The sequence below is a fragment of the Stenotrophomonas sp. AN71 genome (assembly GCF_050435725.1).
Taxonomy (GTDB): Bacteria; Pseudomonadota; Gammaproteobacteria; order Xanthomonadales; family Xanthomonadaceae; genus Stenotrophomonas.
Map to the genome: position 1 here is coordinate 1 of NZ_JBNDKU010000014.1, position 56,621 is coordinate 56,621.

The following is a 56,621-nucleotide window of genomic DNA, read 5'->3' on the forward strand; positions in this document are numbered from 1 at the left end:
CCTCGTCTATCTCTGCCTGGGGGGCGCGCCCACCCTGTCCCGCGCGCGTCGCCCCACTCGCGCCCCCCGCCCCCCCCCCCGGGGGGGGCGGGCGCGCCCCCGCCCCCCCCCCCCCCCCCCCCCCCCCCCCCCGCCACTACCGCAAGGCGATCAATACGCAAACTCGCGGAACACCGGATCCACGTCGCCATGCCAGCGGCCATGGAACAGCGCCAGCTTGCGCTCGGCCGGGGTCAGCCCGGATTCGACGATCTCCTGCAGCACGTCCAGGAACTTGCTCTCGTCCTGGCCATCAGCATTGCGCGCCGCACGGCGCTTGAGGCCTTCCACCGCAATCTTCACCGCCTCACGGGCCAGATCACGCACCGTGCCACCGCGGAACGGCAGGTTCATCGCATGCTTGGGCACACCGTCGCGCAGTGCATGGCGCTCGACCAGGCTGAAGTCACGCACCAGGTCCCAGGCCGCATCCAGCGCGGTGTCGTCGTACAGCAGACCGACCCAGAACGCCGGCAGCGCACACAGGCGGCTCCACGGGCCACCATCGGCGCCACGCATTTCCAGGTACTTCTTCAGGCGCACTTCCGGGAACGCGGTAGTGGTGTGGTCCGACCAGTCACGCAGGGTCGGCAGCGCGCCCGGCAGCACTGGCAGCTTGCCCTGCATGAAATCGCGGAAACTCTGCCCGCTGGCATCGTGGTAGATGCCATCGCGATAAGAGAAATACATCGGCACGTCGAGCAGGTAATCGACATAACGCTCGTAACCGAAGCCGTCCTCGAACACGAAGTCGAGCATGCCGGTGCGGTCGGCGTCGGTATCGGTCCAGATGTGCGAACGGTAGCTCAGGTAGCCGTTCGGCTTGCCCTCGGTGAACGGCGAATCGGCGAACAGCGCGGTGGCGATCGGCTGCAGCGCCAGCGACACGCGGAACTTCTTCACCATGTCCGCTTCGGTGGCGTAGTCCAGGTTCACCTGCACCGTGCAGGTGCGGGTCATCATGTCCAGGCCCAGCGAACCGACCTTGGGCATGTACGAACGCATGATCTTGTAGCGGCCCTTCGGCATCCACGGCATCTCATCGCGCGTCCACTTCGGCTGGAAGCCCATGCCGAGGAAGCCCAGCTGCAGTTCGCCGGCCACCTGCGCCACTTCATTGAGGTGGGTACCGGTCTCCACGCAGGTCTGGTGGATGGTTTCCAGCGCAGCCCCCGACAGTTCCAGCTGGCCCGCCGGTTCCAGCGTCACCGAGGCGCCATCGCGCAGCAGGGCGATGGTGTTGCCGTTCTCCTGCACCGGGGTCCAACCGAAGCGGACCAGGCCGTTGAGCAGCGCTTCGATGCCGCGCTCGCCTTCGAAGGTCGGCGGGCGCAGGTCATCCAGGCGGAACCCGAACTTCTCGTGCTCGGTACCAATGCGCCACTGCGTACGGGGCTTCTCGCCGGAGGCGATTTCCGCCACCAGCTGCGAGCGGTCGGTAATGGGCGTATCGGCGACGTGGCTGGGGCTCGACAAGGGGAGGACTCGCTGGACAGTGGCAGGGGATGTGGGGCCCGGGGCCTTCCATCGCAAGGGCGCACTATAGCGTGGCGACCCGTTGCGTCATGCGACGGTGACGGGTTTCAGCATCCTACCGACACCCTCTTGACCCTCGTACACTCAAAGCCATGAGCCGCCATTCGCGACACCCTGAACTGCACCGCTCCGATCGCGTCGGCTGGCTGCGCGCCGCCGTGCTGGGGGCCAATGATGGCATCGTCTCGGTGGCGGGCCTGGTCGTCGGCGTGGCCGCCAGCGGAGCCTCGGCCAGCACCCTGCTGGCCACCGGCGTGGCCGGGACCGTGGCCGGTGCGATGTCGATGGCCGCCGGCGAATATGTGTCGGTGCAGACCCAGGCCGATACCGAGGACGCTGACCTGGCGATGGAAAAGCGTGAGCTGCACGAAGATCCGCACAGCGAGCTGGACGAGCTGACCGCGATCTACCGTCATCGCGGCCTGGACCCGGCGCTGGCGCGGCAGGTGGCCGAGCAGCTCACCGCCCACGACGCACTCGGTGCCCATGCCCGCGACGAACTGGGCATCACCGATACCCTGCGCGCGCGCCCACTGCAGGCGGCACTGGCCTCGGCCGGGGCGTTTACCTGCGGCGCCGCATTGCCGGTGTTGACGGCACTGCTGGCGCCGGCGGACAAGGTCGCGCTGATGACCTCCGCCAGTACCCTGCTCGGCCTGTGCCTGACCGGCGCGATGGCGGCGCGGGCCGGCGGCGCACCGCCCCTGCGCGGCGCGATCCGCGTGATGTTCTGGGGGGCGCTGGCGATGGCCGCGGCCGCCGGCGTCGGCCACCTGTTCGGCGCCCATGTGTCATGACCACCCTGCTGCCGCCCGCCACCGCATTGCTGGCCGAGATGGCCAGCCTGGCGGGCTGCGAACGCGCCGAGGGCTACGCCTGCATCACCGCGCGCCGCGAGCACGGCGCCAGCTCGGTGGAGATTCCCCAACCGCAGTTCGCGATCCTGCTGGAGGGCGGCAAGCAGGTGCGCACTGCACACCAGTCGCTGGTCTTCGCCCCCGGCGACATCCTGCTGCTGACCCAGCGTTGCCGCATCGATGTGGTCAACACCCCCGATCCACGCAGCGGCCGCTACCTCAGTGCCATCGTGCCACTGTGCGCGGAGGTGCTGACGGCAGCGCGCACGCTGTGGAACGAAGAACTGCCCAGCGCCGGCCCGACGATGGCGCGGCTGCCATTGGCCGAGCACGGCGCCGTGCTGCGCCAATGGCGGCAATCGTTGCAGGACGGTCATTACAGCCAGGCGCGGTTGGCACTGGCCTCACTGGTGCTGACCCTGTGCCGGCAGGGCCATGGCAACCTGCTGCTGCCGCAGGCACCGAGTCTGGGCGAACGGATCCGCGACCGCATCGCCGCCGAACCGGCACGCGACTGGCAGTCGCGCGATGTGGAAGAGCACTTCGCGCTGAGCGGTGCGACCCTGCGCCGGCGCCTTGCCGCCGAGGACACCAGCCTGCGCCAGCTGCTGACCGAGGCACGCCTCGCGCATGGCATGCAGCTGCTGTACACCACCGACCTGCCGCTGAAAACCGTCGCCGCACGCGCGGGCTACCGTTCTGCGGCCAGCTTCAGCAAGCGCTTCGCCGAACAGTACGGACTGGCTCCTACAGACATTTGAGGGTGTTCAGCAGGGCTGCGCCCTGCACCTGCAGAGGCAACGGCAACGGCCGAAGCAACAGCAACAGCGGGCTACCCGTGGGATGGCGGGGCGGTGTGGGTGGGCAGGACACGCCGTAAACCCATCCATGGGGGCTCGATGGCGCCATCCATGGCGCCAACGGTCCCGCCCACCCACACCGCCCCGCCTTCGACAGTTGGCCGGCGGCCAGTAGATCCACGCCATGCGTGGATGAATCTCAATCGGAATCGAAAATTTCGAACTGAACTCGAGAAACATCCACGCATGGCGTGGATCTACTGACGGTGCTTCCCATTGAAATGGATCTGGGGTCAGAGCCCGTTGCGCAGCAACGGGATCCGACCCCAAGCGCATTTCCAACAGATCGCGGAAACCTGTCGAAGGCGGTGTGGGTCCGGTTGCGGGGGCGTGAGCCGCATGGATGCGGCGACCGAGCTTACATGGACGTACTTGCAGCGGCCCCCGCAACCGGACCCACCCCGCCATCCCACGAATAGCCCGCTGTTGCTGTTGCTTCGGCCGTTGCCGTTGCCTCTGCAGGTGCAGGGCGCAGCCCTGCCAGCACAACCCATTCCCTGAGCATTCCGCGCAGTGCTTTGAGCGCCGCGCACACGCCGGCCACGGCACGCTGTGCAGCAACGGAACCGCCCGTCATCCACCGAGAACCGCCATGACCCTGCGTCACCTGCCGCTGCGCAGCGCCCTGCTGCTGGCGCTGTCCTCCCTGCCGCTGGCCGCCCTGGCCGAAGCCACCTCGCCCGCCCCCACCCAGCAGGTACCCGGTGTCTACCACCAGCACATCGGCGCACTGCAGGTCACCGCCCTGTTCGATGGCGTGGTCGCCCTGGGCAGGCAGGAAGTGGTGGACGTACCGCCGACACTGGTCAGCCGCCTGCTCGAAGGTCGCTACGTGCCCGAGGACAAAAAGGGCCTGCAGACCGCGATCAATGCCTTCCTGGTGCGCCAGGGCAACCACCTGACCCTGGTCGATACCGGCACCGCACAGTGCTTCGGCCCGGGCCTGGGCCAGGTGCTCGGCAACCTCCGTGCCGCCGGCGTGGACCCGGCCGAGGTGGACGACGTGCTGCTCACGCATGCCCATCCGGACCACCTGTGCGGCGTGCTCGACGCCCAGGGCAAGCCGGCCTACCCCAATGCCACGGTGTGGCTGTCCAGGGCCGATGCCGATTACTGGCTCAACCCGGCCAGCGAGGCCACGGCGCCGCAAGGCGTGCGCTTCGCCTTCCCGCTGGCGCGCAACGCCGTGGCGCCGTACCAGGCCAGCGGTCACCTGCGCACCTTCCGGCCGGGCGACAGCCTGCCCGGTGGCGCAGTGGCGATGGATACCCATGGCCATACTCCCGGCCACGTGTCCTATCGGTTCGACAGCCAGGGCCAGTCGCTGCTGGTGTGGGGCGATGTGCTGCACTTCCACGCCGTGCAGTTCGCGCACCCGGAGGCCGCGTTCGAGGCGGATTCGGACCGCAAGGCGGCCACGGCCAGCCGTCGCAGCCTGCTGCAGCAGGCCACCGCCAAGGGCTGGTGGGTGGCGGGTGCTCACCTGCCGTTCCCCGGCCTGGGCCACGTACGTAGCGAAGGTCAGGCGTATGCATGGGTGCCGGCGGAGTACTCGCCGTTGTGAGGGCGTGCCGACCAAGGTCGGCACCCACCCGGTTGGGTCGGTAGCGCCCGGCTGCCAGCCGGGCGACCAAGACGCCTTACTCCAGCCCCAGCCAACCGCCGATCACGCCACGGGCTTCGTCCACGCCGGTGCGGTCCTCACCGGAGAACACCTGCACGCTGACGCTGTCGCCGTAAGCAGAATGCAGTTCCTTGCGCACCTTCTGCAGGGCCTGCATCTGCTGGCTACGGCTGAGCTTGTCAGCCTTGGTCAGCAGCGCATGCGCCGGCAGGCCACGCTGCACCGCATAGGACAGCATCTGCCGGTCGTAGTCCTTCAGCGGATGGCGGATATCCATCACGACAACCAGCCCCTTCAGGGCTTCGCGGGTGCGGAAATAGCGGTCGATGAAGGCCTGCCAGTGGGCCTGCAGGTCCAGCGGCACCTTGGCGTAGCCGTAACCCGGCAGGTCGACCAGGTGGGCCTCGGGGGTGATCTGGAAGAACACCAGCTGCTGGGTACGGCCGGGGGTCTTGGAGACGCGGGCCAGCGAATTCTGGCGGGTCAGCGCGTTGAGCGCACTGGACTTGCCGGCGTTGGAGCGGCCGGCGAAGGCCACTTCGGACCCTTCATCGGGCGGCAGCTGCCGCACGTTGTGGGCCGAGAGGTGGTAACGGGCGCGTTCGATGAGCATTGACATGTGCCTAGGATCGCATGTTGCGGCGCCGCGCGCCCGTGCCGGGGGCCGCTGCGGCCATTTTGCTGCACTGCTGCGTTGACCGTGCGCGGAAACGGCGTTGATAATCCGGGCGATGCCGGCCGCCGCCGCCCGGCCCGGTCCATACGGAGCTTCAGCATGCGCCACGCTCGCGTTCTTGCCGTATCCATCCTTGCCACCGCTGTCGTCGTTGCCGCCGCTGCGTTCGCGCAGACCACGTTGACCCCGCTACCCGACAACGGGCCGATCAGGACCGCCTCGCTGGAGGTGGATTTCAGCAAGACCCACTGGGGCGATGCCAAGGCCGGCCAGACAAAGGCCTCGGCCTGCGCGGCCTGCCATGGTGCCGACGGCAATGCCACGGTCGAGATGTACCCATCCATCGCCGGCCAGAGTGAACGCTACGTGGCCCAGCAGATGGCCTTGATCGCCAACGGCCAGCGCAGTTCCGGCGCCGCGGTGGCGATGGTGCCGTTCGTGCAGAACCTCACCCCACAGGACATGCGTGATATCGGCGCCTACTTCGCTACGCAGAAGGCGACTGCCGGCATCGCCGATGACACGGCGGTCACCGACGGCCCTTACAAGGGCATGAAGTTCTACGAGATCGGCCAGCAGCTGTACCGCGGCGGCGATGCCAAGCGGGGACTGCCTGCCTGCATGGCCTGCCATGGCCCGAGCGGCGCTGGAAACCCCGGGCCGGCGTATCCGCATATCGGTGGCCAGCACGCCAGCTATGTCGCGCGCCGCCTGCAGGAGTACCAGGCGGGTCAGACCAGCGAAACCGACAAAGCGCACTTCCAGATCATGGCCACCGTCGCGCAGAAGCTGAGCGAGCAGGAAGTGCAGGCGCTGTCGAGCTACCTGCAGGGCCTGCACAACAAGGCCGACGACGTCGCCGTTGCGACCACGCCGGCACGACCGGCTGCCGCCCCCTGACCACCACTGGTCGGCCAGGGCCGCCACGACGGCCCGCGCCTGCGGTATGTTTCCTTCACGCCGGCGGCTGCGCCGGCGTTGCTTTTTTCAACGGAGATGCGTGTCGATGAGGTTGATTCCCCGCCTGCTGTTGTCCCTGCTGGTCCTGCTGCCGCTGGCCGCCAGCGCCGCTGCCCCCGCCAACGCACCGCTGGTGGAAGGCAAAGACTACGAACGCATCGCCCAGCCGGGCCCGTTCCAGCCGTTGGCCGGCAAGATCGAGGTGGTCGAGATCTTCGGCTACACCTGCCCGCACTGCGCCCACTTCGAGCCGCAGCTGGCCGCCTGGGCGGCCAAGCTGCCGGCCGACGTGCGCTTCACCCCGGTTCCGGCCGCCTTCGGTGGTGCGTGGGATGCCTGGGCGCTGGCCTACTACGCCGCCGACGAAGTAGGTGTGGCCAAGCGCAGCCACGCGGCCGTGTTCAAGGCGCTGCACGAGCAGGGCTCGCTGCCGATGCAGAACGTCTCGGCCGATGAGCTCGCCACCTTCTACAAGGCCTACGGCGTGACCCCGGACCGCTACCTCCAGGCGCTGCGCGGCGAAGCGGTGCAGAAGAAGGTGGACGCTGCCCGTGCATTTGCCCAGCGCACCAAGGTGCCGGGCACCCCGGCCATCATCATCAACGGCCAGTATCTGGTGCGTGGCAACAGTTTCGACGACCAGCTGCGCATCGCCTCGGCCCTGATCGCCCAGGCCCGCGCCGCCCGCGGCCGCTGAACCAACCCCCACCCTCGACACGGCGCTGTCGCCGCCGCGTGTCATCATTTCCCCCTGGCCGGCGTTCAGCGCCGGCCCCACCTTTCCAGATGCTGGAGACGTTTCCATGAAGACCCGTTTCGCCGCCCTCGCCCTCGCAGCGCTGCTGCCGATCCTGGCCGCCTGCAAGGCCGACGACGGCAGCACCAACACCACTGCAGCCCCGGCCGAACCGGCCGCTGCTCCGGCCAGCACCGAACCGGCTGCTCCCGCCGCTGGCGCCGAGGGCACGGCCCCGGCCGCTGCCGAAGGCGAGAAGGCCCCGGCTGAAGCCGCCCCGGCCACCGCTCCGGCCCCGACCACTGCCGCACTGACCGGCCCGGCCCCGGTGGAAGGCGCCGACTACCAGGTCATCCCGAACGGCCAGCCGTTCCAGCCGGCCGCCGGCAAGATCGAAGTGACCGAGATCTTCGGCTACGTCTGCCCGGCCTGTGCCGCGTTCCAGCCGCTGGTCGGCCCGTGGAAGGCCGGTCTGCCGAGCGACGTGAACTTCGTCTACGTACCGGCCATGTTCGGCGGCACCTGGGATGACTACGCACGCGCCTTCTACGCCGCGCAGACCCTGGGCGTGCAGGAGAAGACCCACGAGGCGCTGTACGCCGCCATCCACGCGCAGAAGACCCTGAAGGGCGAGCGCGGCCGTGACTCGGTGGAAGACATCGCCAAGTTCTACGCCGCCTACGGCGTGGATCCGAAGCAATTCGCCGCCACCATGGGCAGCTTCGCAGTAAATGCCAAGACCAACTCGGCCAAGCAGTTCGCCCAGCGCAGCCAGATCAGCGGCACCCCGTCGATCATCGTCAACGGCAAGTACCTGGTGAAGGGCAAGAGCTTCCCGGACATGCTGCGCATCGCTGACCACCTGATCGCCCGCGAGCGCGGTGCGGCCCAGGCTCACTGATCCAAAGGACGTTGTTCCCGGCCGTGAATTCCCCCCATACACGGACCCTGCGCTTGCTGACGGCCAACATCCAGGCCGGCTCAAGTACCCGCCGCTACAGCGACTATGTGACCCGCAGCTGGTCACATGCGCTGCCGGCGGGTCGCAAGCGCAGCAGCCTGGACGCGATCGCCACCCTGGCGCGCGAACATGACATCGTTGGCCTGCAGGAGGCCGACCCGGGCAGCCTGCGCTCGGGCTTCACCAACCAGACCCACTATCTGGCCCAGCGCGCCGGCTTCAACTACTGGAGCCACCAGCCGAACCGGCGCATGGGTGGGGTCGCCTCCAGCGCCAACGGCCTGTTGAGCAAGCTGGAACCGGTGGAAGTCCAGGACCACGCGCTGCCCGGCCGCATCGGTGGGCGCGGCGTGCTGCTGGCCAAGTTCGGCGACGGAGCCGACGGGCTGGCCGTAGCGGTGGCCCATCTGTCGTTGGGCGCCGGCTCGCGGATGTCGCAGCTTGGCTTCATTGCCGAGCTGCTGTCCGACCATCCCAACGCGGTGCTGATGGGCGACTTCAACTGCCTGGCCGAACGCCCGGAAATGCAGGTGCTGTACCAGAAGACCCGGCTGCAGCCGCCCGGCTGCATCGTGCCGACCTTCCCCAGCTGGCGCCCGGACCGCGCCATCGACCACATCCTGGTCAGCAGCGGCCTGCAGACCCGCACGGTGGAGGCCGTACCGGCCGCGTTTTCCGATCACCTCGCCCTGGCGATGGCAATCGACGTGCCCGCCAACGCCCTGCGCTGAACGCTCCTGGTAGGTGCCAACCTGGGTTGGCAGGCTCTCCGCCGGGCATGGCCCGGCGCTACCCCGCCTGCACCACGGGTACCTTCAGCCGCCGCGCGGTCATCGTGCTGCCCACCGAGGCCAGCACCGTGCAGCCGATCGCCAGCCACTGCAGCCCGTGCAGGTGTTCGTGCAGCAGCAGCATCGCCCACAGCGCGGCCACTGCGGGCTCCATGCTGATGAGAATGCCGAAGGTCTCCTTGGGCAGGCGCTTGAGCGCCATCATCTCCAGCGACATCGGAATCGCACTGGAGACCAGCGCCACCACCAGGCCCGCCGCCAGGATCTTCGGATCGAGCAGCGCAGCGCCGGCATGCACCACACCCACCGGCACCACCACCAGCGATGCCGCCAACAGGCCCAGCGATACCGAGTGGCCGGCATGCAGGTGGCCGGCACGCTTGCCGAACACGATGTACAGGCCCCAGCACGCCGCCGCGCCCATGGCGTACAGCACGCCGGCCGTGTCCAGCGCCGGCCCGCCGCCCAAGGGCAGCAACAGCAGCAGCCCCACCACCGCGCAGCCCACCCAGACGAAATCAATCGGCCGCCGTGACGACAGCATCGCCACCGTCAGCGGCCCGGTGAACTCGATCGCCACCGCAATGCCGAACGGAATCGTGCGCAGGGCCATGTAGAACAGCAGGTTCATCAGGCCCAGGGTGAGCCCGTAGCGCACGATGGTGATCGCATCCACGCGGCTGGTCTTCCAGCGCCACGGCCGCCAGAACAGCAGCAGCAACAGCGCCGAGAAGCCCACGCGCAGCGCGCTGGTGCCCTGGGCGCCGATCAGCGGGAACAGGTGTTTGGCGTAGGAGGTGCCGATGGCCAGCGAGGTGACCGAGCCAAGCACCGCCAGCGCCGGCAACATCGGCGCAAGTCGTGAGGTCTGCATGGGCAAAGTCTATTGCGCCCGCGCCGAGCACTTGGCTCAATTGACAGCCCGTTCGTGCAACTTCTGCTCGCCATGGCCACCGCTCCCGTGCTCGACAGCTTCGACCGCGCCATCCTCGACCTGCTGCAGCGGGACAACACCCTGCCGCAGCGCGAAATCGCCGAGGCCGTGCACCTGTCCACTCCGGCCGTGCAGCGGCGGATCAAGCGCCTGCAGGACAGCGGCGTGATCGCGGCCAACGTGGCGGTGGTCGCTGCTGCGAAGGTTGGACGCCCGCTGACCATCATCGTCGAGGTGCGCGTGGTCAGCGAACAGCGCGAGCGCGTGGCGCCGTTCAAGCGCCGCGTGCAGGACGACCCGGCCGTGCAGCAGTGCTACTCGATCACCGGCGACGGCGATTTCCTGCTGCTGCTTTCTGCCGCGTCGATGGAGGAGTACGAGGCGATCACCGAACGCCTGTTCGGCGGTGATGACAACATCGAGCGCTTCCGCACCTCGGTGGCGCTGGGCACGTTGAAGCGGAATTTCGAGGTGCCGCTGTCATGAATCGCGCTGAGTCCCCATCCAACGCCCGTCGCCTGCGCCGCTGGCTGCTGCGCGGCGCGACACTGCTGGTCCTGACCGTCGCCGCGCTGGCGTTCTGGAACAGTCCCTGGGCGGCTGCCCCGAAGATGCTGTGGACACTCGCACGCATGCCGCCGGCCACGGCGCTGCCGGTACCGGTGGACGGTGTGCGACCCCGGCAGATCGCCGATACGTTCGGCGCACCGCGCGGCCGCGATCGTACGCACGCCGGTGTCGACATCTTTGCCAAGCGCGGCACGGCGGTGCGCAGCGCCACGGTGGGCGTCATCGCCGATGTCCGCGAAGGTGGGCTTGGAGGCCGCCAGGTCTGGGTGATCGGGCCCGGGCGCGAACGCTACTACTACGCGCATCTGCAGGACTGGGCCGATGGCCTGGCCCGCGGCGAGGTCGTCCAGGCCGGCGACCTGCTCGGCCATGTCGGCGACAGCGGCAACGCCAGGGGCACGCCGCCGCACCTGCACTGGGGTATCTACGGCGCCGACGGTGCACGCGACCCGCTGCCGCTGCTGCGCTGACCCGTTCGTCAAACAGGCTCGACTCCTGGCGCGGCCAGACCCATCATCGCCCGCAGTGACAGGAAAAGCACACCGATGGCCAGGCCTCTTACCTCCGCGCCGTTCGTCGCCCTTCTGCTGCTGGCCACCGGCTGCAGCACCCTGCAGGCACGCCGCGACCCGTTGTGTGCGCACCTTCTTGCCTTCGCCAACAGCACACCAACCGGCACCCGCCCGGCGATCGAGCTGGTCAGCGACTGGAGCAGCTTCAGCAAACACTGCGTGCACGGCGGCAACCCTGCTGGCAAGCAGTTCTGCGATTGGCTGCTGCCCAACACGTCCACCGAATTCGCCACGATCAACGTCCAGCGTGCCCTTGCCTGCCTGGACCCGGGGACGAACTACGCCGGCTCGGAGCGGCTGTTTCCCGAATACGTGACCGGAAAGATGCAGTCCCGTGACGTGCGCGGACTCGAAGAAGACGTAGTGATCACCGTCGAATACGCCGTCGGTATCGAGGGCGAACGGCCACGCATGAAGATCCAGGCCGAACGCCGGCCGCCTGAGGAATGAATCGGCCGCGACAGCCTCATCGCATCGCATGCCCATTTGTAAACGCAAACAATTCCCATTACGATACTCGCGTTTTGCGGATGGCCAGGACGGTTCGTCCGTCCTCGCATTGCCCAGCCACCTCCCTGTAAGCAGGGTTCCGCCAGCGGCGTGAGATCCCCACCAGCCGCGGCGCCAGACCATCCGGGAAGCCGGTCGGACGCACGCACGTGCCCGTCCAGGAACCCCAATGATCCCTTCGACCTCCCCCGTTCTGCCACATCGCCTGTCTGCGGCGGTGCTGTCCGCGCTCAGCATGGCCCTCGCTCCAGCCGCCTTTGCCGAAACCGCCGCCGACCCGACCACGCTGGACAAGGTCGTGGTGAAGGGTGAACGCGCCGAAGGCTATTCGGTGCGCCGCACCTCCGCAGGTACCCGCTTCGACCTGGCCCCGCGCGAGATCCCGCAGTCGATCAGCATCATCAGCCACCAACGCATCGAAGATCAGAACCTCGATGACATCATCGACGTGCTGGCCAACACCACCGGCGTCACCAGCACCCAGTCCGACAGTGAGCGCACTGAGTTCTACGCGCGCGGCTTCTACATCGACGCCTACCAGTTCGACGGCCTGCCAACACAGATGGTGCAGAACTGGAGCTATGGCGATTCCGGCCTGGATCTGGCCCTGTATGACCGCGTGGAAGTGGTGCGTGGCGCCACCGGCCTGCTCAGCGGTGCCGGCAATCCGTCCGCATCGGTGAACCTGGTGCGCAAGCATGCCGACAGCGCCGAGCTGGCCGGCAGTGTCTCGGTGAACGTCGGCAGCTGGGGCCGCACCCGTACCACCGTGGACGTGGGCAGCGCGCTCAACGCCAGCGGCACCGTGCGCGGCCGCGTGATCGGCAGCTACCTGGATACCGACGGCCAGATGGACCGCTACAACCAGCGCAAGACCCTGGGCTATGCCGTCATCGACGCCGACCTGACCCCGGACACCCAGCTGAGCGTGGGCTACGACTACCAGCAGAAGCGCGCCAATGGGGCCACCTGGGGCGGCTTCCCGATGCTGTATTCCGATGGCTCGTCCACTGGTTACGACGAATCGTTCAACGCCAGCCCGAAGTGGACCTACTGGGACACCACCAGCAAGCGTGCCTTCGCCACCCTGCAGCATGCCTTCAGCAATGGCTGGAAGTTCAAGGTCGGCGCTACCCACGATGAAACCCGGGCCGACGACAAGCTGTTCTACCCGGCCTACAACGACTGGACCACCGGCGCGTCGAACTTCGACAGGACCACCGGCGCGGGCATCTCGCCGTCGGCCGGCTTCTACAACACCGAGCGCAAGGTCACCGGCGTCGATGGGTATGTCGACGGTCCGTTCCAGCTGTTCGGCCGCGAACACCAGTTCATGGCCGGCCTGAGCTACAACAAGCGCGACTACGCCAACTATGGCGACTACCAGGTCGGCGGCGCCGGCCAGATCTGGAACCCGTTCACCAGCTACCTGAACTGGACCGGCAACATCAGCGAGCCGAACTGGAATCCGCTGGCACTGGCCAGCGAAGGCACCATCACCCAGAAGGCCGGCTACGCCGCCGCACGCCTGTCGCTGGCTGACCCGTTGAAGCTGATCATCGGTGCCCGTTACACCGACTGGAAGAGCGAAGGCGAAGGCGCCGATCGCGCGCACAAGGTCACCACGCCGTATGCGGGCCTGGTGTTCGACATCAACGACACCTACTCGACCTACGCCAGCTACACCGAGATCTTCCAGCCGCAGACACTGAAGGATCGCAACGGCAGCTACCTCGATCCGGTCGATGGCAAGAGCTACGAAGTGGGCGTCAAGGGCGCGTGGTTCGACAACCGCCTTAATGCCTCGCTGGCAGTGTTCCGCATCGAACAGGACAACGTCGGCCAGGCCACCGGTGAACCCGTGCAGGGCAGCGCGAACGAATTCGCCTACCGCGCCGCACGGGGCACGGTCAGCCGGGGCTTCGAGTTTGAACTGAATGGCGAGCTGGCAACGGGCTGGAATGCCACCTTCGGTGCGTCGCGCTACGTGGCCAAGGACATCAACGGCAGCGATATCAACACCAACCTGCCGCAGACCGCGCTGAAGCTGTTCACCAGCTACACCCCGCAGTCGCTGCAGGAATTGACCGTCGGCGGCGGTGCCAACTGGCAGAACCGCATCTACTACCCGGTGCCTGCCTATGGCCGCATCGAGCAGAGCGGCTATGCGCTGGTCAGCGCGTTCGTGCGCTACCGCATCTCGCCGGAGTTCAGCGTGCAGGCCAACCTCAACAACCTGCTGGACAAGAAGTACCTGTCGCAGATCAACGGCTACGGCGCGTTCGGCGATGGCCGCAACGGCTCGCTGACGTTTACCTGGGCGTTCTGACGACCGGCTGTGGTCTGAAGGACCGGCCTTGGCCGGTCCTTCCCCTGCCCCTCCCCCGTCTATACGGAGGGGCACTATCGCGGCAACACCGAAGCTCTTAAGCTTGCCGCCAGCCGGCTGCAGGATCGCGCCGGCCACAGGGACGTCGAACCCGACCAGGCAGGGAGTGGACGATGAAGAAGTGGATTCTGATCGTTGCCGTACTGACAGTGAGTGGCTGTGAAACCCTGAAGCCCAGGACCGTGTCATCGGCTGAAACGGGCGCCCCATCGCGGCTGGAATTTCAAGCCGGCCCGGAAGCCGTCATGGCAGCCGCGCAGGTAGCGATTGCCGAACAGAAGTGGAAGCTGCTTTACAGTGGCACGGAAAGGCCGAAGGACGATCACGGCTTCCAGAGCAACAACCACTTCGGTGGCGAAACCGATGACCAGCTCGCATGGAGCAAGTCTGATCAGGCCGGTCTGGAACCCACCGCCTATCTGCAGGCCAAGACCCCACTAGCGCCTTCAGCTGGGGCGCGGAACTGTTCGTCATTGTCTATGCCACCGATACCGGCGGCAGTGTCATTGCCATCTCGGCCTCGACCAGCCAGGCCCTCGAAAAGGAAAAGCTCGGCAGTTACATCAGCCAGCTCGGCACCGCCATCGACCAGCGTCTGAACTGACACACCCAGGCCCAGCGCTCTGCACGCCAGGGCCTGCCCGACATTGATCTTCAACAGGAGAGTTGCATGATGGAACGACGCATATGCATGTCAGTGGCGATCGCGATGGTGGGCATGAGCGGATTCTCCGCCCACGCCGTGGATGCCGCCGCAGTCGCTCCCCACCGGCAGGACCTGCAGACCTTCTTCCTGTCCGAGCAGATCGACTACATGACCGGGCAATGCCTGCAGCACTCGCCCGAGCTGGGCAAGCAGATGCAATCGGCGGCCCAGCAGTGGCGCCACGACAACGCCGCAGCCACCCAGCGCGGCAGTGACGCCGCACTGAAGCTCTACCCGCAACTGGGCGAAGACATCGCCACCCAGCGCAGCCGCGTTCGCCAGGAGTCCGCCAGGCAGACGGAAGCCGAGCTGGCCGTTGATCCACAAAAAGCCTGCCAGCAGGCACTTAATGGCATCCGATTCAATGTACCGCTCGAGATGCAGGGGCCTACGTTGACCAGCCCCGTACTGCGCGCCGACATCTTCAAACAGGCCTCTTCCGGCGCGGCCATCCTGCTCGACTGCACTGCCCTGCAGAGCATCCAGACCGAAGTGGTCAGCGATGGCGGCAGCGGCTCGCAGCGCCGTATCGAGGAGCGTTGGACGTTCAAGGGCTGCGACAGAACCATCGCCGCCGCGGTCCACTATGCGCCGGCCGAGGGTGGCACATCGCTCGTTGTCAGCTTCCCGGGAACAGGCGCCGGGCACTGAACCACGCAGGCGCGGCCACGATGACGCCGGTCATGGCCTGGCACTCCCCCTGGAAACACCGGCGCCCTGTGGATGTCTCGCGTTTCCCCACCCTCAAGGATGACCGGCAATGCGCACCAGCAGGAAACTCGGTCTTTCGCTTGCAACCCTGCTCTCGTCATTGCCCTTGATGATTGCCACCGGCAACGGCTACTTCATCCTGCTGCTCCTGATCGGGCTGCCCGCAACGATCCTCTTCTGGTTCGACCGGGGCCGCGAACTGCGCGACCTTTCTACCCCCAGCCGCACCGAGCGCATGCTGGGGCTGGCGATGGGCGTTCCGCAGGTGGTGTTCGGGCTGTTGTGTGCAGGCATCGGCCTGATGCTTGTGCTGTGGATCCTGTACAACCTGCTGGTCGAACGGCAATCGCAGTTCCGCATTCCGTCGCTACCCGCCCTGGGGGTCGGCCCCCTGATGATCGTGGTCGGGCTGGGGTGGGCACGCACAGCCTTCCAGCGTGCCGCTCTCAAGCAGCACGCAGTGGAATGATGCGGAACACTCACCGGTGCCGGGATACCCCGGCACCGGCCTCGTGCGTCAGAACCGCAGGTCCGCGCGCAGGTACCAGTAGCGACCACGCGGGATGTCGTAGGTCGAGGCGTCGTAGCCGTTCAACGAGCACGACAGGCAGATCGGTGGATCCTTGTCGAACACGTTGTTCAGGCCGGCACTGAGCTGCAGCCCCTTCATCCAGTCGATCTTGTAGCCCACCTGCATGTCGTGGAAGGTGGTGGCCGAGAGCGTGTTGGTGCCGGCGGCCTGGTTGCTGCACACCGGGAACGCCACCGCATCGCCGCAGTTTTCGGTCAACTCGGAGATGTGTCGCACCGTCCAGTTGGCGCTCCAGCGGTCCATCGTCCAGGCGATGCTGGCGTTGCTGGTCCACTCCGGAATCGAGCTGTCGGCCACTTCCACACCCGGCTTCTGCGGCTGCTTCTGCCCGGCCGCGCCGGTGGCCTCGTAGCGGCCAACGAAGGTGTTCTTCCACGCCAGCTTGAACTGGCCGATGGAGGTCTGCGGCAGCGTCCAGAACAGGTCCACGTCCCAGCCATCGGTCTTGATCGAGCCCAGGTTGGTCAGGCGGTTGTTGAAGCTGCTGACCGCACCGGTGCTGGCACGGGTGATGCCATTGCAGTAGACCGGGTCCAGCGTATCCACGCACAGGTCAAGCTGGGTCTGCGCATTGATCGCCTGGATCGCGCCATCGATGGCGTGGCGGTAGAAGGTCACTTCCACGTCAAAGCGCTCCGACCAAGATGCGTTGCTGCCGAACCACGGGCTCCACACGAAGCCGGCGCTGAAGCTGCGCGAGCGCTCCGGCTCCAGCTCGCGATTGCCGCCGGTGGTCACCGAGATCTGCGAGTTGGCCTGCTGGAAGCCGGCCGGCACTCCCAGCGCCGCACAGTTGGCGGCACTGCCACGCGGCGCCGTACCACCCAGGCCCACCGAACACGGATCGAACAGCTGCAGGTCGGCGCGCGCGGCCGATCCGTACAGTTCACCGATCGACGGCGCACGGAAGCCCTCGGCATAGGTGGTGCGCAGCACGAAATCATCCGTCACCTGCCAGCGCAGGCCGTACTTGGGCGTGAACTCGCCACCGAAGGTGGAGTAATCCGAGTAGCGGCCGGCCAGGCTCAGGTCCAGTTTCTTGCCCAGCGGCGAGTCGGCGAAGATCGGGACGCTCAGCTCAAGGTAGGCCTCGTTGACGTCATACGAACCCGAGGTCGGCTGCGACGGCACGCCGTTGTAGTGGCCGATCACGGTCAGCGGATCAGGCTGGTACCAGCCCTTGTACTTGCGGTACTCGTAACCGCTCGCGAACGACACCGGTCCGGCCGGCAGGGTGAACAGGTCGCTGGACAGATTGGCGGTGAACAGGCTCAGCTCGTTCTGGCTGCGGTCGCGCACCACCGGCTGGATCCATTTCAGCATGTCAGGCGTGATCGAGCCGACGCCGCCGAAGATGTTCAACGGCACGCAGCCGGGCGTGGCGGCACACACGGCCGGGTCACCCAGCGCCATGTTGACGTTGTAGATGTTGTAGCTGCCGTAGTTGGTCTGTTCGGCCTTGTTCTTGCTGTACATGCCGTTGACGTCCCAGTACCAGTTGCGGTCGGCGGCATGGAAATTGCCGACCAACCCGGTGGCCACATAGGTCGTGTTGACCTCCTGCTTGAACACGCGCGCGCCACCTTCCACCGGACGGCGGCCGATAAGGCTCATGTTGCCACCGGACACCAGATCGAAGCCGAACGGGTTGTACGGGTTCAGCCGCGAGACGACGATGTTGTCGGCCAGCGGATTGCCGGTGGCGCCATCGGGACCGAAGAACAGCGGCTCCGGGCCAGCCTGGTTGGTCGACTCGCGGCGGTTGCCCAGCGCCTTGATGTACCACTGCACGTTGTCGGTGAGGTCAAAGCGGAACTGGCCGAACAGGCCTTTGCGCTCCGACGGTGTCAGCACCATGTTGTATTCGGCGAAGTTGAAACGATCGGCGGTGGTGAAGCAGTGGTAGTCGTCAGTGCGGTTGCAGCCGGCACTGCCGTCGTAGCGTGGCTTGCTGACGCCAGTGTTGGGCACGATGTTCTGCGACGCGCCCGTGTTCGGATCGACGAAGGCAAAGCGGCCCTGCGGAATGCCGCCGCTGCCGAAGGCCAGGCCGGTGCCCGGAATCGGGAAACGCGACTGTTCGCGATCAATCGCGAACACCGGGTCCTGCTTGGTCCAGCTGGCGCCCAGGAACAGGCTGTAGCGGTCACCGCTCTTGCCCCACGCCAGGTCCACGCCCTTCTGTGTGCCGTCGCCCTTGCTGTATTCACCATAGTTCAACGTCACCTGAGCGCCATCGAACTCGCGGCGGGTGATGATGTTGACCACGCCGGCGATGGCATCGGAGCCATACAGCGACGATGCGCCGTCTTCCAGCACCTCGATGCGTTCAACGATGGCCAGCGGAATGGTGTTGAGGTCGGTGGCCGCGCCCACGCCCGAAGCCGAGGACTCGTTGACCCAGCGGATGCCGTCGACCAGCACCAGCACGCGCTTGGCGCCGAGGTGGCGCAGATCGACCTGCGCCGAACCGGCGCCCACACCACTGCCATCGGGTGGGAAGCCGAAGTTACCGGAGGAATTGAACTTGGCGTTGAGTGCCGAGCCGGAGCCGGTGAGCTGTTGCAGTACTTCACCGATCGAACTCAGGCCGGTGCGTTCAATGTCGCCACGGGTCAGGGTCTGGATGGGGACCTGGCCTTCTACTTCCGCGCGCTTGATGCGGGTGCCGGTCACTTCCACCGCATCGAGGTTGGTGGTGGATTGTGCAGCGGCACCCAACGGCGCCAGGGTCATCACGCACAGCGCGACGGCAACCGCCAAAGGGCGGTGGTGCAGGTGATTCATTCGCTCTCTCTCCAAAGGAATGTCGGGACATGGGCTGCCGCGCTCCCCCCCTGCATGGCGGCAGCGTCTCCTTTGTAAACAAGCGGTAAAAATCACGGCGTGATGATCGACACTCTTTCACGCGGAATTGACGCAATTGACAGCCATTTGCTTCAGATGGAGTAATTTAGAACCGGACGGTACTGTTCACCGTGCTCCGCTTTGATGCCGGCTGCGACAGCGCGCGCCGAGATCCGCCACAGCTCATCAAGGGGGCTTGTCGGTGCCGGCGCTAGTTGCCCGGCGCGTCGATGCGCAGCCCGTGCTGGCTGACGGCCAGCAACACGCGCGCCGTGTCGCCGTAATCGGTGTCGGCAGCGGTCGCCAGATGCACCCAGGGGCGATGCTGCTGCGGCATCTGTTGCGCCTGCACCAGGTACTGCTGCAATGCGGCGGCGTCCAGCGGCTGGCCATTCCAGAACACGGCCCCCGCTGCGTCGATGCGCAGGTTGATCGGCCGGGGCGAAGACGCCGGCCAGGGCGGGCACGAGGTGCGCTGCTGGAACGCCAGGAGACCGGTTGCCTGCGCCATCGGCAGCGTGGTGATCACCAGTGCCAGCAGCACCAGCAGCACATCCACCAGCGGTGCCAGATTGGGGGCGGCAATCAGTGAGGTCGCGCGCTGTGTCCCGTATCGCATGCCACGTTTCCTCGCAGTAGGCGGCCCGCCGATGGCAGGCCGCCTGTTGCCGGACTCACCGCACGAAGGCGATGCGCTCCATGCCAGTGGCCTCCGCGGCGGCCAGGACCCGCGCCATGCCTTCGTACTCGGACGACGGATCGGTGGCGATGCGCAGCTCCGGCAGGTTGCCGGCATGCTCGCCGGCCTGCGCGTGCAGGCGCGCCTGCAGATCGCCGATGGCCATCGGCTGGCCATCCCAGCTCAGCTGGTTCGATGCATCCAGGCGCAGCTCGATCGGCGGCGGCGGCTCGGGGCGATCCATCGGTCGATCGGTGGCCTGTGGCAACTGCACGGCAATCGGCCGGGCCACCATCGGCGCGGTCACGATGAAGATGATCAACAGCACCAGCATCACATCCACCAATGGCGTGACATTGATGTCCGCCAGCGGGCCGCTCCTTCCTGCGCTACTGAATGCCATGTGCCGCTCCCTGCAGCCGGGCCGTTCACCCAAGGCCGACGTTACGACGTCCGCTGGCGCCTGCGGCAGGGGCCGCCGCGGATTCATTCAGCTGTCGTTGCCATCGCATTGCGTGCACGCGATGCGAAACTGAATTCAGCCACCGCCCGCTATGCTGATCGCCATGACCCGACGCACTTCGACTGCCCTGTCCCTGCTTCCATTGGCCACCACGCTGCTGATCGGCTGCGCCAATGCCCAGTCCCTCGATGCCCAGAACACACAGCTGAAGGCGGCGATCGCCGCCGCCGAACGCGGCCAGTTCGATCCTGGGCAGGCCGCTGCGCTCAGCCGCCATCCGGCTTATGGCTGGCTGGAGTACGCCAACCTGCGCCGCAACATCGACACCGTCGACATCGCGCAGGCCCAGGCCTTCCTCAAGCGCTATGACGGCCAGGCCGTAGCTACGACCTTCCGCAGCGTGTGGCTGCCCTCGCTGGCGCGCCGCCAGGACTGGCCCACCCTGCTCGCCAACTGGGCGCCCACCGACAACGCCGGCCTGCGCTGCGCGCAGCTGACCGCGCGCCAGGCAACCGGCAAGGTCGATCCGCAGTGGATCAGCGAAGCGCAGGACCTGTGGCGCAAGAACGGCAAATCGCTGCCCGATGGCTGCGACGCGGTATTCGCCGTGCTGCAGGCCCAGGGTGGCCTGAGCGACGCCCTTCGCTGGGAACGCATCGATGCCGCCGCCGATGCACAACAGCCGGCGGTGATGCGAAGCGCCGCGCGTGGTCTGCCCGCCACCGACCTGGCGCTGGCCAACACCTACGCTGCCTTCGTCGACAGCCCCAATGCCAGCGCGTTGAACTGGCCGCGCAACGACCGCAGCCGGCGCATCGCCACCGATGGCCTGGCCAAACTGGCCAAGGCCGACCCGGGTGCCACCGAGCAGCAGCTGCCGCGGTACGCGCAGGCGCTGGGCCTGAGTGCCGACCAGCAGGGCCAGGTGCTGTACCAGATCGCGCTATGGACGGTGGCCTCGTACCTGCCCGATTCGGCACGCCGCCTCAACGCGGTGCCGGAGTCGGCGTATGACGAACGCCTGCACGAATGGCGCGTGCGCGAAGCGATGTCGCGCGGCGATTGGCCGGCGGCGCTGACAGCAATTCGCAAGATGGGCAGCAAGCAGCGCAGCGACCCGCGCTGGCGCTACTTCGAAGGCCGCATGCTGGAAAAGACCGGCCAGGCATCGCAGGCCCAGGCACTGTTCCGCGATGCCGCACGCGCACCGACGTTCCACGGTTTCCTCGCCGCCGACAAGCTGCAGCAGGGCTACACGCTGTGCCCATGGAAGCCGAACGACAGCGCACAGGCCCAGTCCGTGATCGCGCGCGACCCGGCCATCCAGCGTGCGATGGCGCTGTACCAGATCGACCGTGCCGGCTGGGCCGTGGCCGAATGGAACAGCGCGCTGTCGCGCTTCGATGACACCCAGCGCCGCCTCGCGGTGCGCGTGGCGCAGGACAACGGCTGGTTCGACCGCGCGGTGTTCGCGCTCGGCAAGCAGCCGCAGGAACAGCGTCTGTACGATCTGCGCTTCCCGCTGCACCACGACGTCACCATCCGTCGCGAATCGGCGCGCAATGCCATCGACCCGGCCTGGGTCGCAGCGGAGATCCGTGCCGAGAGCACATTCACCCCGCGTGCGCGCTCGCCTGCCAACGCCATGGGCCTGATGCAGGTGCTGCCGGCCACCGGCGCCGGCGTCGCCAAGTCGATCGGCCTGACCGGCTACGGCGGCGCTGACAGCCTGTACGACCCGGACACCAACATCGCCATCGGCACCGCCTACCTGCGCCAGCTGATGAACAAGTACGACGGCCTGCCGTACGTGACCATCGCCGCCTACAACGCCGGCCCGACCCCGACCGCGCGGTGGCAGAGCCAGCGCCCGGGATACGACCCGGACCTGTGGATCGAGACCATCAGCTACAAGGAAACGCGCGAGTACGTAGCCCGCGTGCTGGCCTTCAGCGTGATCTACGACTGGCGCCTCAACGGTGACGCACTGCCGCTGAGCGATCGCCTGATGGGCCGCCTGGTGGACAAGCGCAAGAGCTTCAGCTGCGCCGCCAACGCCGACCAGGGCGGCGATTGATCGCCCGATGACGGTAAGTGCCGGGCCATGCCCGGCGGGCGCCGCGATGTATCCCGCCGGGCTTGGCCCGGCGCTACCGGGGAAATCGATGAGCCTGCTGGCCTGGATCGGGATATTCGCCGCCTGGAGCCTGTTCGCCACCTGGGTACTGCGCTGGGGTGGCGCGGCCTGGATGGAAGGCTGGAAGTCGCTGGCCTTCGTCGACAGCTGGGGCAGCCTGTGGGATGAGGCGCAGATCAAGCTGTACTTCCTCTGCCTGTGGATCGTCTACGGCCTGTGGTTCTTGGCCGGCCTGTTCGTGCCGGCGTGGCGCGGCCTGCCGTGATTCCCGCACGGTAGCGCCGGGCCATGCCCGGCGAGCGCGCGGCGCGGCAACGCAGGCCCAATCGACGCCACCGTGCGATCATCCCTCCATGAAGATCTATCTTGTCGGCGGCGCCGTACGCGACCGCCTGCTGCAGCGCCCTGCCGGCGACCGCGACTGGGTGGTGGTCGGCGCCACGCCCGCGCAGATGGAAGCGCAGGGCTACACCGCCGTGGGCCGCGATTTCCCGGTGTTCCTGCATCCGGAAACCGGTGAGGAATACGCACTGGCGCGCACCGAGCGCAAATCCGGCCGCGGCTATCGCGGCTTCGTGGTCGACGCTGATCCGGCGGTGACGCTGGAAGACGACCTGCAACGCCGCGACTTCACCATCAACGCGATTGCCTGTGATGAAGACACCGGCACGCTGGTCGATCCCTATGCAGGTGTGCGCGACCTGGAACAGCGCGTGCTGCGCCACGTTGGCCCCGCCTTCGTCGAAGATCCGCTGCGTGTGCTGCGCGCGGCACGCTTCATGGCGCGCTTCGCGCCACTGGGCTTTACCGTCGCGCCAGAGACCATGGACCTGATGCGCGAGATCGCCGCCAGTGGCGAACTGGATGCACTGGTGCCGGAACGCGTCTGGCAGGAGCTGCGCAAGGTGCTGGTCAGTGCGCGGCCTTCAGCGTTCCTTCGCACGCTGCACGATGCGAATGCACTGGGCCCGATCCTGCCCGAGCTGGAAGCGCTGTACGGCGTGCCGCAGCGTGCCGAATTCCACCCGGAAGTCGATACCGGCATCCACCAGGAAATGGTCAGCGACATGGCAGCCAGACTGGCACCGGGTGATGACCTGGTCGGCTTCGCGGCGCTCACCCACGACCTCGGCAAGGGCCTGACGCCGCCGGAAGAATGGCCGCGCCACATCATGCACGAGCAGCGCGGCATCAAGCCGCTGAAGGCGCTGTGCGCGCGATTGAAGATTCCCACCGAGCACCAGCAGCTGGCCGAAGCGGTCTGCCGTGAACACTTGAACGTGCACCGCATCGACGAACTGCGCGATGCCACCGTGCTGGAACTGCTGGGCCGCTGCGATGCATTGCGCCGGCCGGAACGCGTGGCGCGCATCGCGCTGTGCTGCGAGGCCGACAAGCGCGGCCGGCTCGGCTTCGAGGACGCCGACTACCCGCAGGGCGAAACGCTCAAGCGCCTGCACCAGGCGGCGCTGTCAGTGCAGGCGCGGGATCTGGATACCACCCATCTGAAGGGCCCGGCCATCGGTGAGGCGCTGGCCAAGGCGCGGGTGAAGGCCATCGCCGCTGCCCGCTGAAGCATCTGGTAGTGCCGGCCGCTGGCCGGCACCTCCAGATCACCGGCCTAGCGACGTCGCTTGCGCGAGAAGCAGTCAACCGCGTGCGCGCCCAGCATGATGGGTTGCATCAAGAGGAACAGCCATCCGGCGAGCCGAAGCGTCTCCACCGGATTGAAGCGAGTGATGAAGAATGCGACCAGCAGGAATACGCCCAGAAGTCCAATCTCGTACACAAGCAGAGATCGATTAAAGAATCTCATCGCTTCTACCTGTCCTCAGCGCCTTTAGCAGCGAGGAGCGGGGAGGACGGCTCAATTCCTCCGCCATCAATCTCAGTGCGCCATGCCCCGGGTAATCGCCGCAGCCCGCTGCTTCAGCTGCGCCACGGCATCGGGAATCATCTCCATGCCCACGTCCAGGCCCGGGTTCAGCACCAGGCCGACGCCGTCGCCGATACCGGCCAGCAGCGCATGCACCGCGATCGGCATCGCGTGGGCGAACTGCGGCAACTGCTCGTGCCACAGGCCGGCGCGCTCGGGCGCGGTGAACACCGCGAACATCGGCTCGCCGCTCTCGCTGGTCAGCACCAGCGGGGAGATGCTCTCGTCCCAGGCGCCATCTTCACCGATGGCCTTGTCCAGCAGCACGAACGCCGTCGAGGTCAGCAGGCCGTCAAGGAACTGCGATGCGGTCAGCGTGCCGTCCTGGGCCTGCAGCAGGCTCACCTCGAGGTCGTTGAGGGGTTCGAACGGGGTGTCGTGGTCCATGGTCGGTTCCGGTACGTGATTGCAGGGCAGACTTTAACAGGCCTGGGGTGAGGCACGACAGCGCATTGGCAGGGACACGCGGGGCGTCGGCGACCGTTGTACCAAAGCGCCCAGCGCTCACCGGTCTGGATCCAGCCAAAGGGAATCGGGGCCGCGCGGAAATCTTGATGGCCTTGGGAGGAAAGCATGGCGGGCAGGATACGGCCGGCCGCTGATTCTGCGAACGCTGCTACCCCCTGAACCGTTCGACGAGGGAATTGTTAAGACCTGCTTCAATAGTTTGACGAAATCGTCAATGTGTCCGATTCGCTTGTGGGTGTGTGCCGGCGCCGCACCACTCAATCCTGGAAGAACGTTGAGGCTGGCATGACCAAGACCTTGGAGCACGGCTGGAGCGGGTCGTATAGTCGGATGACGCAGAGCAATGGAACGCCGATGAACGCTACCTCGCAAGACCCTGCGCCACAGGTACGCATGGATGAAGGCCAAGGGAACTGGCAGCACGAGGGGCGCAACTTGTCACATTTGCCCCGTAATGCGGAACATGGCGCCATCTTCCTCGGCCATCCCTCCTGTCCAGCCGATCGACGATCAGGGCAATCCTGCCGGTATGTTCACGCGCAGAGAACCATGCCCCGTGGTACCTCAATCAGCGACATGGACCACTCATGCTGAAACCCTTCCCCCCCCTCACTCCCGTTGCGTTGATCGCGTTGATCACACTGGCCGTTTCAGGATGCAACAAGGAACGCTCATACCCGGTCTATCGCGAGAATCCTGCACCCAAGGATGCGCTACCGATTGTCATTCGGGTCAATGATGCGCCTGTAGACGTCCCTGTTCCCAAGGTATTCGTCACGTATGAAATAGACCCGCTCTGTCTCCCGCCGATCAACAACTACGAGGGAGTGCAGTACGAACCGAACCAGCACAAGGTTGAGGTTCGAGCACAGCGCCTCAGTACTACTGAATTCAGCAGCACCCTTTTCAAGGACGGGATGGAAGTCGCCAACTACTACGGTCGTGGCCCGTGCACATGGACACCCGTTCTCGTGGAAGCTTCATTCGCCTTCATCATCGATGATCGCCCTATCCAAGCAACCGCATGGACCTCATTCAAAAAGCTTGAAACTGAAAAACTTTCTACCACCTACGTAGATCGCGCCTTACGCCCCATGACTTCAGGGGGATCGCCAGAGTGGACGCCTACCGAGCCTTCGGCTTGGTACGAGAAGATGTCTCAAGATAAACGAAAGGAGTACTTCCCAATCGAAGTCTCCACACGGACTGAAGGAACAGCCCAATGAATCCTGGTGCAAACGCAGCCCTCTCGAATCATGTATACAAGGATCCGCTCCCGGAACCCAAGGCGATTGTTACCATTGCCGGGACGGAATATCGTGTATTGGCCAGCCTGAACTCCGCCACCGGCTACCAAGGCGTCATCTACCAGAACCTCGAATCCAGAGGAGTAATCGTCGCCCATCGCGGCACCGAGTTTGATCGCCAGCCTCTGATTGATGGCGGCATCGACGCGGCGATGGTCACCGCCAGAATCAATGTGCAGATTGATGATGCCCTCGCGCTGACCAGGCAGGCAATCGAGCTGGCTGAAGCAAACGGATATGGCCAAATATCCGTCACCGGCCACTCCCTGGGCGGCGCGCTCGCACAGATCACCGCGCACCACTACAACCTCCCTGGCGACGCCTTCAATCCCTACGGCGCCGCCGGATTGGCGTACCGCATGCCAGAAGGCCAGCCGGCCAATGCGGCGACCTTCACCAACCATGTAATGGCGGGTGACCTGGTCAGCGCCGGTGGCCCGCACTACGGCAAGGTCGAGATGTACGCGCTGCCCAAGGAACTGGAGGTTCTGCGCAACGCTGAGCAGGGCCAGCGCCTCGCCTCGCTCGGATCGCTAGGGATGAAGAGCGGGCATGTCATGTCCGCTACGGTGGCCGCACAGTTGGGGGACTCCCATCGATTGGTTCATTTCCTGGACCGCGTGACCGACACGGGTCCGGTGTTGTCTGTACTGGACGACACCAAGGCCCGGATCACAGATCCTGGGGACCTACGCCGGATTGCAGATTTCCGCAGTGATATTCATCAGCTGCGCGTGGGGGCGACTGTGCTTGTCGGTGGCGGCCCTGGACTCCTGCGCGACGGGGTCAATTACCTTCGTGGCACCGAGGGAGCCGGAGCGTACGCCCGTCGCGAAGCCGAAGCCGTGCAGCGCGCAGAAAGTGCATTGAAGCCTGGGGAGCGTTTGGTCCATGAGACAACCGAAAAGGGCTCGCCCTCTCTGAGCAACCCAGGCTTTGCTCCCAAGAGCCCATTGCAGGAAAGCATCGAATCAACTTTGGACAAGGCAGGCCTGGATCCCCGAACGGAAGGCCACCCCGACCATGCGCTCTACCGGCAGATTCGCGACGGTGTATCGGCCGTGGATGCCAAGCACGGGCGCAGCTTCGATGAAACCAGCGAGCGGATGACGGCCAGCCTGCTTGCAACGGCCAAGCGCAGCGGCCTGGAACGCGTCGATCATGTTGTCTTGGGCAATCCTCCCAGCGATGGTTCAGGCCCTCGCATGTTCGTCGTGCAGGGAGCGCTCGACAATCCGGCACACCTGCGGGCGTCGATCGCGGTCAGCGAGGCCGTCAATACACCCGTAGAGCAGTCGCTCGCCAAGGCCGAGCAGATTTCGCAGGCACAGCAGGTCGCCCAGCACGAGCAAACCCAAGAGCAGATTCGAACCGCGATGCGCATGGGCTAGGCCAGCGTGATTGCTTGGCCCTACTTGAGGCTGGCGCCCGTTGGAACGACCTGCTGAGGCCATGTCGGCCCGCCCTCTCCCTAGGAGGCATACAGGTGCCGCCACATCCATCCGGCCACCGCCAACCCGGCCACCCCCACCAGCATCAACGGCAGGCCGAAGCGGTGCCGCCACGGGATCGGTACCCCGCCCAGCTGCTGGTCCATGGTCTCGGTATCCAGCACCCAGCCGTGCTCGCACCGGGTACAGGCCAGTTCGTAGCGGCGCTGGTAGGTGAACCCGAACAGCAGGTCGATGCGCGCCATCTTGTAGCGCAGCTGCGGGGCGAACTCGGTTTCCGTCTGGCAGCGCAGGCAGTGGTGCGCTTCGGTGGGGCCGACGATCAGCACCCGTTCCTGTTGGCCGATCAGGATCATGTCCGGTTGCCCTGGCAGGCGGGCTGGGCCAGCAGCCAGGCTTGGGCGGCGGCCACAGTGGCGGCATCACCCTCGACGCGCTGGTCAGGTTCGATCTTCAAGCCATCGCCACGCTCATTGCGGTCCCGCATCACGCTGGTGGTCAGCAGCAGGCGACTGCCATCGGCAAGGGTGTGCACGACATTGCCGGTGGAGAGACCCGCGGTCGGCCGGCCGAAACTCCGCGCCTGCGGGCGGCCACGCCACGCCAGCACCGAGGCCTCGCCCGAACTGCCGGTGCGGTGCCCGAACAGCACCGCCACCGGCGCGCCAGGCTGGCGCAGCACATAGCCGGACTGGCCGAAGTCCAGCAGCGGCTTGCCCGCCAGCTGCACGGCGGTCGCCGTCAACGTCCAGCGCTGCGGTCCTTGCGCGGTTTCGAACGAGCCGACGTCCTCGTTGTTCAGCACCGAGGTGCGCAGCAGCGGTGCCATGCCCAGCAGCATCGGCCACATGGTGCCGCCGCCGTTGTCACGCAGGTCGACGATCCAGCCACAGCGCGCGCCGTCGTCCTTGCTGCGGATCACCTGTTGCCACCGCGCAGCACGCTGGATGTCCTGGCGGAATTTCTCCTGCGGCGTCGCGCCCGGCGTGGAGGCATAGCCCTCGATGACCACCCAGCCGATGCGCGCATCCACCGCATCAGCGGCCTTGGCCCGGTCCACGGCGGCGGCACCGGCCTGCTGCGTACGCGCGAGGGATTCGCGCTGACGCTGGGTCGTGGTCCACGCACCATGGTGGCCGGTGCTGAGCGCAATGGCTTCGCGCAGAACGGCCAGCCGTTGCGCGGGGTCACCCTGCGCCGATTGCAGGCGTACGCGGGTGGCGGGCCAGTCCACCCGATCGCGATACAGCGCCTGGCGTTCAAGCAGATTGAGGATCTCGGCCTGGGCCTCCGGCGAGGGCACCTCGACCGCGCTTGGGGTATCGGCCATGGCGCCGGTCGCCAGCAACACGAACATCAGCGCGCCGATGCGACGCACTCCCTTGCGAACCTGCATGCGACGCTTCCTTGCCGTTGAATCAGGGCCGCAGCATAACCGGGGCATGATCGCTTGCGCCACGCGCGAACTGTCGTATCCGGCCCGGTCGCGGGTTGCAGCAACGCGGCTTGCTTGCGGTCACCACATTGCAACTTTACCCATGTCATCGCGGCGTACAAGGCGCGAAGGTGACCTCCGTCGGCGCTTCCTGCGCCGACCGGGATTGGCGTCCTGAATGAAGCTACCTAAAGGCGGGCTTGCGGCCATGTCGCGGGCTCGAATACTGCACCGTCTGTCGTTCTGCGGCGGGCGGTGCGTGGGGATCCTCCCGATCCGCCGGCTTCGTTTCCTTTGGGTAGCTTCACCGGCACGCCAACCCGCACCGCCCGCCACCTTGCGCTTCGCAGGTGGCCTTGCCTCGTGAGGTTGCCGCCATGAACACGCCCTACCCCACCTATCCACGCCTGCAGGCACTGCTCGGTGCTGCACTGCCCGGCCTGCAGCTGCCCAGGACCGCAGCCGAAGCGTTGGAAGGTGCGCTCACCGAAGCCCATGAACACGCTCCGCCATCGGCGTTCTTCGCGGCGTTGCGTGGTATTGCGAATAGCCACGCAGCCGACGGCCAGGCTGGCGCGAGCGGCAGCTCAGCGAGGCGCGCGGTCGGGAGTTGGCCGAGGCGACGCGCTGTATGGCGGCGGTGTCTGCGTGTGGGGGTGTGCTGTTGGCGGCGCAGTCCGCGCGCGAGATGGATGACGCGCAGGCACAGTGTCCGCCGCAGGTGGAGGAAGGATTGCTGCATGCGGTGGTAGTGTTGGCCGATCATGCCGGGGCGTTGGTGGAGCCGGAAGCGTGCGCGCCGTTGTTGTAGAGCCGAGCCTACGCTCGGCTGCGCGGAGGTCGTGGCGTCGGTGGGATCTGTGCCGACCAAGGTCGGCACCTACCAGAGCAGGGTCATGGCATCGGTGGGAGTTGTGCCGACCAAGGTCGGCACCTACCAGGGCGAGGGTCATGGCATCGGTGGGATCTGTGCCGACCAAGGTCGGCACCTACCCGAGCAAGGTCATGGCGTCGGTGGGAGTCGTGCCGACCAAGGTCGGCACCCACCAGAGCAGGGCCCAACCGGAGCGAAACGGCGCTACCAGTCCGCGCGCAGGCCGATGTTGCCTTCGATGATGCGGCGCTTCTCGTTGCGGTCGCCACCCAGCTCACGCGTGTAATCGGCGACGGCATAGGCACTGATGGTGCGGTTGAAGCGCCCAACCACGCCGATGCCCGCCTCCAGCGCGCGCGAGCGCTGCGTGCTGACGATCGCTTCGTCGTCGAAGCGGACGCCGTCCTCACCGGAACGGCCGTGCCAGTAGTTCAGCTTGAAGTACGGCTGCCAGCCGTTGTCGGCCAGTTGGAAATCACCGGCCAGGCGCAGGCCGATGCGGCCGGTCCAGGCGTTGTCGCTGTCAAAGCGCTCGCTCGACACCAGATCGCGTCGGTCATCGAGCGAGATGCGCTGCCAGATCACCTGCGCCTGCGGCTCCAGCCACCAGGCGGACTGGCCGAACCGCAGCAGCGGTTTGCCGGCCTCCAGCGAAAGCGTCGTGCCATCGCCCTTGATGCCGAAACCCAGCCCGCGCGAGGAACGCACACGGCCGTCGTAGCGGCTCTGCATGGCCACCGCATCGAGATAGCCCCCCTCGCTACCGGTGAGCGTCCAGTACAGGCCCACGTGCTTGTCATCCAGGCGGCTCTGGCCAACCTCCACGTTGTCCCAGCCCAGCGCCAGACCGGTGCTCTTGCCCTGTGCACGGGTACGGCCGACGAACACGCCCAGCTGATTGCGGTGGTGGCCGCTGTCCATGGCCCACACATCCAGACCCGCCTGCACGCCCATCACGTCGCCATCGAAACCCGATCGTGCATCGCCCTTCCAATGGATCTCGCTGCTCTGCCCGACCAGCCGGCCCCACGCAGTGCGCAATGCGCCCTGGCTGTACAGCAGACGCTGCTCACCCTGGCGTTCGTGGAAGGTACCCAGGCTCGCCCGCGAAGCCTCGCGCAGCATCGGCAGCACGCCGCTGTAGAGCGCGGTCTCCACCCGGTACAGCGGCACCACGCCGTCATCATCCGGCTCGGCCGGTTCGGCATCGGGTGTCGGCGGTGGCGTACCGGTCCCTGGCAGGCCACTATCGTCGGACGGGGTGGGCGTGGACGTGTCCGGGGTGGGAGTCACCACCTGGTTGGCGCGCAGGTACCAGTTGTGCCCGGTACCGGGGCTGACACCGCCCTTGAACAGGAAATACTCATGGGAACCGGCGGACACCGGCGCATACAGGCCGAACGCACCGGCCGTGGACGTCGCACCGTTCACTGCCTGCACCACCATCACCCCGTCCACCATGTTCGCTGCACCCGGCCCGCCCACGTTGGTCACCTTCAACGCACTGCGGCCGCTGGCCGTGCCACCGTCAACCACCAACCGGTCCGAGGGCGCGCCATCGCCGGCAAGATAGGCATTGAGGGCGATGGTTGCGTTCTGGCCCACGTAGTTGCCCGCTACCGTGATCGTGTTGCCGATGCCCGTGCCAGCAAGCTGCAGCAGGCCGGCATTGGCCAGGTTGCCGTTGATCCTGAAGATGCCGGTGTTGCCAGCGGCCAGGCCCGGCGCGGCATTGGCCGCCGCGATCGTGCCGGCATTGCTGACGTTGCCGGTGACGCTGCCGTAGCCGCCCAGTGTGGCTCCGGCGGCGACCTGCACCGGGCCGCCGCCGCTCAGCGAAGCCGCCGCGCTGCTGCTGCTGCCGAGGATCAGTGTTCCGGCGGCGATGTCGGTACCGCCCGCATGGCGGTTGACGCCATTGAGCGTAAGCGTGCCGCTGCCGAGCTTGGTCATGGCCCCCACACCGCTGATGCCCTGGCTGAGGGTTGAATTGAAGCCCTGGGTATCAATGGCACCGTTGTTGGCGGTGACCGATACCGCGCGCGCTGCATCAAGATTGAATGCGCTGCCCAACTGCAACGTGCCGCCGTTGAACACCAGCGGGCCTGAGGCAGCGCCCAGCGCCGTATCTGCTGCCACCGACAGGACACCCTGGCTGAGGGTGGTACCACCGGCATAGGTGTTGCCCGATGCCGGCGCCAACGTCAGCGTGCCGGCGCCGGCTTTCTCGACCGCGCCGCTGCCGCTGAGCGTGCCGGTATAGGTACCCGCACTGTCCTGCTTGAAACGGACCAGGCCGTTGTCGTCGACCGACAACGGCAGGTTCCCGGCGTTCGCCTGCAGGGTCGCGCCGGCATCGACCGTGGCCATCACCGACGCGGTGCTGATGCCCAGCGTACCGGTCAGATCCAACGTGCCGCTCTGCACCCGCGCGGTATCGAAGCTACCGGTTCCGGCCCAGGTCCAGGCATCTCCCGCCATGGTCAGGCTCTGGAAGCCGTTGAAGGCATTGGAAGCCGTACCGGTGCCCTGCAACGTCACCGTGTTGATGCCGTTGCCGCCATTGGCGGCGCCGACAATCTCCGAACCGGTCTGCAGCACCAGCGTCACGTTGCCGTTGCCACCCTGGATGGCGGTGCCGCTACCCCCCTGGATCAGGCCGGCATTGGTGATGGTGGTGGCGCCATTGGTCGAGCGCACACCGATGCCATTGCTGCTGATGATGCGGCCACCGGCGAGGTTGGTGATCGTGGCGGTGAACGCCCGTCCCAGGGTATTGGAAACCACCGCGTCGGCACTGCCGCTGCTATTGGTCGGACCGGTGGCCAGAACGGTACCGCTGTTGGTCAACGTGTTGTTGTTGCCCTGCATGTACACGGCCGGTGCATTGCGGCCGTTGCTGTTGAGCGTGCCGCTGTTGTCGATCGTGCCATTGCCGCCCAGCAGCGAGGCCGCCCGAGCATTGTTGCCCGACGTAGTGACGGTGCCGGTATTGATGATCGTATTGTTGGCGGCACCACTGTTGCTCTGCCCCCACGCGGCGGTCATGCCGTAGGAATTGTTGCCGGTGGTCGTGATGCTGCCATTGTTGACCAACACGTTGCCATTGCCGTTGGCGGCGATGCCGTCGTTGTAGGCGCCCGTGGTGGAGATCACGCCGTTGCCAGTGTTGGTGAGGGTGTTACCAGTGTTCATCCCTAGCAGCATCGCACCACGGTTGGCGACGCCGCTGCCATTGCCGCTCATCGACAGGCTGCCGCTGTTGCTGATGGTGCTCGCACTGTCCACCGAGTACGGGGTCGGGTCGGTACCCAGCACGAAACTTCCGTTGGCCGTTGCATCAAGACTGATCGAGACATTGGTGCTGCCTGCGGCCGCCACCACGGCGGGCACGCCATCACCGGAACAGGTCACCGCCGTATTGCTGGCTGGCGACGTGGACGAACAACTGCCAGCAGCGGCCGCGGAGGGCCCCCACAGTGCCAGCAGCGGGCCAGCCGCCAGGGCCTGCAACAGGGAGACCGTCAGACGGCGAAGGCGTAGCGCAGGGGGGACAGCACGGGACATACAGCACTCCTGGGCAGGGCAGCAGGAATCGCGGATGTTTCAACCGGTGGATTTATGCGCTCGTGGTCGCGTTTCGAATGTGAAACCAGGCGGTCATCACGTGGGCGCCACATGACTGAAATCGTTCAGCGCAGCGCGAAGAGCATCCACGCATGGCCTGGATCTACCGATCCTGCACCGCCGGTCGATTCGCGTACGGCTTGCGTAGATCCACGCCATGCGTGGATGCGGTTCGCTGGCGGGGTCAGATCTTCAGGTAGATCTTCCGCCGGTCCAGCCACCACGCCACGCCCCACCACAGCGCAACGAACGCCAGCGCCTGCAGCATCGATGCCAGCTCCAGTGCCTCCGGCATGGCCGCCGCAAGCTGCTGCCAGATCCAGCCCCATGCGCCGCTGGCCATCAGCACCACCGACATCACCGATGCCCCCAGATAGGCGGTGATCGCGTTGACCCCGAAGCGCCTGCCCAGCGCCGGCCAGCCCTTCTGGTCGATCAACAGATGACCCAGCCACAATGCAAGCGCCGCAAGACCGCCCGTCCACAGCACGTAACTGGGTGTCCACAGCTGCTTGTTCAACGGCAGCACGATGGCCAGCAGCAGACCCAGCACGGCGGTCACCGCCCCCAGCCCGGCCAACGCGGCCGAGCGCCCGTTGCGCAGAAGCCCACCGGCCAGCAGGCCCAGTACGGTGCTGGCCAGCGCGCCCAGCATGCTCAGCAATCCTTCCGGGTCATGTCCAAGCCCGGTATCGGCATGCCACTGGTAGATCCACGGTGCGAACAGCGTGGTATCCAGACGGCTGGCCGGGTTGGTCCACGGCGCCAGATCACCAGTGCCGAGCAGCAGCACGGTGTACCCCACCAGCAGCGTGACCAGTACGCCGGCCTGCACGCGCGGCCGTGCATGCACCGCCAGCACGCCCACCAGCGCCGCACACACCGCGATCCGTTGCAGCACACCCCAGATGCGGAAGTGGTGTGTATGCAACGCCCACCAGATCAGCAGATGCAGCAGCGCACCGGCCACCAGGATGCGCAGCGCGCGCTCCAGCACGCCACGTGCCAGCGCGGGTCTCGCCGCCACGTCCAGCGCGCGCGGTGCGACGCTGAAGGCCATCGACACGCCCACCAGGAACAGGAAGAACGGGAACACCAGGTCTGTGGGCGTGCATCCGTTCCACTCCGAGTGGCGCAGCGGTGCGAACACTGCGCTCCAGTCGCCCGGATTGTTGACCAGCAGCATCGCCGCCACGGTGATGCCGCGCAGGGCATCGATCGAGCCCAGCCGGCGTGGCGGCGTAGCGTTCATCAGGCGGCCTCGTACTGTCCGGCAATCCAGGTGCCACGCACCTGCAGCGCATCGTCCAGCAGCACCAGGTCAGCCTGGTAGCCCTCGGCGATGTGGCCCAGGCGGTCATCGACGTTGAGGAACTGGGCCGGGTAGGTCGAGGCCATGCGTGCCGCTTCGGCCAGTGGTTGGCCGAGCAGCTGCACGGTGTTGCGCACCGCGGTAGCCATGTCCAGCGCCGAGCCGGCCAGCGAACCGGCGGCATTGCGCACCACGCCATCGATGGCGGTGATCGTTTCGCCATACAGCACGTAGCTCGGATCGTCGGCACCGACCGGCGGCATCGCGTCGGTGACCAGCAGCAGGCGGCCGCGCGGTTTTGCCGCCAGCGCCACGCGCAGACTGGCCGGATGCACGTGCACGCCATCGACGATGATGCCGATCCAGCTGTCGCGGTCTTCCAGCGCGGCGCCCACCGCACCGGGCTCGCGGCCCTGCAGCGGCGACATCGCGTTGTACAGATGGGTGAAGCCGCGCACGCCGGCATCCAGACCCGCACGGATCTCCTCGTAGGTGCCTGCAGTGTGACCGGCAGCAATGATCACGCCGCGCTCGACCAGCGCGCGGATGGTCTCCAGCGGCACGCGTTCCGGCGCCAGCGTCAGCAGCGTCACACCGTTGTCCAGCGACGCAGCCAGCGCGATCTCTTCTTCATCCGGCACGCGGAACTTGCTGGCATCGTGGGTGCCCTTGCGTGCCGGTGCGATGTACGGGCCTTCCAGGTGGATGCCGATCACGCCCGGCACACCCTGCACGATCGCTTCGCGCAGCGCTGCGATCGCTTCGCGCATTACTGCCACGTCATCACTGATCAGGGTGGGCAGCATCGCGGTGGTGCCGAAGCGGCGGTGCGCCTGCGCGATGGTGCGCAGCGCGGCCACGTCCGGCGTGTTGTTGAACAGCGCACCGCCGCCGCCATTGACCTGGACGTCGATGAAGCCGGGCAGCAGCCAGCCTCCGCCAAGATCGACCTGCTCGGCGGCGTGGCCCAGCTGCGGCGCAGCGTCGGGCAGCAGCGCACTGATGTGACCGTCCTCGATCAGCACGGCGAGATCATCGCGGAAGTCGTCGCCCACGAGGATGCGGGCATTGCGCAGCACGGTTGCCATTACACGGTCTCCGTGACCTTGTTCAGGTGCGGCGGCAGATCCGGGTTGAAGCCACGGCGCAGGGCCAGCGCGTTGATCGCGCGGTAGAAGCTCTGCACGGTCAGCAGCGGTGCGCACAGCGGATGCGGCGCGACTGCTACCGGCAGGTTACCGCCGGCACCGGCCATCCATACCTGCGCACCGCGCGCGGTGAACTCATCGACCACCGCGCGGGTGCCGGCGCCGGTCTCGTCGGGCTGGGCGAAGGCCAGCACCGGGAAACCACGATCGACCAGCGCCATCGGGCCATGCTTCACTTCGGCCGAGCTGTAGGCTTCGGCGTGCAGGCTGCAGGTTTCCTTGAACTTCAGCGCCGCTTCCTGCGCCGCGCCCAGGCCCAGCCCACGGCCCAGCACGAACAGATTGGTGGCGTCGACCAGGCCGTCGGTCACCGAGCTCCAATCGCACTGCCAGGCCTCACGCATCGCGTCCGGCAACAGATCCAGTGCAGCGCGCAGGCTGCTGTCCTGCTTCCAGTACGCGGCCAACTGCAGCAGTGCGGCCAGCGAGGCCAGGTAGCTCTTGGTCGCTGCCACACTCTTCTCGGCGCCGGCATGCAGCGGAATGACCGTGTCGGCCAGCTGCGCCAGCGGCGAATCCTCGACGTTGACCAGTGCGATCACGCGTGCACCAGCGGCCTTGGCGGCCTCGGCGTTGCGCAGCAGATCCGGACTCTTGCCCGACTGCGAAATGACGATGAACAACGCGCCGCGCAACTGCAGCGGTGCGGCATAGACCGAGCCCACCGACGGCGACGCCGAAGCAACCACCAGGCCCAGCTGGGTTTCCAGCAGGTATTTGCCATAGGTGGCGGCATGGTCGGAGCTGCCGCGTGCGCAGGTGACCACGAACGGCGGTGGTGCGGCGCGCAGGCTGGCGGCCAGGGTTTCCATCGTGGCGTGGTTGCGCGAGAACTGGCGGGCGACCACGTCGGCCGCTTCAGCGGCCTCGGCGAACATCAGGGTAGCGGTGGGGTCTGACAGCGACATGGCAGGCTCAGGCAGGATCGGAAGGAAGGGGGCGCGCGCCGGCCAGGCGCATCGGCGCGGTCGAACCGCGCACCACCAGCTGCGGCACGAAGCCCTGGTTGTGCAGCGGTGCCGGCGCATCGTCGTAGGCATCGCTGCGCAGCTGCGCGATCAACAGGCGCGCGGCATGCCGGGCGATGTCCTCGGTGGCCTGCTTGGCGGTGGTCAGCGGCGGCCATGACTGGCGCGAGAACGGGCTGTCCTCGAAGCCGGCGATGGACAGGTCATAGGGCACGTTCATGCCGCCCGACTTGGCGGCCGCGAGCACGCCGGCGGCGATTTCATCGTTGGAACCGAAGATGGCGGTAGGCGGTTCGCGCAGCGCCAGCAGGCGGCGCGCGCCACGGAAACCATCGTCGAAGGTGTAATCACCCTGCACCACCAGATGCTTGTCCACGGTCATGCCGTAGTCCTTCAGCGCAGCCTCGTAACCGGCATAGCGTTCGCCCGACGAGCGGTGCGAGATGCCGCCCCAGAGGAAGCCGATGCGCTGGTGCCCCAGCTGGATCAGGTGCTCGGTGATCTCGTAGGCGGCCTCGCGGTCGTCGACGAACACGCAGGCACCGTCGGCCGGGTCTTCGGTGGCGGCGATGATGCGCACCAGCTTGATGCCGCGCGCGGTCAACGCCTGGATCAGGTCGCGGCGCTCGGACATCGGCGCGGTCAGCACCAGCCCGGCCAGGCGCGAACGCTGCACCCAGTCGGCCAGCTCATCGGCCAGCAGCGGCGAGCTGGAATCGCAGGGATGGATCTGCAGGCCGAACCCGGTCTCGCGGCAGGCCGCCAGCACGCCGTTCTGCACGCCGATGATGTGGTACGGGTTCGGGTTGTCGTAGACCAACCCGATCACGAAGGTGGTGCCGCTGCGCAGGTTGCGCGCGGACGGATCGGGCTCGTAGTCGAGCTCGGCGATGGCACGCAGCACCCGTGCACGGGTGGCCTGCATCACCGAGGGCTCGTTGTTGATCACCCGCGAGACCGTCTTCAGCGAGACCTTGGCCTTTTCCGCGACATCCTTGATGGTCGCTCTGCGCATGGGTTTTCCCTGGGGTTGGCTGCCGTCCATCATCGCCGATCAGACCTTGTCCTGCGGCAGGCCGGCGCGGTGGCCGATCACCGAGTAGAACAGGATGTACAGGTAGCAGGGCACCATCAGCAGCACGAACACCAGCTGGAAGTCGATGTGCTGCTTGAGCACGGCGAACAGCTGCGGAATGATCGCGCCGCCGGCGATGCCCATCACCAGCAGCGCCGAGCCGGTCTCGGTGAAACGGCCCAGGCCGCGGATCGCCAGCGGGAAGATCGCCGGCCACATCATGGCGTTGGCGAAGCCCAGCAGGGCCACGAAGGCCACCGATACGTAGCCGTGGGTGGCCCAGGCGCCGAGGCAGAACACCACGCCCAGCACGGCGGAGAAGGTCAGGTAGCGCGACTGCGAGACCACGCTGGGAATCACCAGCAGGCCGACCACGTAGCCGACCAGCATCGCGCCCAGGGTGAGCGAGGTGAACATCTTGGTCTGGTCCAGCGGCAGGTCGAAGCCGTGACCGTAGGTACCGATGGCGTCGCCGGCCATCACCTCCACACCCACATAGACGAACAGGCACAGCACGCCCAGCCACAGGTGCGGGAACTGGAAGATGCTGCGGCGCTCGGCGGCACCGGCCGTAACCGGCGTGGCATTGGCTTCGGAGGACTTGATCTCCGGCAGCGGCGAGAACAGCACGGCCACTGCCAGCACCACCAGCAGGCCGGCCATGGCCAGGTACGGCGCGTGGATCTTGGCGGCGAATTCGTTGAGCAGCTGCGCCTTGGTCGCTGCATCGGCGGCGGCCACCGTGGCAGAAAGATCGCCGATGCCATGCAGCACCACGGTACCGATCAGCACCGGTGCCAGCATGCCGGCGATCTTGTTGCAGATGCCCATCAGCGCGATGCGGCGTGCGGCGGTCTCGATCGGGCCGAGGATGGAAATGTACGGGTTGATCGCAGTCTGCAGCAGGGCCAGGCCGCTGCCGATCACGAACAGGCCGCCGAGTGCACCCGGATACCAGCGCTGGGTGGCGAATTCGCCGAACAGCGCAGCACCGCCAGCCATCACCAGCAGGCTCAGGCTCAGGCCCTTCTTCATGCCGGTGCGGCGCAGGATCCACGACGACGGCAGTGCGAGGAAGAAGTAGGACAGGTAGAACACCATCAGCACCAGGAACGCACCGACCTCGCTGAGTTCGAAAGCGAGCTTGACGAAGGTGATCAGTGGGCCATTGAGCCAGGTGAAGAAGCCGATCAGGAAGAACAGCACGCCGACGATGGCGATGGAGGTGGCCACGTTCGGGCGCACGCTTGCAGCGGAGACGGCGGACATCGGGAAGGGCTCCTGCGGCGACCGCCGCAGAAGGCGGCGTCGGAGAGTGGCTGGGAACAACGTTGTCACATTCTTTCGGTGGACAACGGCGGTTTGTCAACTTCCAACTGCAGCGCGATAAACCTCATGCTGCACTGCGCAACCCGATCACAGCGTGGTGTGCTGAATGCGCGCAGGGCCTTGAGGCCCATGCTGCAACGGTTCCCGCGTGAAACTCACACTCACGCCATGTAAACGTTTACCGCCTGTCGCATTCGTTGCGGCGCAGCAACGAAAGTGTCACGAACTCGTTGACATCGTTGTCAGCGCGGTTACAGACTCCGCCCCAATCGCCGGCCCCGGTCTTGGGTCCGGTCCCACCTGCAGCAGGAGCCCGCGTGACCGCCAGCCACCCCGCCCCGGCCCATGTCCTGTCCCGAGTCGCGCCCTCGTTCCTGGCCGCCGACGTTGGAGGCACCCATGTGCGCGTGGCCCGGGTCCAGGCCAGCGGTGATGCCGCCCATCCGGTGCAGGTGCTGGAGTACCGCAAGTACCGCAATGCCGACCACGCCGGCCTCAGCGCGATCCTGTCCGACTTTCTCGGCGAAGGCCCGCGGCCCATGCACTGCGTGGTCGCCAGTGCCGGCTACGCCCGCGAGGATGGCACGGTGATCACCGCCAACCTGCCGTGGCCGCTGTCGGCCCGCCAGGTGGAGGCCGACGTCGGCCTGCAGCGGGTCTACATCGTCAACGACTTCGAAGCGGTGGCCTATGCCGCTGCGCAGGTGGACGCCAGTGGCGTGCTGCACCTGTGCGGGCCGGACACCGCCGCCCGTGGCCCGACCCTGGTGGTCGGTCCCGGCACCGGCCTCGGCGCCGCGCTGTGGATTCCCACCGCGCACGGCCCGGTGGTGCTGCCCACCGAAGCTGGCCAGCCGACCCTGGCGGCCAGCACCGAACTGGAAATGGCCATCGTCCGCCACATGCAGCGTGACCGCGCGCATGTGTCGATCGAGCATGCGATCTCCGGCCCGGGCCTGATGAACCTGTACCGCGCAGTGTGCGCACTGCAGGGGCAGGCACCGACGCTGGCCAGCCCCGATGCCGTGACCGCCGCCGCCATGGCCGATACCAATGCGCATGCACGCCAGGCACTGGATGTGTTCTGCGGCCTGCTCGGCAGCACCATCGGCGATATGGCCCTGTTCTACGGCGCCAACGGGGGCGTCTACCTGGCCGGCGGCATCCTGCCGCAGATCCGCGAGTACCTGCACGCCAGCACCTTCGTCGAACGCTACCTGCAGAAGGGGCCGATGGGCGAAGCACTGGCACGCATCCCGGTGAAGGTGGTCGAGCACGGCCAGCTGGGCGTGGTCGGCGCTGCCAGCTGGTATCTGCAGCAGTCGGCCGCCTGACACCGCAACAGGTTTCAACGCAATCGCAGCACGCAGTACGTGGCACGCCAACGCACGGGACTTCGCCGCCGCCCCGCGCATGTCATCGCAACCGCAATCCAACACCGCCGCTGGCATCCAATCGAGTGATGAGGAGAGACATCATGAATACCCGCAAGACCCTGCTTTCGGCTGCCATCGTCAGCTGCCTGGCCTTCAGTGCACACGCGCAGCAGGCTTCCCAGACCGCCACCGATCTGGACACCGTGACTGTCACGGGCATCCGTGGTTCGATGGAAAAGTCGCTGGACACCAAGCGCGAAGCCAATGCGCGCGTGGAAGTGGTCACCGCCGAGGACGTGGGCAAGCTGCCGGCGCACAACGTCGCCGACACCCTGCAGCGCCTGCCGGGCGTGAACATCAGCTCCTCCAGCGCCGATGAGGGCGGCTTCGACGAAGCGGACCGTGTCAGCCTGCGCGGCACCAGCCCGAGCCTGACCCAGACCCTGATCAACGGCCACACCGTCGGCTCGGCCGACTGGTTCGTGCTCAGCCAGGGCAACAACGTCGGCCGCAGCGTCAGCTACTCGCTGCTGCCGTCGGAACTGGTCAGCTCGGTGGAAGTGAACAAGTCCTCGCAGGCCAAGCTGCAGGACGGCGGCACCACCGGTACCGTCAACATCATCACCCGCAAGCCACTGGAGTTCTCCAAGCAGTTCACCGCTGAAGGCTCGATCGGCATGGTGCGCTCGGACCAGGCCAAGTCGAACGACCCGCAGTACTCGGCACTGTTCAACTACAAGAACGATGAAGGCACCTTCGGCGTGATGGTGCAGGGCTTCAGCCAGAAGCGCGAGCTGCGCCGTGAAGCGCAGGAAATCCCGGGCGGCTTCTTCAAGATCGGTGCAGGCGATCCGGTCGCCAAGACCAATCCGGACCTGATCGGCGTCAACGTTCCGGGCCTGCTGGGTTCGACCCTGTTCGAACAGACCCGTGAGCGCAAGGGTGGCCTGGTCTCGCTGCAGTTCAAGCCGAGCGACAGCCTCACCCTGGGCCTGAACGGTTTCAGCTCAGAACTGAAGGCCAACAACTACAACCGCAACTTCATGATGTTCGGCAACAGCTTCGCCAAGTCGCAGGCGCCGGATCCGGGCTATGTGGTCAAGGACGGCGTGCTGACCAACGCCACCTACAAGGGCGTGCCGGGCACCAACTACGCGGTGTACGACATGATCTACCGCGAGTCGAAGGCCAAGTCGAGCTATGTCACCTTCGATGCCGACTGGCAGATCAACGACAGCCTGACCGCCAAGTTCCAGGCCGGCAGCACCAAGGGCACCGGCGAGACCCCGCGCCAGTACATCGCCGAAGTCACCCTGGCCAACGGCGGCGGCGCCAGCTGGGCCACGCACGGCAATGGCTCGCCGATCGACTGGAACCTGGGCGGCGACCTCTCGCCGAACGGCGTGACCAGTTTCGGCACCTGGGGCAACCAGCAGGTCATCGCCGAAGACAAGGAGAAGTGGGCCACGGTCGACTTCAACCAGTACTTCAACGACGGCGGCGTGCTCAGCTCCCTCGATTTCGGCCTGCGTTTCGCCGACCACAAGCGCGAAGCGCTGTCGCCGGAAGGCGCAACCCCGGGTGACATCTGGAGCGCACTGAAGAACGGCGCCACTTCCAACTATCCCAACGGCTTCGCTGGCGATATCGGCGGCACGTTCCCGCGCAACATCTGGTACTTCACCCCGGGTGCGCTGAAGGACGCGGTGACCAACAACTCCACCTGGCTGGCCGGCAACGATGGCCCGACCGGCCGCCACAACTACGGTGCCGAGTGGCGGGTGAAGGAAAAGAACTTCGCCGGCTACGTGCAGGCGAACTTCCGTGGTGACTGGTGGAGCGGCAACGTCGGCCTGCGATACGTCAACATCAAGCAGGACATCGACACCTACAACGCCGTCAGCAAGGCCGCCGATGCAGACGTCAGCAGCCTGTTCGGCATGTGGGAACGCGTGGCCTTCCAGAACAAGCGCAACCGCGTGCTGCCCAGCGCCAACATCAAGTTCGACCTGGACGACAAGCTGGTGCTGCGCGTGGCCGCTTCGCAGACCCAGACCCTGCCGGACTATTCGGCACTGGGCGCCTCCTCGTACGGCTCGGACCTGAACAAGACCGGCGGCGGCGGCAACCCGAACCTGAAGCCGACCCTGTCCACCAACCTGGATGCCAACCTGGAGTGGTACTTCATGCCGCGCGGCCTGCTGTCGGTGGGCGCGTACCACATGAACCTGAAGGACTACATCGCCTTCGACGTGGTTTCGCGCCAGCTGTACAGCGAACTGACCAACCAGCTTGAGACCTACCAGATCTCCACCCCGATCAATGCCGACGGCAAGGTCACCGGCGTGGAAGTGGCCTACGAACAGCCGATCGGCGAGTACTTCGGCATCAATGCCAACTACACCTACGCCAACGGCACGACCTCGCACACCTGGTCGGATGGTTCGCACAACCTGCTGGGCACCTCGAAGAACACCTACAACGTGGGTGCCTACTTCGAGAACGAGCGCTTCGGCGCCCGCGTCAGCTATACCCGCCGTTCCTCGTTCCTGATCAGCCTGTCCGGTACCAACCCGTACTACCAGGATGACTTCGGCACGCTGTCGGCATCGCTGAGCTACAAGGCCACCGACTGGCTGAGCATCAGCCTGGATGGCCTGAACCTCAACAACCCGACCTACAAGTACTACCAGACCGCGGCCATCCCGACCTCGTTCTACAGCAACGGCCGCCAGTACTACCTCAACTTCCGCTTCAAGTACTGATCCAGCGGCGGCAACATCGCCGAGTCGTGCACGCACGCCGGGCCTGGGTCATTCCGGGCCCGGCGTTTTTCATGTATAGCGTTCAACGCACCGTTCCAAGGAGTCGTTCCGATGGTCAAGCCTTCCCGCGCCAGGATGCGCAGCGCGCTGCTGCTGGGCTGCCTGCTCGCCACGCTGCCGGCATTCGCCGCCGATCCCACGCCCGCCAGTGAAGCCCCAGGCCCGCAGCCGCACGCCGGCAATCTGATGCTGATTCCCGTCCCGGCCACCGTGCAACCTGGCCAGGGCAGTGGCATCACCGTACGCGCCGATACTGTGCTGCATGCCGAAGGTGAGGCCGCGCAGCGCGTTGCCAGCCAGTTCGCCGATCTGTTGGCACGCAGTGGTGGCCCGCGCCTGGTGCCGGCCAAGGGCAAGGCTGCGGCCAAGGCCGGCGGCATCCGCTTCGAGATCGTGCCCACCTTCCGCGACAGCGGTGAAAGCTACACGCTGGACAGCACCGCGCAGGGCGTGGTGATCCAGGCCGGGAACGAGACCGGTCTGTTCTACGGCGCGACCACCCTCGCCCAGCTCGCCACCGGTGGCAGCAACGGCGTGCTGCCGGCCGTGCAGATCCAGGACGCACCACGTTTTTCCTGGCGCGGCTTCATGCTCGACTCGGCACGACATTTCCAGAGCCTGGACGAGATCAAGCACGTGCTCGATGCGATGGCCGCGCACAAGCTCAACACCTTCCATTGGCACCTGACCGATGACCAGGGCTGGCGCATGGAGATCAAGCGCTACCCGAAGCTGACCGAAGTGGGCAGCTGTCGTCTGCCGGCCGGCGATGGCGGCATTGATCCGGTCAGTGGCCAGGAACATCCGTACTGCGGCTTCTACACGCAGGACCAGATCCGCGAAGTGATTGCCTATGCCGCCAGGCTGCATATCCAGGTGATTCCGGAAATCGATGTACCGGGCCATGCCACGGCCGCGATCGCCGCCTACCCGGAGCTGGGTTCGATCAACACGCCGCTGAAGCCGATCAGCGAATGGGGCGTGTTCCCCAACCTGTTCAACGTCGAAGACGGCACCGTCACCTTCCTTGAGAACGTACTGGAAGAAGTGATCGAACTGTTCCCGGCCAAGTACGTGCATGTGGGTGGCGACGAGGCAGTCAAGGACCAGTGGGAGGCTTCAAAGCAGGTGCAGCAGCGCATGCGTGCACTGGGCATCAAGAATGAGATGGCCATGCAGAGCCACATCATCAAGCGCCTGGAGACCTTCCTGGAAGAGCACGACCGGCGCCTGATCGGCTGGGATGAAATCCTCGAAGGGGGGCTGCCGCCGCAGGCCACGGTGATGTCGTGGCAGGGCACCGAAGGTGGCCTCGCCGCTGCCAGTGCCGGCCATGACGTGATCATGTCGCCGGTCGGTTACCTGTATCTGGACTACCTGCAGACGGCTTCGCCGAACGAGCCGCCGGGCCGCCCGACCCAGGTCAACCTCGGCAAGCTGTACAACTTCGAGCCGGTGCCAGCCGAGCTGGCCGCCGACAAGCGCGGGCACATCCTTGGCCTGCAGGCCAACATGTTCACCGAGCACACGCGCAGCTATGCACGCCTGCAGCACAACCTGTTCCCGCGCCTGGCCGCGGTAGCCGAGACCGGCTGGAGCACGCCGGAACATCGCGACTTCCGCGATTTCCTCGCGCGCCTGCCTGCGCAGCTGCAGCGCTATCGGGCCTGGGGCCTGGCCTATGCGCAGACCCCGTTCGAAGTGGGCGTGGACCACAGCGACGACCGCGCCGCCAACACCGTGACCGTGTCGCTGGCCAACCCGCTGGGCTATGAAGTGCGCTACAGCACCGATGGCCAGCCGGTGACTGCGCAGTCGCCGCTGTACCAGCAGCCGCTGACCGGGACGCTGCCGACCACCGTGCAGGCCGCCGCGTTCTACCAGGGCCAGATGCTGGCCGCGAAGCCGACCATCGCCGCGTTCACCGCGCAGTCGCTGCTCAGCCGCGGCAGCGATGAGCTGGTCAGCTGTGTGGGCAAGAAGGGCCTGGTGCTGCGCCTGGAAGATGACGGTCCGCGCGAAGGCAACCGCGCCGTATTCAACGTGGACATCTTCCAGCCGTGCTGGCGCTGGCCGCAGGCGCAGCTGGACGGCATCGGCAGCGTGGAGGTGCGTGCGGGGCGTATTCCGTACTACTTCCAGCTGGCCCACGACGAGCCCAAGCGCCGCTTCGAGAAGGCCCGGCGTGCGCATGGCGAGATGGTAGTGCGTCGCGGCGACTGCCGCGGCAAGGTGCTGGCCGAAGTGCCGCTGCCGGCCACGCCCGATGCCGACGGCTTCGTGACCCTGCGTGCGGCGCTGCCCAAGGGCACGAAGGGTACCGATGATCTGTGCATCAACTTCACCGGCGACACGCGCCCGGCGATGTGGGTGCTGGATGAGGTGACGCTGGGGAAGTAACAGCGGCCCTGCGCTCCGGTGCCAACCTTGGTCGGCGCCGGGGGATTCATCCACGCATGGCGTGGATCTACTGGTAGGTGCCAACCTTGGTTGGCACGCCGTTACCCGCGCCAGCGCAGCAGGATGTCGCGCAACGGGGTCAACGCCGTGGCCATGCCCGCCAGCACGCCAATCGTGTTGGCGATCGCGTCCATCGGATCGGCCACGCGGTCATCGGTCAACGCACCTTGCGCGAATTCGATGCCGATCCCCATCAACACCAGGCCCACGCCCACCCACAGCAGCGGGCGGCCGCGCCGGAACAACTGCACCGCGCTGCCAGCCAGGATGAAATAGGCAAGGAAGTGCTCGCCCTTGTCGCTGTTTTCCGGCAACGGGATCGGCGGTGGTGGGATCAGGCAGACCACGATCACCAGCAGCACCGCCAACGCCCACAGCACGCTCCACAGCCACGGCCGGCGTAGTGGCTTGATCAGCGGCAACGCATCGCTCACAGGCGCCAGCTCAGATCACCCAGTTCAAAGGCCGGCTCGAAGTCGACGCCGCGCTGCAGGCCGATGGCCTGGAAGCGCTCGCCCATCTCGGTCGGCAGGGTCAGCTTCTTCACCTGGTCACGCAGCTGGATGCGGCCGACTTCATCGGTACGCTCCTCGGACTGCAGCAGCACCTGGTCCAGGCCGTTGCCAAGCAGGAAGCTGGCCTGGCTGCAGTAGCCGGCCAGTTCGAATCCTCCGTGCTGGCCGGCCTCGGCCATCGCAGTGAAATCCACCGACGCAGTGATGTCCTGCAGGCCTGGCCAGCGGTGCACGTCGTTGTGCACGTGGTGGCGGTAGAACGCGCGCACCGTGCCGTCGTCGCGATCGTGCTGGTAGAACTCGCCGCGGTTGTAGCCATAGTCGACGAACAACATGGCGCCACGCTGCAGGCCACCGGCCACCGCCTGCAACCAGTACGGCAGCTGCGGCAGTACTTCGGAACGGTAGCCCTCGGCGAAGGGCCTCTCCAGGTAGCGCTCGATATGGCGTACCGCGCCATTGAGCAGGATGTCGGCTGGCTGCGCGCCGCGAATGAAATTGCCGCCGCCATCCAGCTCGACGGTTTCCTCATAGACCTCGCCGTCCCTGATCAGGAAGCGCGGCGTCGGCAGCGCGTCGATCACCTCGTTGGCGAACACCACGCCTTCCCAGTCCTCTTCGAACGGGCGGTCGATCCAGTCCACGCGCGCGGCAAGTTCGGCCGGCAGGTTCTGCTGCAGGCGCTGCTGCTGGCGCTCGCGCAGGTCGGCACTGGGTTCGAGGATGGCGTAGCGCGTGGGCAACGCCTCCAGCTCGGCCAGGCGCAGCAGCACCGCCTCGGCGAAGGCGCCGGTGCCCCCCCCCAGCTCCAGCATCCGCGCCTGCGCGCCCAGCTGGGCGAACACTGGCGCCAAGGCGTTGGCCACGCTGCCGGCGAACAGGCTGCCGAGCTCGGGCGCGGTGGTGAAGTCACCGCTGCCGCCGAACTTGCTGGCACCGGCGCTGTAGTAGCCCCAGCCGGGGGTATACAGGCACAGCTCCATGAAGCGGGAGAATGGCATCGCCCCGCCCTGCGCAAGAATTTCGGCGCGCAGGGCGGCGGCCAGCTGGTCGCTGTGGGCCAGGGCATCGGCTTCGGGCAGGGGGAAGGTGGGCTGCATGGCGTCTTCGAATGCGGTGACAATGGTGCACAGGATAGCCGAGCCTTGGAGGACCCTCGATGAGCGACACCCACCCCGTGGTCCTGATCACTGGCAGCGCACGCCGGATCGGCGCGGCCATCGCCCGCCAGTTCCACGCCTGTGGCTGGTCGGTGGTGCTGCACGCCAACACCTCCAGCGCCGAGCTGCAGCAGACCGCGTTCGATTTCGACAACGTGCGCCCGGGCAGCGTGCTGGCCCTGCAGGCCGACCTGCGCGACGCCGATGCCCTGCCCGACCTGGTGGAACAGGCCGTCACCCACTTCGGCCGTCTGGATGCGCTGGTCAACAACGCCTCCAACTTCTTCCCGACCCCGCTCGGCCAGGTCACCGCCGAGGCGATGGACGAGTTGTATGCGGTCAACGCGCGCGCACCGCTGCTGCTGTCACAGGCGGCCGCGCCGTATCTGCGTCGCCAGCACGGTTGCATCGTCAACCTGACCGACCTGCATGGCACCGACCCGATGCGCGACCACATCGCCTACACCATGGCCAAAGCCGCGCTGGAAATGGCGACCCGTTCGCTGGCGCTGGAGCTGGCGCCGAAGGTACGGGTGAATGCGGTGGCCCCGGGCGCGATCCTGTGGCCGGAGCAGGGCAAGGACGATTTCGCCCGTGAAGCCCTGCTGGCGCGCACGCCGTTGGCACGGACCGGCACGGTCGAGGAGATCGCCGAAGCGGTGTACTGGCTGGCGACCGAAGCCAGCTTCGTCACCGGTCATACCCTGCGTGTGGATGGTGGGCGTACGGTCAGTTGAGGTGTTGCCGGCCAGCGGCCGGCAACCTCCATCATTCGAGGTCCACTACCTCGAATGCCTCGCCAAACTGCTTGTGTGCACGCCACAGCGTGGCCAGATCCTGGCCGCTGACCGGGTCGATGAAGTCCGGCGCGATGTCGGCCAGCGGCTTCAGCACGAAGGCGTGCTTCAGCTCCGGGCGTGGAATGCGCAGGTGGCCGGGGCCTTCCACCACCAGGTCGCCATAGAACACCACATCGATGTCCAGCGTACGGTCGGAAAAACGCGGCCCGCTGCGATCGCGGCCATGGGCGTCTTCCAGCGCATGCAGCCAGTCGTCCAGCTCCTGCAGCGGCAGGTCGGTCTCGATCGCCACCGCGTTGTTGAGGAAGGCCGGGCCGTCGAAGCCGACTGCGGCAGTGCGGTAGGCCGGCGAAACCTGCAGCGCGCCGAAGCGCTCGCGCAGGGCCGCCACCGCGGCGTGGAGGTGGCGGCGGGGCTGGACATTGCTGCCCAGGCTCAGGAGCACGGTGGTCATGCGGTTCAGGTGGCAGCGATGGGGGCGTGGACATGCCGTCGTCACGGCGGCCTGTCTACAATCCGGGACGCACATGATAGGGCACCGACATGACCTATTGCGTTGGAATCGAGGTGGACCAGGGTCTGGTGTTCGCTGCCGACACCCGGACCAATGCCTCGCTGGACGATGTGCGCGTGCATCGCAAGCTGCACGTGTTCGAGTACCCCGGCCAGGCCGCCTACGTGCTGATGGCGGCCGGCAACCTGGCCACCACCCAGCTGCTGGTGTCACGCCTGGGGCGTGATGCCGACGAACGGCGTACACCCAACCTGCGCGACATGACCCACCTGTTCGAAGCTGCCGAGTATGTCGGCCAGCTGCTGGTGGACAGCCAGGTGCACAGCGGCCACAGCGAGCACGGCCACGATGGGGTCAACACACAGGCCACGCTGATCTTCGGCGGCCAGATCGCCGGCGAGCGGCCTGGGCTGTACATGATCTACCCGCTGGGCAACGCCATTGCCGCCTCGCCGGAGACACCCTACCTGCAGATCGGTGAATCCAAGTACGGCAAGCCGATCCTCGATCGCATCCTCAGCCCGGCCACGGGCCTGGAAGACGCGGCGCGCACGGCGATCGTGTCGCTGGACTCCACCATCCGCTCCAATCTGTCGGTGGGCCTGCCGATCGACCTGGCGCTGCTGCGCGACGGCGAACTGCGCATCGGCCAGCAACTGCGGCTGGGCGCGGACTCGGCGCTGTATGCCGACATCCACCAGAACTGGTCGCGGCGGCTGGAACAGGCGGTGGACAGCCTGCCACGGTTCCCGTGGGAAACGCTGGACCGGTAGTGCCGGCCGCTGGCCGGCATCCGCGTGCGGTGGGAGCCATGCGGTTGCCGGCCAGCGGCCGGCACTACCGGAACGTCAGCCCAGCGCCTCGGCCACCGCACGGAACACCTGCTGCATCTGCAGCGGCTTGCGCAGCGCATGCACCTCCACGCCGGTCGGGAACGCATCGGCAGGCACAGGCACTGCCGCATCCTCCAGCACCAGCGCCGGGCCTTGATAGCCCAGCGCGGCCATCTCGCCCAGCAACTGGCTGGCGGGCAACAGCTTGGAGCCGGCGTCGGCGATCACCAGTGCCGGCATCGCTTCCTGCTGCATCCAGCGCAGCGCCGCCGGGCCATCGGACGCCAGCTGCAGCTGGTAGCCCTGGCTGGACAGCGCATTGCCCAGCAGCGAAAGGCGGGTGGCCTCGCCATCGACCACCAGGATCGACTGGCCACTGCCCAACGCCACCAGCTGTTCGATCGGCTCGCTGCCATCGCTGGCCTCGTGCATCGGCAGCCGCAGTTCGAAGCAGGTGCCCTGCCCCGGCTGGCTGCTGACATGGATGCTGCCGCCTGCACCTTCCACGATGCGCTTGCAGGAAATCAGCCCCAGCCCGGTGCCATCGGCCTTGGTGGTGAAGAACGGGTTGAACAGGTGCGACAGCGTGTCCGCATCCATGCCGATGCCTTCGTCGGTCACACGGATGTGCATCCAGTCCACGCCATCGCGCTGGCCGGCATGGCTGGCCGTCAGGCTCAGGCGGCCACCGTTGGGCATCGCCTGGATCGCATTGAGCGCGAGGTTCAACATCACCTGCTGCAGCTCGGTGTAGTTGGCGTCGACCACCAGCCCGTCGTCCTGCACCTGCAGCTCCAGGCGCACCGCATCGGGCACGTTGCTGCGCAACAGCAGCGCGACGGCATCGAACAGGCCATCGATCGCAATGCGTTCGCTGGGCTTGCGCGAACCGCGCACGAACGACAGCATCGATTCGGCCATCTCATGACCGCGGCGGCCGCACTCGGCGATGACATCGGCCAGGTGGTGCAGTTGCGGATCGTCGGTGCGCGCCTTCAACAGGTCCGGCATGATCAGCAGCGGCTGCAGGATGTTGCGCAGGTCGTGGCTGAGCCCGGCGGCGAGCAGCGACAGGCTCTCCAGCCGCTGCGCCCGCATCAGTTCGGTTTCCACCCGCGCGCGTTCGACCGCGCTGCGCGCATCACGGATCGCCCGCGCCACCGCCGATGGCAGGCGTGCCGGCAGGTGCTTGATGATGTAGTCGTTGGCGCCCTTCTGCAGCGCCGCCACCGCGTTCTCCTCACCCATGGTGCCGGAGACGAAGATGAAGGGCACTTCCGGCAAGGTCTCGCGCACGATGCGCAGCGCCTCATCACCGGAAAACCCCGGCATGCTCAGGTCGGACAGCACGATGTCCGGCTGGAACGCCGCCAGTGCCTGGCGCAGTTCAGCCTCGCTCTCGACACGCTCGAAGCGGGCCTCAAGGCCCGCATCGAGCATCTGCTCGGACATCAGCTCGGCATCTTCCGGCGAATCTTCCACCAGCAGGATGCGCAGCGCCCCCAGGGCAGGACCGGTCAAGGGCATGGGCTCACTCGAGTTCCGGTGCCTGGTTGATCAACGCCCAGAACTTGCCCAGGGTCTGCACCGCGCCAAAGAACTGGTCCACGTCCACCGGCTTGACCACGTAGGCATTCACGCCCATGTCCCAGCTGCGGGCCAGGTCGCTTTCCTCGCGCGAGGACGACAGGATCACCACCGGCAGGCGCTTGAGTTCGTCGTGCTCGCGGATCTGCCGCAGCACTTCCAGGCCATCCATGCGCGGCATCTTGATATCCAGCAGCAGCACCGCTGGCAGGCCTTCCTCGCGGTTGGCGAAGGCACCACGGCGCAGCAGGTAGTCCATCACTTCCACGCCGTCTTCGACGTGCACGATGGGATTGGCCAGACGCGCCTCTTCCAGGGCGTCGATCGCCATTTCGGCATCGGCCGGGCTGTCTTCGGCGAGGAGAATGGTGCGCAGAGTCGTCATGCAGAAGGACCTTGTTTATCCGCGTCGATCGCGGGGGGCAGGTAGAAGTGGAAGGTGGCACCGACGTCCGGTTCGGCCTCGGCCCAGATGCGGCCGCCATGGCGGGTCAGCACGCGGCGTACGCTGGCCAGGCCGATGCCGGTACCGGGGTAGTCGCTGGCCTTGTGCAGGCGCTGGAACACACCGAACAGCTTCCCGGCGTAGGCCATGTCGAAGCCTGCACCATTGTCGCTGACCGTGAACTGATGGCCGCCATCGGGCTGCCGCTGGTAGTCCACGCGGATCTTTGCCGGCTCGCGGTTGCCCGAGTACTTCACCGCGTTGCCAAGCAGGTTCAGCCAGACCTGGCGGATCATGTTCTCGTCGCCCACCACGATCGGCAACGGCGCGATGCTCCATTCCACCTGGTGCGCATGCCCGCTGCTTTCACCCTCGGCCTGCAGGTTGGCATCGAGCATGGCGCGGGTATCGGCCACCAGCGACTGCATGTCCACCGCCTGCTGGCGCATCGCCGCGCGCCCCAGCCGCGAGTAGACCAGCAGGTCATCGATCAGCGCCGCCATGCGCCGCGCCGAGCTGGAGATCACCTCCAGGTAATGGCGGCTCTTGTCATCGGCGTCGTCGCCGAGGTGGCGCGAGAGCTTGTCTGAGAAGCCGGCAACGTGGCGCAGTGGTGCACGCAGGTCATGCGAGACCGAGTAGCTGAATGCCTCCAGCTCGCGGTTGACCTCCGACACCTGTGCCACCTTGCCTTCCAGCTGGCGGTTCAGCTCTTCCACGCGCAGCTGCACGGCGCGCTGCACGGTGACGTCGCTGATGGTCATCAGCACCACTTCGTCATCGGTGTCGGGCAACGGCATGCGCCGCGCGTTGAGCAGCATGTAACGCACCATGCCGTCGGTGCCGCGCTGTTCATGCTCGAAGTCCCAGAGTTCGCGGCCGCGCAGCAGCACATCGGACAGCCGCTGGCGGACCACCGTGTCCTGCCAGGCGCCATCGCCGACGGTCTCCAGCAACAGGCCATCGGCCCGTTCGTCCTGCAGGCCATACAGTTCGGCGAACGCGGGGTTGTGCAGCTGCACGCGCAGGTCGCGGTCAAGCAGCACGATCGGCTCACGCACGGTCTGCAGTACCGAGGCGGCACGCGCGGCGGAACGCAGCGATTGCCGCTCGGCATGCAGGCGGCGGCCGATCTGCCGCTGCAGCAACCACAGCACCAGGCCGAGCAGCGCCAGCTGCACCACCAGCGAGGTCCACGACACCAGCTCGGTCTGCTTGCGCTGGCGTGCGGCCTGCTCGGCACGCACCGTCAGCAGCTTCTGCTCGCTGGCCTGCAGTTCCTCCACCAGGCCGCGGATCGGGTAGCGCGTGCTCAGGTCCTGCACCAGCTCACGCTGGTCGCTGTTCGGCTCGGACCTTGCCAGTTCACGCGCTACCGCCAGGCGCCCATCCAGCATCGACTCGATACGGCCGATGCGGATCAGCTGATCGGGGTTGTCACGGGTCATCCGGCCCAGCTCGGCCAAACGCCCGGGAATCTCATTGGCCTTGGCCATGCGCTCGCGCAGACCCGGCGCATCCACGCCCTTGGACAGCGTCAACGCCGCCGATTCGACATCGCGCACATCGGCCTGCAGCTGCTGCAATGCCACGCCAACGGCCTGGGTATGGTTGACCCAGGCCATTGCCTGTTCGTTGTCCTGCTGCAGTTTGCGCAGGGTCAACCAGGGCACCACGATGATCGCGGCGGCAGCCAGCGCCAGGGCCGGCAACCGCCAGCGGTCCCAGATGTCGTCACTGAAAACCAGCGCCATAGTTCCTCGTCAGCACAGCCGCGAAGCGTTGGCCAGGACGAGCCCGGCTGCGGCGGAACCGGCAATATAGCGCAGGCGGTCACAACTCTGGGCGGGTTGCCGACCCATTGGCTGAACGGGCCACGGAACCCATGTGTAGCGCCGGGCCCCGCTCGGCTGAACGCCACGGCGGACGAGCGATCTCGACCTCTACCCGGCAGCGGGCGCCCCATGCAGGGGCGCCCACCCCGTTCAGCGCTTGGCGGCGGCGCTGACCTTCAGTGCAGCGGCATCAACGCGGGTCACGCCCTTGATGCCCTTGGCGGTGGTGACCGCCTTGTCCTTCTCGGCCTGGGTGGCCACGGCACCACTGAGGCTGACCACGCCGTTGACCGTTTCCACCTTGATTTCAGTGCCCGGCACGTTGCTGCTGGCCAGCAGGTCGGCCTTCACCTTGGTGGTGATCCAGGTGTCGGTCACCGGTTCATTGGAATCATGGCGATCGGCGTGGGTGGCCGGATGGGTGCTGGTTGGCGGGCTCTTGGCGGCCGGGTCCTTGGCGAATGCGGCCGAGGAGGACAGCGCCAGGCCCAGGGTCATGGCAGAAGCAATCAGCGTGCGGGTGGTATTGCTCATCGTGTCGTACTCCTTCGGAATGTGCTGCCAGTGTGGACAAGCGCGCGTGGAGCAGGCGTAGCGCTGCGGTCACGCTGCCGTGAATCACCGCCCCTGCAACGGCAACGGTTCAGTTTTGGCGCGCCACCCCACGTCGTTTACCCTGCCATTCCCACTGCCGGAGCCCTGCCATGCGCCCCGACCTGCAACTGGCCCTGATCGGCTACGGCCTCGCCGGCCGCGTCTTCCACGCCCCGCTGATCCGACACACGCCCGGCCTGGCCCTGCACAGCATCGTCAGTTCGCAGCGTGACACCTTGCTGCGTACGTTCAGCGATGTGCATGTGCGCGCCACACCGCAGGACGTGTTCGACGATCCGGCGGTGGATGCCGTAGTGATCGCGACACCGAACGCGCAGCACGCGCCACTGGCGACGGCAGCGCTGGTGGCGGGCAAGCACGTGCTGGTCGACAAACCGTTCGCGCTGGATGTGGCGCAAGCGGAAGCCGTGCTGGCCGCGGCACGCGACGCCGGGCGCATCGCCACCGTGTTCCAGAACCGGCGCTTCGATGCCGATTTCCTCACCCTGCAGACGCTGCTGGCAGAAGGCGTGCTGGGTGAGGTGGCCGAGTGCCACGCGCATTTCGATCGTTTCCGGCCGCAGGTGCGCGACCGCTGGCGCGAACAGGAGGGGCCCGGTAGCGGGCTGTGGTACGACCTGGGCCCGCACCTGCTGGACCAGATGCTGGTGCTGTTCGGCTGGCCGCAGGCAATCGACGCCGACCTTGCCGTGCAGCGCGAAGGCGGCAGCGGCATCGATTACTTCCATGCGGTGCTGCATTACCCGCGACATCGCGCGATCGTGCATTCCGGCTCGCTGGTGGCGGCACAGACACCGCACTTCAGCGTACATGGCAGCCGCGCCAGCTGGATCAAGCACGGTCTGGATGTGCAGGAAGCGCAACTACGGCGTGGTGTGGCACCGGGCGCACCGGGATGGGGCATCGACCCGCGGCACGGTGAGCTGGTGCGTTGCGATGCCGACGACAACGTGCAGCGCAGCACGGTCGACAACCTGCCGGGGGACTACCGGCGGCTGTACACGCAGTTCGCCGCGGCGATGCATGGCGACGGCGAAGCGACGGTCAGCCCGATGCAGACGCTGCAGCTGATGCGTTTGCTGCAGGCCGGCATGGACAGTGCACGCGAAGGGCGGCGGATCGCGTTGGGGTGACCAGTAGATCCACGCCATGCGTGGATGACGTGGAAACGATCAGAGACGGCTCTTGTAGCGTCGAGCCATGCTCGACCGGCCTCATGGGGTCAGAGCCCTTTCCTGCGGAAAGGGATCCGACCCCGGTACCGTGGCTTACGACTTCTTGATCGCGTGGCCACCGAACTCGTTGCGCATCGCTGACAGCAGGCGATCGGTAAACGAATTGGATTCGCGCGAGCGCAGGCGTTCCAGCAGCGACAGGGTGATCACCGGTGCCGGCACGTCCAGCGCGATGGCTTCGGCTACGGTCCAGCGGCCTTCACCGGAATCCTCCACGTACGGTGCGATGCCGTCCAGCGACGGATTGCGCTTCAGCGCCTCGGTGCTCAGGTCCAGCAGCCAGGAACGCACCACGCTGCCGTGGCGCCACACCTCGGCCACCTGGGCCAGGTCCAGTTCCATCTCCTGCTTGCGCTCCATCAGCGCGAAGCCTTCGGCGTAGGCCTGCATCATTCCGTACTCGATGCCGTTGTGGACCATCTTGGTGAAGTGGCCGGCACCGGATGGGCCGACACGCGCCCAGCCACGGTCTTCGGCCGGTGCCAGCGTGCGCAGCAGCGGTGCGATCTGCTCCACCACCGACGCCTCGCCACCGACCATCAGGCTGTAGCCTTCCTGCAGGCCCCACACGCCACCGCTGGTGCCGCAGTCGACATAGCCCAGATCGTTCTCGGCCAGCGCCTTCGCACGACGGATCGAGTCCTGGTAGTTGGAGTTGCCGCCGTCGATGACGATGTCACCCTCGGCCAGGTGCGGGGTCAACTGGCCGAGCGTCTGGTCAACGGTGTCGCCGGCCGGCACCATCAGCCACACCACACGCGGCACCGGCAACGCCGCCACGGCAGCGGCCAGCGAATCAACCACCTCCAGGCCGGCCTCGGCGGCGCGCTGGCGAGCGCCCTCGCCCGGGTCATAGCCCACCACGCGGTGGCCGCCGCGATGCAGGCGCTGGGCCATGTTGGCGCCCATGCGGCCAAGGCCGATCATTGCAATATCCATTGTTTCACCTTCAGTTGGGGTCTAGGGTCAGGCTGCCTGGCCTGCCGGTAGCCGCGCAGTGGCGCAGTTGCGCCTCGCGCCAACGCCGGTAGAGCGTGGTATGCAGATTGTGCACCGCCAGATCGATCGAGTACGGCGTTCTCGGATTGCGATCAAGCAGGCGGGCGATGTGGTAGCCGATGGGACGTATACCGCGTGGATGCACGTAGATCACGAACTGCTGGTAGAACGGATCGTCCAGCAGCTGATCCATCCGCGCCAGCGTGTCGTGGTAGCGCGGTGCCAGTGCCGCGCGCAGCGCAGGGTCGCGCTCGAACAACAGGCGCTCGAAGTAGCGCCGGC

General features: G+C 66.6%; 50 protein-coding genes (1 of these 50 running past the window's edge). 25 read left to right on the top strand and 25 right to left on the bottom strand.

Annotated features, from left to right (window positions below; translation table 11 throughout):
- Positions 1-150: 150 nt before the first annotated feature.
- Positions 151-1,515: a glutamate--cysteine ligase gene (locus ABH900_RS18105; protein ID WP_429624504.1), complete on the bottom strand. Its 1,365-nt coding sequence runs from the start codon at positions 1,513-1,515 to the stop codon at positions 151-153.
- A gap of 152 nt (positions 1,516-1,667) precedes the next feature.
- On the opposite strand from ABH900_RS18105, the gene ABH900_RS18110 reads away from it, so the two are divergent.
- The 3 genes from ABH900_RS18110 to ABH900_RS18120 all read left to right on the top strand — a co-directional run bounded on the left by ABH900_RS18110 (position 1,668) and on the right by ABH900_RS18120 (position 4,856).
- Entirely contained in the window at positions 1,668-2,372 is a 705-nt protein-coding gene (locus ABH900_RS18110) for a VIT1/CCC1 transporter family protein (protein WP_429624505.1), read from the top strand.
- The gene (locus tag ABH900_RS18115) at positions 2,369-3,193 is read left to right on the top strand and encodes a helix-turn-helix transcriptional regulator (RefSeq protein WP_429624506.1); all 825 of its coding nucleotides are present in this window, start codon (positions 2,369-2,371) and stop codon (positions 3,191-3,193) included. The genes ABH900_RS18110 and ABH900_RS18115 overlap by 4 nt, the downstream gene beginning before the upstream one ends.
- A gap of 691 nt (positions 3,194-3,884) precedes the next feature.
- The gene (locus ABH900_RS18120) at positions 3,885-4,856 is read left to right on the top strand and encodes an MBL fold metallo-hydrolase (protein WP_429624507.1); all 972 of its coding nucleotides are present in this window, start codon (positions 3,885-3,887) and stop codon (positions 4,854-4,856) included.
- 76 nt (positions 4,857-4,932) lie between these two features.
- Here ABH900_RS18120 and yihA read toward each other — a convergent pair whose 3' ends face one another.
- Complete coding sequence (gene yihA, locus ABH900_RS18125) at positions 4,933-5,535, bottom strand: ribosome biogenesis GTP-binding protein YihA/YsxC (RefSeq protein ID WP_429624508.1); 603 nt, start codon at positions 5,533-5,535, stop codon at positions 4,933-4,935.
- Positions 5,536-5,691: 156 nt separating this feature from the next.
- On the opposite strand from yihA, the gene ABH900_RS18130 reads away from it, so the two are divergent.
- From ABH900_RS18130 to ABH900_RS18145, 4 genes are all read left to right on the top strand, one after another.
- A complete protein-coding gene (locus ABH900_RS18130) occupies positions 5,692-6,492 on the top strand; it encodes a c-type cytochrome (protein WP_429624509.1) in 801 nt (266 codons plus the stop codon).
- 106 nt (positions 6,493-6,598) lie between these two features.
- Positions 6,599-7,249, top strand: a complete 651-nt coding sequence (locus ABH900_RS18135) for a thiol:disulfide interchange protein DsbA/DsbL (RefSeq protein ID WP_429624510.1) — start codon at positions 6,599-6,601, stop codon at positions 7,247-7,249.
- Between the two features lie 106 nt (positions 7,250-7,355).
- On the top strand, positions 7,356-8,189 hold the full coding sequence (locus tag ABH900_RS18140) for a thiol:disulfide interchange protein DsbA/DsbL (protein WP_429624511.1): 834 nt from the start codon (positions 7,356-7,358) through the stop codon (positions 8,187-8,189).
- Positions 8,190-8,242: 53 nt separating this feature from the next.
- Complete coding sequence (locus ABH900_RS18145) at positions 8,243-8,980, top strand: endonuclease/exonuclease/phosphatase family protein (RefSeq protein WP_170871753.1); 738 nt, start codon at positions 8,243-8,245, stop codon at positions 8,978-8,980.
- A 58-nt stretch (positions 8,981-9,038) separates the two neighbouring features.
- Here ABH900_RS18145 and ABH900_RS18150 read toward each other — a convergent pair whose 3' ends face one another.
- Entirely contained in the window at positions 9,039-9,914 is an 876-nt protein-coding gene (locus ABH900_RS18150; RefSeq protein ID WP_429624512.1) for an EamA family transporter, read from the bottom strand.
- A gap of 72 nt (positions 9,915-9,986) precedes the next feature.
- On the opposite strand from ABH900_RS18150, the gene ABH900_RS18155 reads away from it, so the two are divergent.
- The 7 genes from ABH900_RS18155 (at position 9,987) to ABH900_RS18185 (ending at position 15,901) form a co-directional block, all read left to right on the top strand.
- On the top strand, positions 9,987-10,460 hold the full coding sequence (locus ABH900_RS18155; protein WP_429624514.1) for an Lrp/AsnC family transcriptional regulator: 474 nt from the start codon (positions 9,987-9,989) through the stop codon (positions 10,458-10,460).
- Entirely contained in the window at positions 10,457-11,014 is a 558-nt protein-coding gene (locus ABH900_RS18160; protein WP_429624515.1) for a M23 family metallopeptidase, read from the top strand. Before ABH900_RS18155 ends, ABH900_RS18160 begins: the two co-directional genes overlap by 4 nt.
- Positions 11,015-11,089: 75 nt before the next feature.
- Positions 11,090-11,566 (top strand): hypothetical protein, encoded by a 477-nt coding sequence (locus ABH900_RS18165; RefSeq protein WP_429624516.1) that lies wholly within the window; start codon positions 11,090-11,092, stop codon positions 11,564-11,566.
- Between the two features lie 229 nt (positions 11,567-11,795).
- Complete coding sequence (gene fhuE, locus ABH900_RS18170) at positions 11,796-13,955, top strand: ferric-rhodotorulic acid/ferric-coprogen receptor FhuE (RefSeq protein WP_429624517.1); 2,160 nt, start codon at positions 11,796-11,798, stop codon at positions 13,953-13,955.
- A 173-nt stretch (positions 13,956-14,128) separates the two neighbouring features.
- A complete protein-coding gene (locus ABH900_RS18175; protein WP_429624518.1) occupies positions 14,129-14,614 on the top strand; it encodes a hypothetical protein in 486 nt (161 codons plus the stop codon).
- 92 nt (positions 14,615-14,706) lie between these two features.
- On the top strand, positions 14,707-15,372 hold the full coding sequence (locus tag ABH900_RS18180) for a hypothetical protein (protein WP_429624519.1): 666 nt from the start codon (positions 14,707-14,709) through the stop codon (positions 15,370-15,372).
- Positions 15,373-15,481: 109 nt separating this feature from the next.
- A complete protein-coding gene (locus tag ABH900_RS18185) occupies positions 15,482-15,901 on the top strand; it encodes a hypothetical protein (protein WP_429624520.1) in 420 nt (139 codons plus the stop codon).
- Positions 15,902-15,949: 48 nt separating this feature from the next.
- Here ABH900_RS18185 and ABH900_RS18190 read toward each other — a convergent pair whose 3' ends face one another.
- From ABH900_RS18190 to ABH900_RS18200, 3 genes are all read right to left on the bottom strand, one after another.
- A complete protein-coding gene (locus ABH900_RS18190; protein WP_429624607.1) occupies positions 15,950-18,760 on the bottom strand; it encodes a TonB-dependent receptor in 2,811 nt (936 codons plus the stop codon).
- Between the two features lie 322 nt (positions 18,761-19,082).
- Positions 19,083-19,490 (bottom strand): ExbD/TolR family protein, encoded by a 408-nt coding sequence (locus ABH900_RS18195; protein ID WP_429624521.1) that lies wholly within the window; start codon positions 19,488-19,490, stop codon positions 19,083-19,085.
- Positions 19,491-19,545: 55 nt separating this feature from the next.
- Positions 19,546-19,953 carry an ExbD/TolR family protein gene (locus ABH900_RS18200; RefSeq protein ID WP_429624522.1) on the bottom strand — a complete coding sequence of 136 codons (408 nt, stop codon included), beginning with the start codon at positions 19,951-19,953 and terminating at the stop codon, positions 19,546-19,548.
- Positions 19,954-20,104: 151 nt separating this feature from the next.
- Between ABH900_RS18200 and ABH900_RS18205 the strand changes: the two genes are divergently transcribed.
- From ABH900_RS18205 to ABH900_RS18215, 3 genes are all read left to right on the top strand, one after another.
- Positions 20,105-22,090 (top strand): transglycosylase SLT domain-containing protein, encoded by a 1,986-nt coding sequence (locus ABH900_RS18205; RefSeq protein WP_429624523.1) that lies wholly within the window; start codon positions 20,105-20,107, stop codon positions 22,088-22,090.
- Positions 22,091-22,178: 88 nt separating this feature from the next.
- Positions 22,179-22,415, top strand: a complete 237-nt coding sequence (locus ABH900_RS18210; RefSeq protein WP_429624524.1) for a hypothetical protein — start codon at positions 22,179-22,181, stop codon at positions 22,413-22,415.
- An 88-nt stretch (positions 22,416-22,503) separates the two neighbouring features.
- Positions 22,504-23,724, top strand: coding sequence for a multifunctional CCA addition/repair protein (locus ABH900_RS18215; protein WP_429624525.1), 1,221 nt, complete (start codon positions 22,504-22,506; stop codon positions 23,722-23,724).
- A gap of 47 nt (positions 23,725-23,771) precedes the next feature.
- Here ABH900_RS18215 and ABH900_RS18220 read toward each other — a convergent pair whose 3' ends face one another.
- Complete coding sequence (locus ABH900_RS18220) at positions 23,772-23,966, bottom strand: hypothetical protein (protein ID WP_429624526.1); 195 nt, start codon at positions 23,964-23,966, stop codon at positions 23,772-23,774.
- Positions 23,967-24,038: 72 nt separating this feature from the next.
- Positions 24,039-24,473: an SseB family protein gene (locus ABH900_RS18225; RefSeq protein WP_429624527.1), complete on the bottom strand. Its 435-nt coding sequence runs from the start codon at positions 24,471-24,473 to the stop codon at positions 24,039-24,041.
- A gap of 668 nt (positions 24,474-25,141) precedes the next feature.
- Here ABH900_RS18225 and ABH900_RS18230 point away from each other — a divergent pair.
- Positions 25,142-25,780, top strand: a complete 639-nt coding sequence (locus ABH900_RS18230) for a hypothetical protein (protein WP_429624528.1) — start codon at positions 25,142-25,144, stop codon at positions 25,778-25,780.
- Positions 25,777-27,252, top strand: a complete 1,476-nt coding sequence (locus ABH900_RS18235) for an XVIPCD domain-containing protein (protein WP_429624529.1) — start codon at positions 25,777-25,779, stop codon at positions 27,250-27,252. The genes ABH900_RS18230 and ABH900_RS18235 overlap by 4 nt, the downstream gene beginning before the upstream one ends.
- An 80-nt stretch (positions 27,253-27,332) precedes the next feature.
- Here the strand turns inward: ABH900_RS18235 and ABH900_RS18240 are convergent, their stop codons facing one another.
- The 8 genes from ABH900_RS18240 to ABH900_RS18275 all read right to left on the bottom strand — a co-directional run bounded on the left by ABH900_RS18240 (position 27,333) and on the right by ABH900_RS18275 (position 39,080).
- A complete protein-coding gene (locus tag ABH900_RS18240) occupies positions 27,333-27,668 on the bottom strand; it encodes a hypothetical protein (protein WP_429624530.1) in 336 nt (111 codons plus the stop codon).
- The gene (locus ABH900_RS18245) at positions 27,665-28,708 is read right to left on the bottom strand and encodes a S41 family peptidase (protein WP_429624531.1); all 1,044 of its coding nucleotides are present in this window, start codon (positions 28,706-28,708) and stop codon (positions 27,665-27,667) included. Before ABH900_RS18245 ends, ABH900_RS18240 begins: the two co-directional genes overlap by 4 nt.
- A gap of 1,117 nt (positions 28,709-29,825) precedes the next feature.
- Positions 29,826-33,188 carry an autotransporter domain-containing protein gene (locus ABH900_RS18250; protein WP_429624532.1) on the bottom strand — a complete coding sequence of 1,121 codons (3,363 nt, stop codon included), beginning with the start codon at positions 33,186-33,188 and terminating at the stop codon, positions 29,826-29,828.
- Positions 33,189-33,432: 244 nt separating this feature from the next.
- Complete coding sequence (locus ABH900_RS18255; protein ID WP_429624533.1) at positions 33,433-34,500, bottom strand: acyltransferase family protein; 1,068 nt, start codon at positions 34,498-34,500, stop codon at positions 33,433-33,435.
- Positions 34,500-35,648 carry an N-acetylglucosamine-6-phosphate deacetylase gene (gene nagA, locus ABH900_RS18260; protein WP_429624534.1) on the bottom strand — a complete coding sequence of 383 codons (1,149 nt, stop codon included), beginning with the start codon at positions 35,646-35,648 and terminating at the stop codon, positions 34,500-34,502. Before nagA ends, ABH900_RS18255 begins: the two co-directional genes overlap by 1 nt.
- The gene (locus ABH900_RS18265; protein ID WP_429624535.1) at positions 35,648-36,676 is read right to left on the bottom strand and encodes an SIS domain-containing protein; all 1,029 of its coding nucleotides are present in this window, start codon (positions 36,674-36,676) and stop codon (positions 35,648-35,650) included. Before ABH900_RS18265 ends, nagA begins: the two co-directional genes overlap by 1 nt.
- Positions 36,677-36,683: 7 nt before the next feature.
- Complete coding sequence (locus ABH900_RS18270) at positions 36,684-37,751, bottom strand: LacI family DNA-binding transcriptional regulator (RefSeq protein WP_429624536.1); 1,068 nt, start codon at positions 37,749-37,751, stop codon at positions 36,684-36,686.
- 39 nt (positions 37,752-37,790) lie between these two features.
- Positions 37,791-39,080 (bottom strand): sugar MFS transporter, encoded by a 1,290-nt coding sequence (locus ABH900_RS18275; protein ID WP_429624537.1) that lies wholly within the window; start codon positions 39,078-39,080, stop codon positions 37,791-37,793.
- A gap of 377 nt (positions 39,081-39,457) precedes the next feature.
- On the opposite strand from ABH900_RS18275, the gene ABH900_RS18280 reads away from it, so the two are divergent.
- The 3 genes from ABH900_RS18280 (at position 39,458) to ABH900_RS18290 (ending at position 45,741) form a co-directional block, all read left to right on the top strand.
- The gene (locus tag ABH900_RS18280) at positions 39,458-40,474 is read left to right on the top strand and encodes a glucokinase family protein (RefSeq protein ID WP_429624538.1); all 1,017 of its coding nucleotides are present in this window, start codon (positions 39,458-39,460) and stop codon (positions 40,472-40,474) included.
- Positions 40,475-40,617: 143 nt separating this feature from the next.
- Positions 40,618-43,281: a TonB-dependent receptor gene (locus ABH900_RS18285; RefSeq protein ID WP_429624539.1), complete on the top strand. Its 2,664-nt coding sequence runs from the start codon at positions 40,618-40,620 to the stop codon at positions 43,279-43,281.
- A gap of 111 nt (positions 43,282-43,392) precedes the next feature.
- Positions 43,393-45,741 carry a beta-N-acetylhexosaminidase gene (locus ABH900_RS18290; RefSeq protein WP_429624540.1) on the top strand — a complete coding sequence of 783 codons (2,349 nt, stop codon included), beginning with the start codon at positions 43,393-43,395 and terminating at the stop codon, positions 45,739-45,741.
- A gap of 101 nt (positions 45,742-45,842) precedes the next feature.
- Here ABH900_RS18290 and ABH900_RS18295 read toward each other — a convergent pair whose 3' ends face one another.
- Complete coding sequence (locus ABH900_RS18295; protein ID WP_429624541.1) at positions 45,843-46,235, bottom strand: VanZ family protein; 393 nt, start codon at positions 46,233-46,235, stop codon at positions 45,843-45,845.
- Positions 46,232-47,416 (bottom strand): class I SAM-dependent methyltransferase, encoded by a 1,185-nt coding sequence (locus ABH900_RS18300; protein ID WP_429624542.1) that lies wholly within the window; start codon positions 47,414-47,416, stop codon positions 46,232-46,234. The genes ABH900_RS18295 and ABH900_RS18300 overlap by 4 nt, the downstream gene beginning before the upstream one ends.
- Before the next feature lie 59 nt (positions 47,417-47,475).
- Between ABH900_RS18300 and ABH900_RS18305 the strand changes: the two genes are divergently transcribed.
- A complete protein-coding gene (locus tag ABH900_RS18305) occupies positions 47,476-48,213 on the top strand; it encodes a pteridine reductase (protein ID WP_429624543.1) in 738 nt (245 codons plus the stop codon).
- Positions 48,214-48,244: 31 nt separating this feature from the next.
- Here the strand turns inward: ABH900_RS18305 and folK are convergent, their stop codons facing one another.
- Positions 48,245-48,730, bottom strand: a complete 486-nt coding sequence (gene folK, locus ABH900_RS18310) for a 2-amino-4-hydroxy-6-hydroxymethyldihydropteridine diphosphokinase (RefSeq protein WP_429624544.1) — start codon at positions 48,728-48,730, stop codon at positions 48,245-48,247.
- A gap of 89 nt (positions 48,731-48,819) precedes the next feature.
- Between folK and ABH900_RS18315 the strand changes: the two genes are divergently transcribed.
- Positions 48,820-49,563 (top strand): 20S proteasome subunit A/B, encoded by a 744-nt coding sequence (locus ABH900_RS18315; protein ID WP_429624545.1) that lies wholly within the window; start codon positions 48,820-48,822, stop codon positions 49,561-49,563.
- 75 nt (positions 49,564-49,638) lie between these two features.
- Here ABH900_RS18315 and ABH900_RS18320 read toward each other — a convergent pair whose 3' ends face one another.
- The 4 genes from ABH900_RS18320 to ABH900_RS18335 all read right to left on the bottom strand — a co-directional run bounded on the left by ABH900_RS18320 (position 49,639) and on the right by ABH900_RS18335 (position 54,024).
- Positions 49,639-51,150: an ATP-binding protein gene (locus ABH900_RS18320; protein ID WP_429624546.1), complete on the bottom strand. Its 1,512-nt coding sequence runs from the start codon at positions 51,148-51,150 to the stop codon at positions 49,639-49,641.
- A gap of 4 nt (positions 51,151-51,154) precedes the next feature.
- Complete coding sequence (locus ABH900_RS18325; protein ID WP_429624547.1) at positions 51,155-51,595, bottom strand: response regulator; 441 nt, start codon at positions 51,593-51,595, stop codon at positions 51,155-51,157.
- Positions 51,592-53,409, bottom strand: coding sequence for a sensor histidine kinase (locus ABH900_RS18330; RefSeq protein ID WP_429624548.1), 1,818 nt, complete (start codon positions 53,407-53,409; stop codon positions 51,592-51,594). The genes ABH900_RS18325 and ABH900_RS18330 overlap by 4 nt, the downstream gene beginning before the upstream one ends.
- Positions 53,410-53,640: 231 nt before the next feature.
- Positions 53,641-54,024 carry a BON domain-containing protein gene (locus ABH900_RS18335; RefSeq protein ID WP_429624549.1) on the bottom strand — a complete coding sequence of 128 codons (384 nt, stop codon included), beginning with the start codon at positions 54,022-54,024 and terminating at the stop codon, positions 53,641-53,643.
- Between the two features lie 170 nt (positions 54,025-54,194).
- On the opposite strand from ABH900_RS18335, the gene ABH900_RS18340 reads away from it, so the two are divergent.
- Positions 54,195-55,238: an oxidoreductase gene (locus tag ABH900_RS18340; protein ID WP_429624550.1), complete on the top strand. Its 1,044-nt coding sequence runs from the start codon at positions 54,195-54,197 to the stop codon at positions 55,236-55,238.
- A gap of 135 nt (positions 55,239-55,373) precedes the next feature.
- On the opposite strand, the gene gnd is transcribed toward ABH900_RS18340, so the two are convergent.
- Both gnd and ABH900_RS18350 read right to left on the bottom strand, forming a co-directional pair.
- Positions 55,374-56,279, bottom strand: coding sequence for a phosphogluconate dehydrogenase (NAD(+)-dependent, decarboxylating) (gene gnd / locus ABH900_RS18345; RefSeq protein ID WP_429624551.1), 906 nt, complete (start codon positions 56,277-56,279; stop codon positions 55,374-55,376).
- Positions 56,280-56,289: 10 nt separating this feature from the next.
- A protein-coding gene (locus ABH900_RS18350) for a hypothetical protein (protein ID WP_429624552.1) crosses the window boundary here: on the bottom strand, positions 56,290-56,621 show its 3' portion. It continues 925 nt past the right edge of the window; only the last 332 of its 1,257 coding nucleotides appear in the window; its start codon lies beyond the right edge, outside the window; it ends in the stop codon at positions 56,290-56,292.

Coding starts and splice junctions, on each gene's coding strand:
- ABH900_RS18135 (WP_429624510.1), top strand. CDS start 6,599: ATGAGGTTGATTCCCCGCCTGCTGTTGTCCCTGCTGGTCCTGCTGCCG.
- ABH900_RS18275 (WP_429624537.1), bottom strand. CDS start 39,080: ATGTCCGCCGTCTCCGCTGCAAGCGTGCGCCCGAACGTGGCCACCTCC.
- ABH900_RS18195 (WP_429624521.1), bottom strand. CDS start 19,490: ATGCGATACGGGACACAGCGCGCGACCTCACTGATTGCCGCCCCCAAT.
- nagA (WP_429624534.1), bottom strand. CDS start 35,648: ATGGCAACCGTGCTGCGCAATGCCCGCATCCTCGTGGGCGACGACTTC.
- ABH900_RS18340 (WP_429624550.1), top strand. CDS start 54,195: ATGCGCCCCGACCTGCAACTGGCCCTGATCGGCTACGGCCTCGCCGGC.
- ABH900_RS18150 (WP_429624512.1), bottom strand. CDS start 9,914: ATGCAGACCTCACGACTTGCGCCGATGTTGCCGGCGCTGGCGGTGCTT.
- ABH900_RS18225 (WP_429624527.1), bottom strand. CDS start 24,473: ATGGACCACGACACCCCGTTCGAACCCCTCAACGACCTCGAGGTGAGC.
- ABH900_RS18200 (WP_429624522.1), bottom strand. CDS start 19,953: ATGGCATTCAGTAGCGCAGGAAGGAGCGGCCCGCTGGCGGACATCAAT.
- ABH900_RS18140 (WP_429624511.1), top strand. CDS start 7,356: ATGAAGACCCGTTTCGCCGCCCTCGCCCTCGCAGCGCTGCTGCCGATC.
- ABH900_RS18205 (WP_429624523.1), top strand. CDS start 20,105: ATGCTGATCGCCATGACCCGACGCACTTCGACTGCCCTGTCCCTGCTT.
- ABH900_RS18335 (WP_429624549.1), bottom strand. CDS start 54,024: ATGAGCAATACCACCCGCACGCTGATTGCTTCTGCCATGACCCTGGGC.
- ABH900_RS18270 (WP_429624536.1), bottom strand. CDS start 37,751: ATGCGCAGAGCGACCATCAAGGATGTCGCGGAAAAGGCCAAGGTCTCG.
- ABH900_RS18160 (WP_429624515.1), top strand. CDS start 10,457: ATGAATCGCGCTGAGTCCCCATCCAACGCCCGTCGCCTGCGCCGCTGG.
- ABH900_RS18245 (WP_429624531.1), bottom strand. CDS start 28,708: ATGCAGGTTCGCAAGGGAGTGCGTCGCATCGGCGCGCTGATGTTCGTG.
- ABH900_RS18210 (WP_429624524.1), top strand. CDS start 22,179: ATGAGCCTGCTGGCCTGGATCGGGATATTCGCCGCCTGGAGCCTGTTC.
- yihA (WP_429624508.1), bottom strand. CDS start 5,535: ATGTCAATGCTCATCGAACGCGCCCGTTACCACCTCTCGGCCCACAAC.
- ABH900_RS18155 (WP_429624514.1), top strand. CDS start 9,987: ATGGCCACCGCTCCCGTGCTCGACAGCTTCGACCGCGCCATCCTCGAC.
- ABH900_RS18185 (WP_429624520.1), top strand. CDS start 15,482: ATGCGCACCAGCAGGAAACTCGGTCTTTCGCTTGCAACCCTGCTCTCG.
- ABH900_RS18230 (WP_429624528.1), top strand. CDS start 25,142: ATGCTGAAACCCTTCCCCCCCCTCACTCCCGTTGCGTTGATCGCGTTG.
- ABH900_RS18120 (WP_429624507.1), top strand. CDS start 3,885: ATGACCCTGCGTCACCTGCCGCTGCGCAGCGCCCTGCTGCTGGCGCTG.
- ABH900_RS18235 (WP_429624529.1), top strand. CDS start 25,777: ATGAATCCTGGTGCAAACGCAGCCCTCTCGAATCATGTATACAAGGAT.
- ABH900_RS18175 (WP_429624518.1), top strand. CDS start 14,129: ATGAAGAAGTGGATTCTGATCGTTGCCGTACTGACAGTGAGTGGCTGT.
- ABH900_RS18180 (WP_429624519.1), top strand. CDS start 14,707: ATGTCAGTGGCGATCGCGATGGTGGGCATGAGCGGATTCTCCGCCCAC.
- ABH900_RS18110 (WP_429624505.1), top strand. CDS start 1,668: ATGAGCCGCCATTCGCGACACCCTGAACTGCACCGCTCCGATCGCGTC.
- ABH900_RS18115 (WP_429624506.1), top strand. CDS start 2,369: ATGACCACCCTGCTGCCGCCCGCCACCGCATTGCTGGCCGAGATGGCC.
- ABH900_RS18215 (WP_429624525.1), top strand. CDS start 22,504: ATGAAGATCTATCTTGTCGGCGGCGCCGTACGCGACCGCCTGCTGCAG.
- ABH900_RS18325 (WP_429624547.1), bottom strand. CDS start 51,595: ATGACGACTCTGCGCACCATTCTCCTCGCCGAAGACAGCCCGGCCGAT.
- ABH900_RS18285 (WP_429624539.1), top strand. CDS start 40,618: ATGAATACCCGCAAGACCCTGCTTTCGGCTGCCATCGTCAGCTGCCTG.
- ABH900_RS18255 (WP_429624533.1), bottom strand. CDS start 34,500: ATGAACGCTACGCCGCCACGCCGGCTGGGCTCGATCGATGCCCTGCGC.
- ABH900_RS18300 (WP_429624542.1), bottom strand. CDS start 47,416: ATGCAGCCCACCTTCCCCCTGCCCGAAGCCGATGCCCTGGCCCACAGC.
- ABH900_RS18290 (WP_429624540.1), top strand. CDS start 43,393: ATGGTCAAGCCTTCCCGCGCCAGGATGCGCAGCGCGCTGCTGCTGGGC.
- gnd (WP_429624551.1), bottom strand. CDS start 56,279: ATGGATATTGCAATGATCGGCCTTGGCCGCATGGGCGCCAACATGGCC.
- ABH900_RS18320 (WP_429624546.1), bottom strand. CDS start 51,150: ATGCCCTTGACCGGTCCTGCCCTGGGGGCGCTGCGCATCCTGCTGGTG.
- ABH900_RS18305 (WP_429624543.1), top strand. CDS start 47,476: ATGAGCGACACCCACCCCGTGGTCCTGATCACTGGCAGCGCACGCCGG.
- ABH900_RS18250 (WP_429624532.1), bottom strand. CDS start 33,188: ATGTCCCGTGCTGTCCCCCCTGCGCTACGCCTTCGCCGTCTGACGGTC.
- ABH900_RS18130 (WP_429624509.1), top strand. CDS start 5,692: ATGCGCCACGCTCGCGTTCTTGCCGTATCCATCCTTGCCACCGCTGTC.
- ABH900_RS18220 (WP_429624526.1), bottom strand. CDS start 23,966: ATGAGATTCTTTAATCGATCTCTGCTTGTGTACGAGATTGGACTTCTG.
- fhuE (WP_429624517.1), top strand. CDS start 11,796: ATGATCCCTTCGACCTCCCCCGTTCTGCCACATCGCCTGTCTGCGGCG.
- ABH900_RS18190 (WP_429624607.1), bottom strand. CDS start 18,760: ATGACCCTGGCGCCGTTGGGTGCCGCTGCACAATCCACCACCAACCTC.
- ABH900_RS18240 (WP_429624530.1), bottom strand. CDS start 27,668: ATGATCCTGATCGGCCAACAGGAACGGGTGCTGATCGTCGGCCCCACC.
- ABH900_RS18165 (WP_429624516.1), top strand. CDS start 11,090: ATGGCCAGGCCTCTTACCTCCGCGCCGTTCGTCGCCCTTCTGCTGCTG.
- ABH900_RS18315 (WP_429624545.1), top strand. CDS start 48,820: ATGACCTATTGCGTTGGAATCGAGGTGGACCAGGGTCTGGTGTTCGCT.
- ABH900_RS18265 (WP_429624535.1), bottom strand. CDS start 36,676: ATGTCGCTGTCAGACCCCACCGCTACCCTGATGTTCGCCGAGGCCGCT.
- ABH900_RS18330 (WP_429624548.1), bottom strand. CDS start 53,409: ATGGCGCTGGTTTTCAGTGACGACATCTGGGACCGCTGGCGGTTGCCG.
- folK (WP_429624544.1), bottom strand. CDS start 48,730: ATGACCACCGTGCTCCTGAGCCTGGGCAGCAATGTCCAGCCCCGCCGC.